This is a genomic window from Enterobacter sp. 01-M-02-SI-ECC, assembly GCF_047530595.1.
GTDB lineage: Bacteria > Pseudomonadota > Gammaproteobacteria > Enterobacterales > Enterobacteriaceae > Enterobacter > Enterobacter cloacae_M.
In genome coordinates this window covers 229212-269624 of the sequence record NZ_JBLKCZ010000005.1, presented here as the reverse complement: position 1 = coordinate 269624, position 40413 = coordinate 229212, and the positions used below count along the sequence as shown (strand labels likewise).

Genomic DNA, 40413 nt, shown 5'->3' with positions numbered 1-40413 from the left:
ATCTGAGCCATGATCAAACTCTTCAATTTAAGTTTGATGCTCGTGAATTAAACTTCGTAATGAATTACGTATGTTCACTCAGAGACTTGGTATTCATTTATTGTCCGAAGACATTAAGAATCCATGTCACTTTGAGTGCCCACACAGATTGTCTGATAAATTGTTAAAGAGCAGTGCAACGCGGCTTTCGCTCACCGTTGCGAGGTGGCGTATATTACGCTTTCCTCTTTCAGAGTCAACCCGTTATTTCAGGATTTTTTCTCTTCAACCGAACCGCTTGTTGTGTGAAGTGATTCACATCCGCCGTGTCGATGGAGGCGCATTATAGGGGGCCGCCGAGGAATGACAAGCGGAAAAATGCATTTTTATTTCAACCGCTCACCTTTTCACCAAAAAGGCTATTTTTGGTGCTTTTTAATCTCTTTTGGCAGGTCGGCCAGGCTATTAATTACCCAATCCGCTGCATTTTCTGCTTCTGGCGTCACTGGCTTGCCGGTGCGTACTAATATTTTGGTTCCTACACCCGCTGCCGCTGCTGCCTGCATATCTTCCAGTTTATCGCCCACCATATAAGAAGCAGACATATCAATGTGCAGGAACTCCTGTGCAGAGATGAACATCCCCGGATGCGGCTTACGGCAGTCACAGGTCTGGCGATACGCTTCTACCGTTCCCTGCGGGTGGTGCGGACAATAGTAGATGCCGTCGAGATCCACGCCTCGGTCGGCCAGCGACCAGTCCATCCATTCCGTCAGCGTTTCGAACTGCGCTTCGGTGAATTTACCGCGTGCAATACCGGACTGGTTCGTCACCACCACCAGCGCATAGCCCATCTCTTTCAGCTGGCGCATGGCATCTATTACGCCCTCGATAAACTCGAACTCATCAATCTCATGGACATAACCGTGATCCACATTAATAGTGCCGTCACGATCGAGAAAAATTGCGGGTACTGATTTTGCCACCGGTTTGCTCCTGAAAAAGGCATGTTCGACTAGTATCTCATGAATCGCAGCGCAATAAAGTGCTCATCGTACAGAGTTGGATTGATTTAGACGTCTGGATGCCTTAACATCCGTTTTGTTTACGGTCATCACCCGTATCTGGCAGAAGAAAATGCCACGGCTAACTTACATACGATAAAAATAATCTAATGATTAAACTTTCCAATATCACCAAAGTGTTCCAGCAGGGGAACCGAACCATTCAGGCACTGAACAACGTCAGCCTGCATGTTCCTGCTGGTCAAATTTATGGCGTCATTGGCGCATCGGGTGCAGGTAAAAGCACGCTGATTCGTTGTGTTAACCTGCTTGAGCGCCCAACCCAGGGCAGCGTAGAAGTTGGCGGCCAGGAACTTACCGCCCTCTCAGAGAAAGAACTCACCAAAGCGCGTCGTCAGATTGGCATGATCTTCCAGCACTTTAACCTGCTGGCTTCCCGCACCGTGTTCGGCAACGTTGCCCTGCCGCTTGAGCTGGATAACACGCCGAAAGAAGAAGTGAAGCGTCGCGTTACCGAGCTGCTAGACCTCGTGGGTCTGGGCGACAAACATGATAGCTACCCGGCAAATCTGTCCGGTGGGCAGAAACAGCGTGTGGCCATTGCCCGCGCGCTGGCAAGCAACCCTAAGGTACTTCTGTGTGATGAAGCCACCAGCGCACTGGATCCGGCAACCACGCGTTCTATTCTGGAACTGCTGAAAGACATTAACCGTCGCCTGGGCCTGACGATCCTCCTTATTACGCATGAGATGGACGTGGTGAAACGCATCTGCGACTGCGTGGCGGTCATCAGCAACGGTGAACTGATCGAGCAGGACACGGTAAGTGAAGTGTTTTCGCATCCGAAGACGCCTCTGGCACAGCAGTTCATCCAGTCCACGCTACATCTGGATATTCCGGAAGATTATCTGGGGCGTTTGAAAACCGAACCCGCAGCAGACAGCGTCCCGATGCTGCGCATGGAGTTCACCGGTCAGTCCGTTGACGCTCCCCTGCTTTCCGAAACCGCGCGTCGCTTTAACGTGAACAACAACATCATCAGCGCGCAGATGGATTACGCCGGTGGCGTGAAGTTCGGCATCATGCTGACAGAAATGCACGGCACACAAGAAGAAACCCAGGCCGCGATTGCCTGGCTGCAAGAACACCATGTAAAAGTAGAGGTACTGGGTTATGTCTGAGCCGATGATGTGGCTGCTGGTTCGCGGCGTTTGGGAAACGCTGGCAATGACCTTTGTCTCTGGCTTCTTTGGTTTTGTGATTGGCCTGCCGGTCGGCGTATTGCTGTACGTGACGCGCCCGGGGCAAATCATTGAGAACGCGAAACTGTACCGTACGCTCTCAGCGCTGGTAAACATCTTCCGTTCTATCCCGTTCATTATTCTGCTGGTGTGGATGATTCCATTTACCCGCGTGATCGTCGGAACGTCTATCGGCCTGCAGGCAGCTATAGTTCCGCTGACCGTTGGCGCTGCGCCGTTTATTGCCCGTATGGTGGAAAACGCCCTGCTGGAGATCCCAACCGGTTTGATCGAAGCATCACGCGCGATGGGTGCCACGCCGATGCAGATCGTCCGCAAGGTTCTGCTGCCTGAGGCGCTGCCTGGGCTGGTGAATGCGGCAACTATTACGCTTATCACCCTGGTCGGTTATTCCGCGATGGGCGGTGCCGTTGGTGCCGGCGGTTTAGGTCAGATTGGTTACCAGTACGGCTATATTGGATATAACGCTACCGTGATGAATACCGTTCTGGTATTGCTGGTTGTTCTGGTTTACTTAATCCAGTTCTCTGGCGATCGCATCGTCCGGGCTGTTACGCACAAATAACGTTACACACAACACAAACTCTACGAGTTAAGGATAAAACATGGCGTTTAAATTAAAGACCTTCGCAGCAGTAGGCGCACTGATCGGCTCTCTGGCACTGGTGGGTTGCGGTCAGGACGAAAAGGATCCAAACCACATTAAAGTGGGCGTTATCGTAGGTGCAGAACAGCAGGTTGCGGAAGTTGCTCAGAAAGTGGCAAAAGAGAAGTATGGCCTGGACGTGGAGCTGGTGACCTTCAACGATTACGTTCTGCCGAACGAAGCGCTGAGCAAAGGCGATATCGACGCGAATGCCTTCCAGCATAAGCCATACCTGGATCAGCAGATTAAAGATCGCGGTTATAAACTGGTGGGTGTCGGTAACACCTTCGTTTATCCGATTGCCGGTTACTCTAAGAAAATTAAATCACTGGACGAACTGCAGCCGGGCTCTCAGGTTGCCGTGCCTAACGACCCAACTAACCTTGGTCGTTCCCTGCTGCTGCTGCAGAAAGTGGGCCTGATCAAACTGAAAGACGGTGTTGGCCTGCTGCCAACCGTTCTGGACGTCACCGAGAACCCGAAAAATCTGAAAATCGTTGAACTGGAAGCACCGCAACTGCCACGTTCTCTGGACGATGCGCAGATTGCTCTGGCCGTTATCAACACCACGTACGCCAGCCAGATTGGCCTGACGCCAGCCAAAGACGGTATCTTCGTTGAAGATAAAGACTCCCCGTACGTTAACCTGATCGTGACTCGCGAAGACAACAAGGACGCGGAAAACGTGAAGAAATTCGTTCAGGCCTATCAGTCAGACGAAGTTTACCAGGAAGCCAACAAAGTGTTTAACGGCGGCGCTGTTAAAGGCTGGTAATCTCACCTCAGTGTAATATCATCAGGACGGGCTTATGCCCGTCTTGTCATTTGTGCAGTCAACTGATTCAATATCTGACGTTTTGATTATCCATTGAGGAAATATTATGCGTGCTTTACCGATCTGTCTTTTAGCACTCATGCTGAGCGGCTGTTCTATGCTAAGCAGATCTCCCGTTGAACCTGTTCAAAGCACGGCAACCCCGCCAAAGACCGAGCCTGCGAAACCGAAAGTGGTTCGCCCTGCGCCGGTTCGTATTATCACGAAAGCGGACGAACTCGTCGGTAAACCGTTCCGTGAACTGGGCGAAGTGAGCGGCGAATCCTGTCAGGCGACCAATCAGGACTCACCACCGAATATTCCGACAGCGCGTAAACGTATGCAGATTAATGCCGCAAAAATGAAAGCCAACGCGGTTCTGCTGCACAGCTGTGAAGTCACCAGCGGCACGCCGGGCTGCTATCGTCAGGCGGTTTGCATCGGTTCTGCGCTGAACATCACGGCGAAATGAGTGCATTTCAGTTCGAGCAGATAGGCGTTATCCACTCTCCTTATAAAGAGAAGTTCGCCGTCCCCCGCCAGCCCGGTCTGGTCACCAGCGGAAGCGGTGAGTTACACCTGATTGCGCCTTACAATCAGGCCGATGCAGTACGCGGGCTCGAGGCTTTCAGCCATTTATGGGTGGTGTTCGTGTTTCACCAGACGATGGAAGGCGGCTGGCGTCCTACCGTGCGTCCTCCTCGTCTTGGCGGAAATGCGAGAATGGGCGTGTTTGCGACTCGCTCGACCTTTCGCCCAAACCCGGTTGGCATGTCGCTGGTTGAACTGAAAGGCATACGTTGCCAGAAAGATCGGGTGATACTGGAGTTAGGTAGTCTGGACCTGGTAGACGGCACGCCGGTAATCGACATCAAACCCTATTTGCCCTTCGCCGAAGCGCTCCCGGACGCGCGTGCAAGCTATGCTCAGGACGCGCCGCAGGCGGACATGCCTGTTTATTTTACGTCAGAGATAACCGCGCAGCTCGGTCAGCTGGAGAAACGCTATCCTCGCGTACGGGATTTCATCACTGAAGTTCTGGCACAGGACCCGCGTCCGGCCTACCGTAAAGAAGAGGAAGAAGGAAAAACGTACGCCGTCTGGCTGCTTGATTTCAACGTTCGCTGGCGCGTCACCGGGGCAGGTTTTGAAGTGTTTGCCCTTGAACCCAGGTAATTTTGTTCTCCTCTCTTTTGGCATCTTTACCACACTGGTAAACTAAACCACTTTTTTTGTGTCAGGCTGGTGTTTCAGCCTGTTCCAATCGTCGAAATGGAACCGTAACAACATGCGTACTAGCCAATATCTGCTCTCCACTCTGAAGGAGACGCCTGCCGACGCCGAAGTGATCAGCCATCAGCTGATGCTGCGCGCCGGGATGATCCGCAAGCTGGCCTCCGGGTTATACACCTGGCTGCCGACCGGCGTGCGCGTCCTGAAAAAAGTCGAAAACATCGTGCGTGAAGAGATGAACAACGCCGGTGCTATCGAGGTGTCCATGCCTGTGGTTCAGCCCGCTGACCTGTGGCAGGAGAGCGGCCGTTGGGAGCAATATGGTCCTGAACTACTGCGCTTTGTCGATCGCGGCGAGCGTCCTTTCGTTCTCGGCCCAACGCATGAAGAAGTCATTACCGACCTGATTCGTAACGAGCTGAGCTCTTACAAACAGCTGCCGCTGAACTTCTTCCAGATCCAGACCAAGTTCCGTGACGAAGTTCGCCCACGTTTCGGCGTCATGCGCTCTCGCGAATTCCTGATGAAAGATGCTTACTCTTTCCATACCTCTCAGGAATCACTGCAAGAGACTTACGACGCAATGTACGCGGCATACAGCAAGATCTTCTCCCGCATGGGTCTGGATTTCCGCGCTGTGCAGGCTGATACCGGCTCCATCGGCGGTAGCGCATCCCATGAGTTCCAGGTACTGGCGCAGAGCGGTGAAGACGATGTGATCTTCTCTGACTCTTCAGACTACGCGGCGAACATCGAATTTGCAGAAGCGTTGGCGCCAAAAGAACCACGCGGCGCGGCAACGCAAGAGATGACGCTGGTTGATACGCCAAACGCGAAAACCATTGCCGAGCTGGTTGAGCAGTTCAATCTGCCAGTCGAAAAAACCGTGAAAACCCTGCTGGTGAAATCCACCGAAGGTAGCGCTTATCCGCTGGTTGCCCTGCTGGTGCGTGGCGATCATGAGCTGAACGAAGTGAAAGCCGAGAAGCTGCCGCAGGTAGCCAGCCCGCTGACCTTCGCAACGGAAGCGGAAATCCGCGCCGTGGTGAATGCGGGTCCAGGTTCACTGGGTCCAGTCAATCTGCCGGTGCCGGTTGTTATTGACCGCACGGTAGCCGCGATGAGCGACTTCTCCGCCGGTGCGAACATCGACGGTAAACACTACTTCGGCATCAACTGGGATCGCGACGTGGCGACGCCGGAAGTGGCTGACATCCGTAACGTGGTTGCAGGCGATCCAAGCCCGGACGGTCAGGGTACCCTGATGATTAAGCGCGGCATCGAAGTCGGTCACATCTTCCAGCTGGGCGATAAATACTCTCGGGCGCTGAACGCCGCTGTTCAGGGTGAAGATGGCCGTAACCAGATCCTGACCATGGGTTGCTACGGTATCGGGGTGACGCGCGTGGTGGCTGCGGCGATTGAGCAGAACTACGACGAACGCGGCATCGTCTGGCCGGACAATATCGCGCCGTTCCAGGTGGCCATTCTGCCAATGAACATGCACAAGTCTTACCGCGTGCAGGAGCTGGCCGAGAAGCTGTATGCCGAGCTGCGCGCTCAGGGTATCGAAGTGCTGATGGATGACCGTAAAGAGCGTCCAGGCGTGATGTTTGCCGATATGGAACTGATCGGTATCCCGCACACCGTCGTCATCGGCGACCGTAACCTCGACAGCGATGAGATTGAATACAAATACCGTCGCAGCGGCGAAAAACAGATGATCAAGACCGGCGACATTCTTGATTACCTGGTGAAAGCCATCAAAGGCTAAACAAAAAACCCCGCTCAGGCGGGGTTTTTTAATGACTCAGCGTCAGCTTATTTACTGTTACAGTCTTTACCCGCAACAAACTTCGCGTCTTTATCTGCCACCAGCGTTTTCACCATCTCCCCGCTATCCGGGTTTGGCTCCAGCGTAAAGTGACCGTCAACCGTCAGCAATACCGGCTTGCTGTCATTGCCGCGTGCCACAGCGTAATCACGTTCAAGCTGCGCATTGTTTGCCACGCTGACCTTCCTGCCGGTTGCGCAGTCGGTAAAGATCGCCGCATCCGCCATATAGAAGTACATTCCCCGCATTGCCATCGGCGTGGCAGGCAGAGCCGCTTTTACCGGCGCAAGCGTGTAGTTGAACTGGGATTCAATCGGGTTGCCTTCGCGGTCAAGCATCTCCATCCCCTCACCTTTGGCGCGGAAAAAGGTTTTCTCACCGGTGGTGTCCGTCAGGACCAGCTTCTCGGCCGTACGCGCCCATGTTCCATAAGTTGCAAAAGAAGAAGGCTCTTTTGCGCCCTGATAGCGCTGGTTCATCACCCAGGTGCCGTCTTTTTGCAGGAACAGAGACGTTTCAATGCCTTCGCAGTCCGCGCAAGGCAATACGCCGCGCCAGCTCTGCTGCATTGGTTTTAATTCTTCCGTTTGCGTGGGTTGTAAAACCTGCGTTTCGGAGCGGTTGTTACACCCAAAAAGCGCAAAAAGCGTACTCGCTGCCAGCGCTGACCATAATACTTTTTTCACAATGAATTCCTTATGAAAAGTGTGTTCCCTTTCGTCACTCTGTCGGGCGACGAACTTTACCGCGTAGTGCTTTCACTGTGGATTTTTGGGCCTTCGAGGACAACCGACGCTCTTTCGATGCGCGGGTTGGCCGCGTTGCCCGGCGGCTTTTTTGTACCGTCGTTAACTCTTTGATGACCGCCACCAGCCTGGCTATCGCCGCTTCCCGGTTGAGCTCCTGGCTGCGGTACTCCTGGGCTTTGATCACCATCACGCCGTCGCTGGTGATCAGGTGATGGCTGGCGGCAAGCAGGCTTTCTTTATAATACTCTGGCAGGCTTGAGGCCCGAATGTCAAAACGCAAATGGATAGCCGTCGACGCCTTGTTGACGTGCTGCCCGCCAGCCCCCTGCGCACGGATGGCGGTGATTTCCAGCTCGTTGTCAGGGATGCTGACGTTTAGGGACAAGACGATCATGACGCGGGTTGCCACGCCGTTAAATGAATTTCCAGATTATTCTGAGAATCAGAGAGCCAGATGGCGCCATCCTGAATCGTCGCCTGCAAAACCATGGTCCGGCTGGCAAATTCGCTCAACTGCGCCAGCTGCTCATCGTCCAGATACCAGACCGTGAGATTTTTAAACTGTCCGCACTTGCTCTTGTTTTGCTGCCACCAGATCTCCGCAGCGCGCTGATTATACGCGAATAAGGCCACTTCAGCGGACTGGGTGCAGGCCTTCTTAATTCTGCGCTCGTCAGGCAGGCCGAGTTCGATCCACAAATCGATACCCAGATGATCGTTGCGCAGCCAGGCTTCAGGCTCGTCTTCTGCGCTTAATCCACGGGTAAACTGCAGACGCTCGTCGGCATACTTAATCCACGCCAACAGGCGCAGCATCATGCGCTCCTGGGTTTCGGAGGGGTGGCGTGCCAGCGTAAGCGACGCGTCGAGGAACTGGTTGCGATCCAGATCGGCCACATTGACCACTGCTTTATAAATTGTCGCTTTCAGCGCCATGAGAGAACTCCATTCGAATCAGGCGCACATTGTAGCGAAAACCGCGGCAAAAGGCTGTTACAGGGTGTTAAATACACCGCTATCAAGGCTCTGATATTGCTTAAATGAGTATGGTATAGTCACCTTGCTAAACCGAGTTTATCTTCGTAGGCTTAATGATATCTCACAGTAAGTCAGTGCGCTGGCGGGAGGGGATGTGAATAATTATTGTGAGTTAATTCGCAAACGGTATGCGGAAATCGCCAGCGGAGATCTGGGGTATGTCCCGGACGCGTTGGGCTGTGTATTGAAGGTGCTTAATGAAGTGGCCTCTGATGAGAGCCTTTCAGAGTCGGTCAGGGAAAAAGCAGCGTATGCTGCGGCGAATTTACTGGTGAGCGATTATGTCGATGAATGATACTTATCAACCCATCAATTGTGATGACTATGACAACCTCGAACTCGCCTGCCAGCATCATTTATTACTGACGCTGGAGCTAAAAGATGGCGAAGTGTTGAAGGCGAAAGCCAGCGATCTGGTTTCACGAAAGAATGTGGAATACCTGATAGTGGAAGACGCCGGTGCGACGCGTGAGCTGCGTCTGGACAAAATAGCCAGCTTCAGCCACCCGCAAATCGGCACCGTCGTGGTGAGCGAATCCTGATGACACTAACGGGCAGCCTGGCTGCCCGTTACGCTTTTTGCCACTCAAAACGGACACCCTCTTCTGACCACCCCTCTTCCGTGATGAAAACCCCTGCCGCAGCGATAAGCGTTTCACCGTAGAACAGCAGCGGCGTGGTGTCGCGTAGCCACGGCGGCACGTTACACTCCTGCCATATTTTCTTCAGCTTCCGTCCCCCGTTGCGCCCGACGATATGCAGCATGCCGCCAGCCTTAAAGCGCACGGTGACAGGTTCTCCGGGCTTCGGCAGCCGCACATGACCAGACGACAGAAGAGAAACGCGTCCTGCCTCACAGGGCAATATCAGGGGCGCGTCAGGAGAAAGCCAGTCGAGCACCACATCGGTCAGCGAGGGCATGGATTTTATCCACCAGAGCTCCCCCTTATAGCGTCTAACCTCAAAACCGTTCAGGTGGACGCACGGGGAAGCATCATCCCGCGCCAGAGCGACTTCTTCCCAGATACGGCTCAGCATTGTCCTTGACGGCATCGCGGCGCGATGAAAGGCCAGCCAGCGTCGTAGCAGCGCGGCGCGACGTACCGGACTCATCGCTTTCATCGGTGCGATCGCCAGCGCCCCGTCGGCAGAAATCAGCCCAGCCAGCTCGTCGCTCAACAGCTCATCCAGCAACAACTCCTGTTCGGCGCACAGCATGGCGCTTCTTGCCGTCGCGTCGGCGAAATGCGGCCAGCGCTCGCCCAAAAGCGGGAGGACGCGCAGGCGCAGGAAGTTACGGTCATAGCCGTCATCCTGGTTACTCTCATCTTCGATCCAGTTCAGCTGATGTTCTCGCGCCCAGGCTTCCAGTGAGGCACGCGTCTCGCCAAGCAGCGGACGCAGTAACGTTGTGCCGGCAAATTCAGAACGCGCCGGCATGGCAGAAAGTCCCGCCGGCCCGCTGCCCCGCTTAAGCGCCAGTAGAAAAGTTTCACACTGATCGTCCAGATGCTGAGCCGTGACCAGCGCTTCTCCAGCACGTAATGCCCCGGCAAACGCGGCATAGCGGGCTTTACGCGCCTGCGCCTCGATGCCCAGCCCTTCCTCCGCAAGCGTCACTCGCTCAACGATGAGCGGGATCGCCCAGGCCGCACATAAGGCTTCGCAGTGCGCCACCCACGCCTCTGCGTGAGGACTTAATCCGTGGTGAATATGCATCGCCCGAAGCTGGACGTCAGGTTCCCGAGCGCGCCAAAGCTTAAGGCGATGCAGCAACACGGTAGAATCCAGGCCACCGCTAAACCCCACCAGCAGCTGGCGGTACGGTGAAACGGCTTGTGCGATAGCGGGTAAGGTCATAGGAGATTACACATAAAAAATGCCCGAACTGAGCGGGCATTATCACACAGGACAACCATTACTGCTGATAAAGCTCCAGGGGCAGGCCGTCCGGGTCGTTGAAAAAGGTAAAACGCTTGTCGGTGAACGGATCGACGCGTATCGCTTCGCACGTCACGCCGTGTGCCTCCAGATGTTTTACCGCGCTATCCAGGTCATCGACGCTGAAGGCAAGATGACGCAGGCCACAGGCTTCCGGGCGGGACGGACGCGCAGGCGGAAAAGGAAAAGAGAACAGCTCAATCACATACTGCCCGTTTAACGCCAGGTCGCCCTTCCAGGAGTCACGCTCCTCGCGGTAGGCCTCGCTCATGAGCGTAAAGCCGAGGATGTCGCAGTAGAAGGCCTTACTTTTCGCGTAGTCGGTCGCAATGATCGCAATATGATGAACCTGTTTTAAACCCAGCATAGCTTCTCCTTTTTATGATGCCTGAACGTTACAACCGAAAACCCGCACCTGGCAAGCGGTCACCCTTATTTTAGGACTCGCACCCAGTAAACGCCGTTCTCATCGCGCTTCGCACCGTGGATATCCGTCTCAAAACCGGGATAGTGCCGCCCAACCGAACAGAGCATCAGCAGGAAATCGAGCACGGCCCGACTCTCTTCGGTAATCATCTCTCCCGGCATCAGGAGCGGAACGCCCGGCGGGTATGGCAGGATCATGTTAGCCGATACGCGCCCGACCAGGTTTTCCAGCTCAACGGTTTCGACCTCCCCTTTCACCTGGCGCTGCCATGCTTTGTGCGGGGTAAACTTCATCTCCGGTAAGACATCGAACGCCTGAAGCATCAGACGCGGCAGATCGTGCTGACGGATCAGCCTGTGGATCCCCTGGGCCAGATCCTGAATGCGCATATTTCGATAGAAGTCAGGATCCTCCGCGTAGAGATCCGGCAGCATGTTTTTCACCCGCAGGTTGAGATCGTAGGCGCGCTTAAACTCCATCAGGCCGCGCAGCAACCCCATCGCCCGGGTTTTATCGATACCAATACTGAACAGGAACAGCAGGTTATAGGGGCCGGTTTTCTCCACCACTACGCCACGTTCATCAAGGAATTTCGCGACCAGCGCGGCCGGAATACCTTCATCGCTCATCTTGCCCTGCTCATCCATACCCGGCGTCAGGATCGTCACTTTTACCGGGTCGAGGAACATATGGTCGCTATCGGCATCCCGGAAGCCATGCCAGTCTTCTCCGGGCGAGACGGGCCAGCATTCTGCTTCATCAATCTCTTCCGGCTGCCAGATATCAAAGAACCAGCCGTCGGCTTCATCTTTCAGTCGCTGAACCTCTTTGCGGAAATGCAGCGCGCGTTCTACCGAACGGTTGATGAGTCGTTTGCCCGGATTGCCGCGCAGCATCGCCGCGGCCGTTTCTATGGAGGCTACCAGCGGATAGCTCGGTGAGGTGGTGGTATGCATCATAAAGGCTTCGTTGAACGTGTCTTCGTCGTACTCGCCTTTGATGTGAATAAGCGAAGCCTGGGAAAACGCCGCGAGCATTTTATGGGTCGACTGCGTTTCGAAGAACACTTTACCCGGCACGCGTTCACCGCTCATGCCGCTTTTGCCGGCGTAAATAGGATGGAAATTAGTGTATGGCACCCATGCGGAATCGAAGTGGATCGACGGCACGTCCAGCGTCTGTTTGATCCAGTTCGTGTTGTACAGCAGACCGTCGTAGGTGGAGTTGGTGATCACCGCATGGACAGGCCAGCTTGCGCCAGGAATTGCCGCAACCTTACGTTCAATGGCGTCATGGGTGAACTCCCGGCGCGGAATACCGCCAAGAATACCGAGCGCGTTACGCGTGGGCGACAGCCAGAGCGGTACGACGTCGCTCATCATCAGCAGGTGTGCCAGCGATTTATGGCAGTTACGGTCAATCAGCAAGGTGCTGCCAGCAGGCGCAGCGTACATCCCGACGATTTTGTTCGAGGTCGAAGTGCCGTTGGTCACCATATAGCTCTGTTCGGCGCCAAAGGTGCGGGCGATATACTCTTCGGCTTCCAGATGCGGGCCGGTGTGATCCAGCAGAGAGCCTAGTTCGGTGACTGAAATCGACACGTCCGCTTTCAGGGTGTTGCCACCGAAGAAATCATAGAACAGGCAGCCCACCGGGCTTTTTTGATAGGCCGTCCCTGCCATATGCCCTGGCGTACAGAAGGTATATTTGCCCTCCTTCACGTAGGTGAAGAGCGCGCGAGTAAACGGCGGAGTGATGTTATCGAGATATTCATTCGTGTATTGCTGAATTCGGGTCGCAATGTCTTCCGCCACGCCGAGTGAATATTCAAAGAACCACAGCGCCATACGCATATCATTGGCGCTGACGTCCATGGTTGAGTGGGTATTAATAAAGGCGTACAGCGGGAGATATTCGTTCAGCCTGTTGATATCGCTGCACAGTTCAAGATCATATTCGTCCCAGTCGAAGATCACGCCGCAGATACGCGGGTTATGCTCGATGAACTTCAGCAGATCGGCGCTGTTGTGCGGCCAGATTAGCTGATACCCGCGCGACTGCAGGGCTTGCTCCAGCTCCTTAATCGGCTCATCTTTATAAAAGACGCCGTGTGGCCCCATAACGGCAATGATATTCATGGGCTTCCTCCTTAAAAAACATTAGCTAAGCATAGTCCGGCTAAACCGCAGGTATAAAAAAAGCCGCAACAGTGTGCGGCTTTTCAGATAATTGTGAAGCTTACGCGTAACCGTAGGTCATCAGACGCTGGTAACGACGGTTGAGCAGATCGTCTTTGCTCAGCACGTCCAGGTCTGCCAGGTCAGCCAGCAGCTGCGCTTTCAGGGACGCTGCCATCACTTCCGGCTTACGATGTGCACCACCCAGTGGTTCCGGGATGATGGAGTCGATCAGCTTAAGCTCTTTCAGGCGTGGCGCAATGATGCCCATTGCTTCCGCGGCCAGCGGCGCTTTGTCGGCGCTTTTCCACAGAATGGACGCGCAGCCTTCCGGAGAGATAACGGAATAGGTGCTGTACTGCAGCATATTCACTTTATCGCCCACGCCAATCGCAAGCGCACCGCCGGAACCACCCTCACCGATAACGGTACAGATGACCGGCACCTTCAGACGAGACATCTCGCGCAGGTTGCGCGCGATAGCTTCAGACTGACCGCGCTCTTCCGCGCCCACGCCAGGGTATGCACCCGGGGTGTCGATGAAGGTGATGATTGGCATGTTGAAACGCTCAGCCATCTCCATCAGACGCAGGGCTTTACGGTAGCCTTCTGGTGCTGGCATACCGAAGTTACGACGGATTTTCTCTTTGGTTTCACGACCTTTCTGATGACCAATGATCATCACCGGGCGTCCGTCCAGACGCGCGATACCGCCAACGATAGCTTTATCGTCAGCGTATGCGCGATCGCCTGCCAGTTCGTCAAATTCGTCAAACGCCAGGCGGACATAATCCAGGGTGTACGGACGCTGTGGATGGCGGGCCAGCTGGGCCACCTGCCATGCGCCGAGATCGGCAAAGATTTTGCGCGTCAGCTCTACGCTTTTCTCGCGCAGACGATGCACTTCTTCGTCGATGTTAATATCCAGTTTTTCATCCTGACGGCTTACCGCTGTCAGAGAATCGATTTTCGCTTCCAGCTCAGCAATCGGCTGTTCGAAATCAAGGAAATTCAGACTCATAGTATTCCTGTATTAGTCAAACTCCAGTTCCACCTGCTCCGAACCAATGAGGCCACGGAGATCGTTCAGTAAACGATCGCTCGGAGAGACACGCCACGTTGCACCAAAGCGCAACCGCGCGCGTGCATCCGCCCTCTGATAGTAGAGATGTACTGGAATTGTCCCCGAGCGGTGGGGTTCCAGAGACTGACGGAGTCGGTTTAAAAGCTGGTCATCAATTTGCCTGTCCGTCAGCGAGATAGCAAGCCCGCGAGCATATTTTTCCCGGGCTTCGTCAATGTCCATCACTTCGCGGGCGGTCATTTTAAGCCCCCCACTGAAGTCATCAAAGCTGACCTGTCCGCTGACGATAAGTATGCGGTCTTTTTCCAGCAATTGCTGGTATTTATCCAGCGCGTCGGTGAACAACATCACCTCCAGACGCCCGGAACGGTCATCCAGCGTACAGATGCCGATACGATTGCCGCGCTTGGTGACCATAACCCTTGCGGCAATCACGAGCCCCGCAGCCGTGGTGATTTTACCACGTTCTGTCGGATGCATGTCTTTAAGCCTGTGGCCGCCGACATAGCGCTCAATTTCTTTGATGTACTGGTTGATCGGGTGCCCCGTCAGGTACAAGCCTAACGTCTCACGCTCCCCATCCAGTACGACCTGTTCTGGCCACGGCTGGCAGTTGGAATAAGATTGTTCGATCTGCTCTGGCTCTTCCGCCAGCACCCCGAACATATCCGCCTGACCAATGGCTTCCGCTTTTGCATGCTGATCCGCCGCTTTCAGCGCGTCGCCGAGGGAATTCATCAGCGCGGCGCGATGCGGCCCGAGTCTGTCAAACGCGCCGGACATGATCAGTTTTTCCAGCACGCGACGGTTCAGTTTTTTGGTGTCGGTACGAGCGCAAAGATCGAACAGCTCGCGGAAATACCCGCCGTTGTTACGCGCTTCGATGATCGCCTCGATCGGACCTTCGCCCACGCCTTTGATCGCGCCGATCCCGTAAACGATCTCTCCGTCGTCGTTGACGTGGAAGTGGTAGAGCCCTGAGTTAATATCCGGCGGCAGGATCTTCAGCCCCATACGCCAGCACTCGTCCACCAGGCCAACCACCTTCTCGGTGTTGTCCATATCGGCCGTCATTACCGCCGCCATAAATTCAGCAGGATAGTGCGCTTTCAGCCACAGCGTTTGATACGACACCAAAGCATAGGCGGCGGAGTGGGATTTGTTAAACCCGTACCCGGCGAATTTCTCCACCAGGTCGAAGATTTTCATCGCCAGCTCGCCGTCAACGCCGTTTTTCTTCGCCCCGTCTTCAAAGATGGAACGCTGCTTGGCCATCTCTTCCGGCTTTTTCTTACCCATCGCACGACGCAGCATGTCCGCGCCGCCGAGCGTATAGCCGGAAAGCACCTGAGCAATCTGCATGACCTGTTCCTGATACAGGATGATGCCGTAGGTGGGCTCCAGTACCGGCTTCAGGCTTTCATGCTGCCACTGAACGTCCGGGTAAGAAATCTCTTCGCGACCGTGCTTACGGTCGATAAAGTTATCTACCATCCCTGACTGCAGCGGGCCCGGACGGAACAGGGCAACCAGTGCGATCATATCTTCGAAGCAGTCGGGCTGCAGGCGCTTAATCAGATCTTTCATGCCGCGGGATTCAAGCTGGAAGACGGCGGTGGTCTCCGAGCGCTGCAGCATATCGAAACTTTTCTTGTCATCCAGCGGGATGGCCGCGATATCCAGCGGCGGTTCGCCGTTCTTCTCGCGGCGGGCGTTAATCATCTCCAGCGCCCAGTTGATGATGGTCAACGTACGCAGGCCCAGGAAGTCGAACTTTACCAGCCCGGCGTATTCCACGTCGTTCTTGTCAAACTGGGTTACCGGGTGTTGGCCCGCTTCGTCACAGTAAAGCGGTGCAAAATCCGTAATTTTAGTTGGGGCGATAACCACGCCCCCCGCATGCTTACCGGCGTTACGCGTGACGCCTTCCAGCTTGCGCGCCATGTCGATCAGCGCTTTGACCTCTTCGTCAGCTTCGTAGATTTCCGGCAGCTGAGGTTCGGCTTCAAACGCTTTTGCCAGCGTCATGCCCGGATCGGGCGGCACCAGCTTAGAAATACGATCGACAAACCCGTACGGGTGGCCCAGCACGCGTCCCACGTCGCGGATAACCGCTTTCGCCGCCATCGTACCGAAGGTAATAATCTGCGATACCGCATCACGGCCGTACATATCGGCCACGTGCTCAATGACCTGATCGCGTTTCTCCATGCAGAAGTCGACGTCGAAGTCGGGCATAGAGACACGTTCCGGGTTAAGGAAACGTTCGAACAGCAGGTCGAATTCCAGCGGATCGAGGTCGGTAATTTTCAGCGCGTACGCCACCAGCGAGCCCGCACCGGAGCCACGGCCCGGTCCAACCGGCACGCCGTTATCCTTCGACCACTGGATGAACTCCATAACGATCAGGAAGTAGCCCGGGAAGCCCATCTGGTTGATTACCTGGAGTTCAATGTCCAGGCGTTCGTCATACTCAGGGCGACGCTTTTTACGCTCTTCTTCATCCGGGAACAGGAATTCCAGACGCTCTTCCAGGCCTTCTTTTGATTTCGCGACCAGGAAATCTTCCGTGGTCATGTCACCCGTCGGGAACTGCGGCAGGAAGTATTCGCCGAGGCGAACGGTGACGTTGCAGCGCTTGGCAATCTCTACGCTGTTTTCCAGCGCTTCGGGGATATCGGAGAAGAGCTCACACATCTCCTCCTCGCTGCGCATGTACTGTTGCGCGGAGTAATTACGCGGCCGCTTCGGATCGTCGAGCGTGAAGCCATCGTGGATCGCCACGCGAATCTCATGCGCGTCGAAATCACCCGCCTCAAGGAACCGCACGTCGTTGGTGGCCACCACGGGCAAACCGCGCTCCTCTGCGAGCGCCACCGCGGCATGAAGATAGCTCTCTTCATCCTGACGGCCGGTACGGATCAACTCCAGGTAATAACGATTCGGGAAATATTCTTCATAGAACGAGACGCATTGATCCACTAGCGCGCTATTGCCGCGCAGCAGACATTTGCCGACGTCACCCATACGGCCACCCGAGATCAGCAGCAGCCCTTCGTTCAGTTCAGCCAGCCAGTCACGGTCGATCCACGGCCCCAGCGCGCCATAACCGCGCTGATAGGCTTTTGAGATCAGCAGCGTAAGGTTTTGATAGCCCGTGTTGTTCATCGCCAGCACGGAGATTTGCGTCATTTCATCGCCGATGAGATCGCTTTGCACGTGAAAATCTGCGCCGACGATGGGCTTCATCCCCGCGCCGTGCGCCGTTCCGTAGAACTTCACCAGGCCACACAGGTTGGTAAAATCGGTGATCGCCAGCGCGGGCATACCAAGGGAGGCCGCCTTTTTTACCAGCGGCCCGGTCTTCGCCAGCCCATCGATCATGGAGTAGTCGCTATGCACCCGCAGGTGTACGAAACGTGGTTCAGCCATCTTCAGATTCCGCGTTACTTAATTGCTTGCGTATTGATTCAGGACACCCGTCCCAGCGCGCGCTTCACCGGGCCAAAACTGCGCCGGTGATGTTCGGTTGCGCCATGTTCAGCCAGCCTTTCCAGGTGGAAAGGTGTGGGATACCCCTTATGCTGGGCGAAACCATACTGAGGATAAGTGAGGTCCAGCGCGGCCATTTCGGCGTCGCGCGTCACTTTGGCAATGATAGAAGCTGCGCTAATTTCTGCGACCCGGCTATCGCCTTTAACGACCGCCATTGATGGCATGGGCAATGCCGGACAGCGGTTGCCGTCAATCAGAACATATTCCGGGGAAATTTTCAGACCTGCAACCGCACGCTGCATCGCCAGCATCGTGGCATGCAAAATATTCAGCTCGTCTATTTCATGCGGTTCAGCGCGCCCCAGGCTCCAGGCCAGCGCCTTCTCCTGGATCTCACTAAACAGCGCCAGACGGCGCTTTTCTGACAATTTTTTAGAGTCGTTCAGCCCGATAATCGGGCGATCCGGATCGAGGATCACCGCGGCGGTCACCACTGCCCCGACCAACGGGCCGCGACCCACTTCGTCCACGCCCGCCACAAGGCGAGTGTGAGGATAAACAAATTCCATCATTTTGCTAGCTCCAGCACCGCATCAGCCGCTTGCTCATCAGCATTACAGCGGATCAGTTGATGAAGTTCGCGGAAGGTATCGTGCATCTGGTGGCTGGTCTTGCCGTTGGCGAGCAGCGGCAGCAGCGCATCGGCAAGCGCCTGCGGCTGGCACTCATCCTGCAGCAGCTCTTTCACCAGCTCGCGCCCGGCAAGCAGGTTTGGCAGGGAGACATAATCCGTTTTCACCAGACGTTTTGCCAGCCAGAAGGTGAACGGCTTCATGCGATAGCCGACCACCATAGGGCATTTCGCCAGCATACATTCCAGCGCCGCCGTACCGGAGGCCAGCAGCGCGGCATCGCTCGCATACATCGCTTCCCGCCCTTTCCCGTCCAGAAGACGGACGTGAAGATCCGGGGCGACTTCCGCTTTGATGCGCTCAAACTGCTCGCGGCGCTTGGCATTTACCAGCGGAACAACCACTTCAAGATCCGGATAGGTCTGGCGAATAATTTGCGCTGTTTTGAGGAAATCGGCGCTCAGCATCTCAACTTCTGCACCACGGCTGCCTGGCAGCAGTGCCAGACAGTGCACATCATGCGGGATGCCCAGCGCGTCGCGCGCCGCGTTTTTATCCGGATCCAATGGCATCGCATCCGCCATGGTATGACCGATAAAACGGCACGGAACATTAAATCTGTCGTAAAACGCTTTTTCGAAAGGCAGGAAAGCCAGCACCAGGTTGGTGGACCGTCCGATTTTGAAAACGCGTTTCTGTCGCCACGCCCAGACGGACGGACTGACGTAGTGAATCGTTTTGATACCCTGCTTTTTCAGATTCCCTTCGAGGGTAATGTTGAAATCAGGCGCATCGATACCGACAAACACATCGGGTTTGAGTTCGGTAAAACGACGGGTGAGATCGGCGCGGATGTGCAGCAAACGGCGTAGCCGTCCCAGCACCTCAACGATGCCCATCACGGCGAGCTCTTCCATTTCATACCAGGCTTCACAGCCTTCGGCCTGCATCAGCGGGCCAGCAACGCCGACAAAGCGAGCATTGGGTACACGCGCCTTAAGCGCGCGGATGAGACCGGCACCAAGAATATCGCCGGAGGTTTCTCCGGCGACCAGGGCTATCGTAAGCGGACGACTGTCGACCATTAACGAATCAGACCCCTTGTTGAACGGTCAAAGAATTCCATGAACGCGTTCACTTCCGGGTGCTTATTCGCCAGCTCGGCAATTTCCGGCTTCGCCTCTTCCAGCGTTTTACCGCTACGGTACAGCAGTTTGTACGCGTTGCGGATGGCAGTAATCGCTTCGCGACTAAAACCACGACGCTTGAGGCCTTCGATGTTCACGCCAAACGGCGTGGCATGGTTGCCCTGCGCAATCACATACGGTGGAACGTCCTGCGCCACACCGGAGCATCCGCCTACCATCACGTGCGCACCAATGATGCAGAACTGATGGACTGCGGTCATGCCGCCAATAATTGCGAAGTCATCAACCGATACGTGTCCTGCCAGCGTTGCGTTGTTGGCAAGAATACAGCGGTCACCCACGGTACAGTCGTGCGCGATATGCGCATTAACCATAAACAGGTTATCGCTGCCCACCTTCGTCAACCCACCACCCTGTACTGTTCCACGATGAATAGTGACGCTTTCGCGAATACGGTTACGATCGCCAATTTCCAGACGGGTCGACTCACCAGCATATTTCAGATCCTGGTTAACTTCGCCGATGGAAGCGAACTGATAGATCTCGTTATTGCAGCCAATGGTCGCCTGACCATTCACGACAACGTGAGATTTCAGTACTGTACCCTCACCAATTTCGACATGGGGTCCAACAATACAAAACGGGCCAATGTGGACGTTAGCGCCAATGATGGCACCGGTTTCCACAATAGCGGTAGGATGAATAAAGGCGGATTTATCAATCACGTATCAGGACTCCCGGCTACGAGCACACATCATCGTCGCTTCGCAAACAACTTTGCCGTCAACCAGCGCTACGCCTTTGAAGCGAGTCAGGCCACGACGCGTTTTTTCAAAAGTGACTTCCATGATCATCTGATCACCAGGCACGACAGGGCGCTTAAAGCGCGCTTCATCAATACCCGCGAAGTAATACAGCTCACCTGGCTCCAGTTTGCCGACGCTTTTAAACGCCAGAATACCGGTAGCCTGAGCCATCGCTTCCAGAATCAACACACCCGGGAAGATAGGCTTACCAGGGAAGTGCCCCTGGAAGAACGGCTCGTTCACGGAAACATTTTTCACTGCGCGCAGAAAACGACCTTCTTCAAAATCCAGCACACGGTCTACCAGCAGAAACGGGTAGCGGTGCGGCAGAAGTTCTAAAATCTCTTCAATATGCAGAGTATGAGTGTCAGTAGTCAAAATACTCTTCCTGTCAAAATGTACTGATAACAATAATAACACGGCCTGCCGGTTTATTAGAAAGCCGACAGGCCGGGAAAAATAGCGTTCAACGGATGACGCTTAATCTTGTTGATCGATCTTACGCTCAAGAGACTTGAGGCGCTTGCTCATATCATCAATGTTCATCACCAGAGCTGCTGTTTTACGCCATACCTTGTTGGGTTGTAGCGGAATACCTGAGGAATACACGCCAGGTTCAGTGATAGGACGCATTACCATGCCCATTCCCGTCACAGTCACCTTGTCGCATATTTCCATATGGCCATTAATCACGCTCGCGCCGCCAATCATGCAATAACGGCCAATTTTCAGGCTGCCTGCCATGATGACGCCACCCGCAACCGCGGTATTGTCGCCAATCACAACGTTATGCGCAATCTGGCACTGGTTATCGATGATAACACCATTGCCAATGATCGTGTCGTCAAGCGCGCCACGGTCAATGGTGGTACAGGCGCCGATCTCCACGCGATCGCCAATAATAACGCGACCAAGCTGCGGGATCTTAACCCAGTTACCGCGATCGTTAGCGTAACCAAAGCCATCAGAACCAATGACGGTGCTGGACTGGACAAGGCAATTTTCGCCAATTTCAACATCATGATAAACGGACACATTGGCCCATAAACGGGTCCCGGCGCCGATTTTCGTATTTTTCCCAACGAAGCAGCCCGGGCCAATGACGGCGTTATCGCCCAGCACAACGCCGGATTCGATAACCGCATTTGCGCCAACGGCGACGTTGTTACCCAGCTTAGCCGTCGGATCAATCGCTGCGCTGGCAGCAATGTTCTGGGCCGGCTGCGGCGTGGTATCAAGAATTTGAGCCATGCGTGCATACGTCAGGTAGGGGTTTTTCACTACCAGCGCGCTTACAGTGGCAAATGGAAGATCGTCCTGCGTCAGAACAACAGCTGACGCCTGGCATTGAGCCAGTTGCTCACGGTACTTAGGGCTTACCATGAAGGTAATCGTGCCAGCTTTAGCAGATTGCATGGACGCAACAGCGGTGATGACGAGATCGCCATCACCGTGTAATTCTGCATCCAACTGCTGAGCTAAATCAGCCAGTCGAATTGAAGGCATTACTTATTTAACCTGTTTCAGAACATCAGCGGTGATGTCTTTAACATCTTTGCTGTTGAAAGCGACGGCGTTCGCATCAACAACCAGATCGATGCTCTGATCGGCAGCTACTGCTTTAACAGCAGTCTGAATGCGAGTCACCAGCTTGCCACGTTCTTCGTTAGAACGACGCTGACGATCCTGCTCGAAAGCCTGAGCTTTCTGGGAGAACGTCTGACGCTGAGCCATTACGTCTTTTTCCAGTTTGCTGCGCTCGCTTGCTTTCATGGTAGAACCATCACGCTGCAGACGCTGCATTTTGGACTGAAGATCGTTTTCCATACCCTGCAGTTCGCTTGCACGGCCTTTGAATTCGTTTTCCAGAGTCGCAGAAACACCCGTTTTCTGTGCAACCTGCTGGAACAAATTACCCATGTTGACGATTGCAATTTTGTCTGCTGCCTGAGCAGAAGTTGCCATCGCTAAACCGAGACCTGCAGCTAATAACCACTTTTTCACAATTAACTCCTTACCATCCCATTGGCACCAGAAGGTACCGTTCTTTGCGTGGCAAGGCGACCGTTTTCCGATCGCCAGTTGTCAGCGCTACACTGCCAACGCATTCCTTTGCAGCGGATTATTACCAGGTTTTACCAATGTTAAACTGGAATTGCTCCGACTTATCTCCATCATATTTCTTAAACGGCTGGGCGTAAGAGAAGACCAACGGCCCCAGCGGTGACATCCATTGTAATGCGATACCGGCAGACATGCGAATATTGCTCGGATCGCTATAATCTGGAACGCCTGCCGCACGCATCTGGGCTGTATTCTGCCAGTTGGTATCCCATACTGTACCGGCATCCCAGAAGAAGGACGTACGGACAGAGTTCGCGTATTTATCACTGATAAACGGCGTTGGTGTGATGAACTCCAGGCTGGCCACCGCCATTGCGTTACCGCCCACCGCATCATCAGAGCTACAGACTTCGGAGGAGGAAGACTTATAACAGTTGTCTTTGTCGTTCCCGCCGTAGTAGACCGCTTTCGGACCAATGTTATTGGACTGGAAGCCACGAACGGTGCTGGAACCACCCGCATAGAAGTTTTCGTAGAATGGCATTTCTTTGCCACCCAGACCATCTCCATAGCCCCAACGGGTACGACCCAGGACTACCCACTTATGATCGTCATCAATCGGGAAGTAGGATGCGGTATCCAGCGTGACCTTGTAGAACTCGTTATCGGAACCCGGCACGGTAACTTTACCGTTCAGGTTGACGCGAGAACCTTCCGTTGGGAAGTAACCACGGTCAAGGCGGTTATAGGTCCAGCCGTAGTTAAAGGTGAAGTCATCCGCAGCGAAACCGTTATTATCACTGGACTTACTTGCCGACTGACCAATAGAGTCCAGGTAACGCCACATTGCCACCTGCGGTTGCATGTTGGACAGGTCGTTATGCACGTAGCCCAAGCCTGCACGCAGGGTGTTGTATTCGTTAACCGGGAAGCCAAGCGTACCGTCTACACCGTAACTCTTGTTGGTGTATGAAGACAGGTCCGCGTCATCTGCTTTAAAGTCGTTATAGAAGATACGACCGCCCAGGCTCACACCGTCTACGGTGAAGTATGGGTTCGTCACAGAGAACTCAGAGTAGGTCTGGTAGTCGTTTTTGGTGCCGTTAATACCGACAGAGTAACCCGTACCCAGCCAGTTATCCTGCTGCACGCCGACCTGGAAGCTGACGCCGCTTTCAGTACCGTAGCCCACACCGAAGTTAAAGCTACCGGTGTTGCGCTCTTTCACTTTATATACGACATCAACCTGATCCGGGCTGCCCGGTACGCGCTGGGTATCGGTATCCACCGTTTCAAAATAGCCCAGACGGTTCAGACGCTCTTTACCCTGATCAACGAGGTCGCTTCCCAACCATGCGCCTTCCATCTGACGCATTTCGCGACGCAGAACGGAATCTTTGGAGGTGTCGTTACCGACGAAGCGGATCTTACGCACGTAGAAACGGTTGCCCGCATCCACATTCACGTGCAGCTTAACGGTTTTATCCGCGTCATTGATTTCCGGCTGAGTCTGTACGCGCGGATAGGCATAACCATAGCGGCCGAGCAGCTTCTTAATGCTGTCTTCCATTTTGGTTACTTTGGAACCGCTGTACAGATCGCCCGGCTGAATTTTGGTCAGCGATTCGATTTCAGCAGAATGCCCCGCAAGGTTACCACTCACTTCAACACCAGAAAGCTTGTACTGCTCGCCTTCGGTGATGTTAACCGTAATGTAGATGCCTTTCTTGTCCGGAGTCAGACTGACCTGAGTCGAGTCGATGTTGAAACGCGCATAGCCACGATCGAGATAGTAGCTGCGCAGAGTTTCAAGGTCGCCTGCCAGTTTTTGTTTCTGGTATTTGCGATCGCCTACCACGTTCCACCATGGCACTTCATCGCGCAGCTGGAAGGTGGAGATCAGTTCGTCGGTGCTGAACGCGTGGTTGCCGACAATGTTGATCTGCTGGATCTTCGCAGAAACACCTTCCTGGAAGACCAGCTTCAGGTCAACACGGTTACGCGGCAGCGGAGTGACAACCGCTTTCACGCTGGCACTGTATTTACCGACGCTGTAGTAGAAGTCTTCCAGACCTTTTTCAATGTCTGAAAGGGTTGTGCGGTCCAGGGACTCACCCACACGAACACCGGATGCTTCAAGGTTCTGCTTGAGCATGTCATCTTTCACCGACTTGTTACCGGAGAAAGTGATACTGGCGATCGTCGGACGTTCTTTTACCTGTACCAGCAGCGTATCACCATCGCGCAGGACGCGGACGTCCTCAAAGTTGCCGGTGGCAAACAGAGCACGGATGGTGTTACTGATATCATCATCATTAACCGTATCGCCGGGGCGTACAGGCATACTGAGGAGGGCCGCACCAACGGCGACACGCTGGAGGCCTTCGAAATGAATGTCTTTCACTACGAACCCGTCAGCACCGTATACGGTGGCGCTGCTAAACAGCAGCGACGCTATGAGCAACTTTTTCATCGCCATCGTTATTATGCGTTCTTCCTAACACTCTCTTACAACCGAGAGAAATCATTGAAAAGTGCAAGCCCCATTAACAGCACCAGCAAAATCGAGCCAATGCGATAACTAAAGTCTTGAACTCGCTCGGATACCGGTCCGCCTTTTAGCTTTTCAATCGCCAAAAACAGCAGATGACCCCCGTCTAAAACGGGAAGCGGGAACAGGTTGATTATCCCAAGGTTCACGCTAATGAGCGCGAGGAACATGAGATAGTAAATCACCCCGAATTCCGCTGACATCCCAGCCCCCTGAGCAATCGAAATTGGCCCACTGAGGTTGTTCAGTTTCACATCACCGGTTATCAATTTCCCCAACATGTTGACCGTCAGCTTCATCAGTTGCCATGTTTTATCCGTGGCTTCAAGGATGGCGCTGAACGGCCCATACTGGCGTATTGTCTTGTACTCATCTGGCAGCGGGATCACTTTCGGCACAACGCCTGCGAACCCTTCTGCCTTTTTGCCGACCGACTTCGTATCCGGGATCAGCGTCAGCGAAAGCGGACTGCCCTGCCTTTCAACTTCCAGCGCGAGAGACGTTCCCGGATTATCGCGCACCAGAGTAACAAAGGTCATCCACTCTGTTAATGGTTGACCATCGACTTTAACGATCCTGTCGCCCGCTTGCAAACCCGCTTTGCTCGCCGCCGAATTTGCCTGTACTTCGGCTAATACCGGCTCGATCTGCGCGCCGCGTGGACGAATGCCCAGCGCAGCGACGGGATCTTCTTTGTCTGGCTCGAAACGCCAGTGACGTAAATCGAGTACTTTGTCCTGACGCGTATCTGAACCAAACGGCGATACGCTGATGGTGGTCTGCGGATCGCCAATTTTAGCTACCAGCTGCAGTCGCACGGCATCCCAATCAGGGGTTTCGATGCCATCAATCGCTTTAAGTTCCATCCCGGATGTAATTTGCGCACTCGCCGCGATGGAATTGGGGGCAATTTCACCCACCACCGGACGTACGCCAGGGACGCCGATGATAAACACCAGCCAGTAAGCGACAATCGCAAAGATGAAGTTGGCTACCGGTCCGGCAGCAATGATGGCGGCGCGTTGTCCAACGGTTTTATTGTTGAATGCGCTGTGTCGCAGCTCAGGAGCGACAGGCTCGACGCGTTCGTCGAGCATTTTGACGTAGCCGCCCAGCGGGATAAGGGCGATGACAAATTCCGTGCCGTGGCGGTCGGTGCGCGTCCAGAGTGATTTCCCAAAGCCGATGGAAAACCGCTCTACGCGCACGCCACAGCGGCGAGCAACCCAGAAATGGCCAAATTCATGCACGGTAATCAGTACACCCAGTGCAACTATGAACGCCGCCAGATTCCAGAGAATGCTCAGCATAAAACCTTCCGTTAAATCGTCCCGAATACCAGTAAAAGCAAACACGCAAACACTGGAACAGCCGCTGTCAGGCTATCAATGCGATCCAGTATACCGCCATGCCCTGGAATCAGGTGTCCGCTGTCCTTAATCCCTGCTTCACGCTTAAACATACTTTCGGTTAAATCACCGAGCACGGAGGCAAGCGCAGCAAAAATCGAGCACACCAGCAGTATTGACGGTGCCACTTCAAGATTCGCCCAGACGCCGTAGCCCCAGGAGATGATCGCTGCCGTAAACAGGCCGCCGATGAATCCTTGCCAGGTTTTGCCCGGAGAAACCTTCGGTGCCAGCTTATGTTTGCCAAACAGTTTACCAAACATATAGGCCCCGGAGTCAGCCCCCCAGACCAGAATCATCACATAAAGCAGCCAGATCGCACCGCTGTAGTGGTTTTCGTCGTAGTGCCAGGCTCGCAGCGCAACCATACCCCAGAAAAAAGGAATAATTGTGAGCAAGCCAAAAATCAGTCGCAGCACTTTTGAATTACGCCATAATGCCGCTGAACCCGGATAAAAAAGAACCAGCAACAGCGCGGCAACCCACCAGGCCAGCGATATCCACAAGGAACCGGCAACCAGGGGCTGATGAATATCATGGTGATATTCAGGCAACGTAAACAGCATTATGGCCAGGATAAAGCCACAAAGTACCGCAAGCCATACTCGCTGAGTGCGCGAGGTAAAGCCGCTAAACTGTCCCCATTCCCACGCGGCGAGCATGCACACCACCAGCGTGACAATAGCGAATCCCACCGGGGGCAGTAAAAACAGCGCCGCTATGACAATGGGTATTAATACAAAAGCGGAAATCAGGCGATACTTCAGCAAAAGCTACCCCCATCAGGCTTTGTCGCCACCAGGCTCGGTGCCGCCGAAACGACGCTCTCGATTGGCAAAGGCATGCAGCGCACCTTCAAAGTCTTGTTCATCAAAATCGGGCCAAAGAACATCCGTAAAGTAAAGTTCGGCATAGGCAATTTGCCATATCAAAAAGTTACTTATGCGATGTTCCCCCCCTGTCCTAATTACCAAATCCACAGGTGCCTGTTCATTCATGCAGATTTGCTTGCTCAGCGCCTCTTCATCAATTTGGTCGGGTCTCAACAGCCCTTCCTGAACCTGTTCGGCCAGATGCCGAACGCCCTGGATAATATCCCAGCGTCCACCGTAATTCGCCGCAATATTCAGCGTAAGACCGGTATTATTTTCCGTCAGCGCTTCAGCTTTACGAATCCGTTCCTGCAAACGTGAGTTAAAACGACTGGTATCGCCAATGATGCGCAGGCGAACGTTGTGGCGGTGCAGGCTTTTTACTTCGCTGTCTAGCGCCCACACAAACAATTCCATCAACGCAGTCACTTCCTGCAGAGGTCGATTCCAGTTTTCACTGCTAAAAGCATAGAGCGTTAACGCATCAATGCCGTTGTTAGCGGCAAAAGAAACGGCGCGGCGAACGGATTTCGCCCCCGCTTTATGCCCAAAGGCTCGTATCTTCCCTTGTCTTTTCGCCCAGCGGCCATTGCCATCCATAATGATTGCTACATGACGGCAGCCATGAGCTGGCAAATTTTCGCTTATTGGTTGATTCGCAGACAACATAACGCGTTTTTTGTCCCTGAAAAGGATTTAACGGTACTCAGGAATACTGAAGCCTATACATAAAAAAGCCGTGTCAAACCACGGCTCACCTGACCACATTAAGTCAAATACCTGCGATCAGGTGGCGCAGACTATATCACTGAAGCCCAACGCTAACAAATAGCACGACGACTAGTGCTTGCTTTATCACCAGCTTGCGAGACGTGTCACCTGTTGGCGCGCAATATTACGCGCAGCTGCATCCACCGCCAGCACCTCTTCCACGCTTTGTGGTTCGCGCAAATCCATCATCTCCAGCACCGATAAATTTAACGACGCGATATCGGTAAAACGAATTTGCTGATTCAGAAATGCCTCAACGGTAATTTCATTGGCTGCATTAAGTGCCGTCGTCGCCGCCTGCCCCTGGTCAAAGGCATTCATCGCAAGCTTCAGACAAGGATAGCGGTCGTAGTCTGGTTCACTGAACGTCAGGGAACTTAGCTTGCAGAAATCAAGCGGCTTCACGCCGGATTTCACTCGATTTGGCCACGCCATTGAATGGGCAATCGGCGTACGCATATCCGGCTCGCCCAACTGTGCCAGCACGCTGCCATCCTGATAACGCACCATCGAGTGAATCACCGATTGCGGGTGAATCAGTACTTCCATCTGTTTCGCTGACGCATTAAACAGCCAGCGTGCTTCAATGTATTCCAGACCTTTGTTCATCATGGTGGCAGAATCAACGGAGATTTTACGCCCCATCGACCAGTTCGGATGACGGCACGCCTGATCGGGTGTCATTGCACGCAGTTCAGACAGTGGCGTTTCACGGAACGGGCCACCAGACCCGGTAAGCAGAATAGACACCACGCCATTCTGCTCCAGGTCAGCGTACCCCAGGTTCTGTTGAAAAGGTTGCGGTAAACTCTGAAAAATCGCGTTGTGTTCGCTGTCGACCGGCAAAAGACGCGCGCCGCGCTGCTTCACCGCATCCATAAACAGGCGTCCGCAGGTGACCAGCGACTCTTTATTGGCCAGCAAAACATCTTTACCGGCATCAATCGCGGCAAGAGTGGGCAATAATCCTGCCGCGCCGACAATGGCCGCCATGACCTGATCCACCTCATCCAGCGCCGCCATCTCGCAGGCCGCCTGCTGGCCACTCAGCACTTCGGTTCGGCTGCCCTTTTCACGCAGCTTTGCTTTCAGCAGACGCGCGCTCTCTTCGTCATCCATCACCGCATAGCGGGGCGCAAACTCCAGGCACTGTTCGACCATTCGCTGCACATTCTTACCGGCCACCAGCGCTGTCACGGTGTAAAGCTCAGGATTATGGCGAACGACGTCGAGAGTGCTGCAACCGATAGAGCCGGTTGAGCCGAGGAGTGTTAAATGCTTCATGGGATGCCCGAAAAAAGTTAGACCAGATAAAAGCAAAACGCCGCCAGCAAGACCTGAGGTCCCTCTGAACGGCGTTTATCAGTGTACGACAGAAATCAGAACTGCATCAGTTCCGCTTCTTTTTCTGCCAGCGCCGCATCAATTTTCTTGATGGCCGCGTCGGTCATTTTCTGAATGTCGTCCTGAGAACGACGATCGTCATCTTCGCTGATCTCTTTTTCTTTCAGCAGTGCTTTCACTTTATCGTTCGCGTCGCGACGTACGTTACGCACGGATACACGACCCTGCTCAGCTTCGCCACGAACCACTTTGATCAGATCTTTACGACGCTCTTCCGTCAGCGGAGGCAGTGGAACACGGATGTCTGCGCCCGCAGAGCTTGGGTTCAGTCCGAGGTCAGAGGCCATAATCGCTTTCTCAACGGCCGGGCTCATAGAGCGGTCGAAGACGTTAATTTTCAGCGTACGGGTATCTTCTACCGTCACGCTCGCCAGCTGGCGCAGAGGGGTTGGCGTACCGTAATATTCTACGATGATGCCATCCAGCAGGCTTGGGGAAGCACGGCCAGTACGGATTTTGCTGATTTGGTTTTTGAACGCTTCTACGCATTTGTCCATGCGTACTTCAGCATCTTTTCTGATGTCGTTAATCACGTTACGAATCCTTGAAAACTTGTCTCAGGCAGACTATCCGCCAGCACAGCGCTACAGGTGTGCTAAGTATAGTCGCATTTAATTCATGACAACGCCAAAGGCGCGCCCGGGTAAGATACCACTACAAAATAAAGCGGAATCTTACCTGTATTTATCGTCAACGGAAATTATTCCGTGATCAAAGTGCCTTCTTTTTCGCCCATGACCACGCGACGCAGTGCGCCAGGCTTGTTCATGTTGAAGACACGGATCGGCAGTTTGTGGTCGCGAGCCAGCGTGAAGGCGGCAAGATCCATCACTTTCAGCTCTTTATCCAGCACTTCGCTGTAGCTCAGCTGATCGTACATGGTGGCAGAAGGATCTTTTGCCGGGTCGGCAGTAAACACGCCGTCTACTTTGGTCGCTTTCAGTACCACATCGGCTTCGATCTCGATACCGCGCAGGCAGGCGGCGGAATCGGTTGTAAAGAACGGGTTACCCGTACCGGCGGAGAGGATCACCACGCGGTTGTTGCGCAGCAGGCTGATGGCTTCTGCCCAGCTGTAATTATCGCATACGCCATTCAGCGGAATCGCGGACATCAGGCGGGCGTTCACATAGGCGCGATGCAGTGCATCACGCATCGCCAGGCCATTCATCACGGTTGCCAGCATACCCATGTGGTCGCCCACAACGCGGTTCATCCCCGCTTTCGCCAGACCAGCACCACGGAAAAGGTTGCCACCGCCAATGACCACGCCAACCTGGATACCCAGTTCGACCAGTTCTTTGATTTCCTGTGCCATGCGATCAAGGATGCTTGCGTCAATACCGAATCCTTCCGATCCCTGCAGCGCTTCGCCACTCAGCTTAAGCAGAATGCGTTTGTACACGGGTTTTGCATTGGTAGCCATGTTTCTTTCCTGAGACTGTCAACGATTAAGATGGGGGTTAATTCTGGCGACATGATATGCCGCAAATCAGCACAGCGATACTGGAGCCTGTCTGATTTCCTGTGACGGGTGACAAAAAGAAGCCGCCCTCAGGCGGCTCCTTTTCAATCATTAAGACTGCTTGGACATTGCAGCAACTTCTGCTGCGAAGTCAGTCTCAACTTTCTCGATGCCTTCGCCCACTTCGAAGCGGATGAAGCCAGTTACGTCAGCGTTGTGCTCTTTCAGCAGCTGAGCAACAGACTTGCTTGGGTCCATTACGAATGGCTGGCCAGTCAGAGAAACTTCGCCGGTGAATTTCTTCATGCGGCCTTCAACCATTTTCTCTGCGATTTCTTTTGGCTTACCAGACTGCATCGCGATGTCCAGCTGAACCTGGTACTCTTTCTCTACCACTTCAGCAGACACATCTTCTGGCTTAACGAATTCTGGTTTGCTTGCAGCGATGTGCATTGCCAGCTGTTTAACCAGCTCTTCGTCAGCGCCTTTAGCCGCAACCAGAACACCGATACGTGCACCGTGCTGGTAAGAGCCCAGAACGTCGCCTTCCAGAGAAGATACGCGACGGATGTTGATGTTCTCACCGATTTTAGCAACCAGCGCAACACGTTCTTCTTCGAACTGTGCTTTCAGAACTTCAACGTCAGTGATTTTACCCGCAACAGCTGCGTCCAGAACTTTGTTAGCAAATGCCTGGAAACCGCCATCTTTAGCAACGAAGTCAGTCTGGCAGTTAACTTCCAGAATGATGCCGTAGTTGCCGTCGATCTTAGTGATGATCACGCCGTCAGCAGCAACGTTGCCTGCTTTTTTAGCTGCTTTGATCGCACCGGATTTACGCATGTTTTCGATTGCCAGCTCGATGTCGCCGTTCGCTTCAGTCAGCGCTTTTTTGCAATCCATCATGCCTGCGCCAGTACGCTCGCGCAGCTCTTTTACCAGGGATGCGGTAATTTCAGCCATTCTTAAATCCTCGGGAGATGTGAACTGCCCGGCCGGGGGCCAAACAGTGTAAATTGAAAAAAGGGGCCGGTAATGGGCCCCTATTCATACACGGTACTAATAAGGGGTAAAACCTTATTATTCAGCTTCTACGAAGCTTTCTTCCGCCTGAGAAGCCAGATCCTGGGAACGGCCTTCACGAACGGTAGCAGCTACAGCGCTCAGGTACAGGCTAACAGCACGGATTGCGTCGTCGTTACCCGGGATAACGAAGTCAACACCGTCCGGATCGGAGTTGGTATCAACGATAGCGAATACCGGGATACCCAGGTTGTTAGCTTCTTTGATTGCGATGTGCTCGTGGTCTGCATCGATTACGAACAGCGCGTCTGGCAGGCCGCCCATATCTTTGATACCGCCCAGGCTGTTTTCCAGCTTGTCCAGCTCACGAGTGCGCATCAGCGCTTCTTTCTTAGTCAGCTTGTCGAAAGTACCGTCCTGAGACTGGGTTTCCAGATCTTTCAGGCGTTTGATGGACTGACGAACAGTTTTCCAGTTGGTCAGCATGCCGCCCAACCAGCGATGGTTCACGAAGAACTGGTCGCAGCTGTTAGCAGCATCTTTCACAGCTTCGCTTGCAGCGCGCTTAGTACCAACGAACAGAATCTTACCTTTACGGGAAGAGATCTTGTTCAGCTCAGCCAGGGCTTCGTTGAACATTGGTACAGTTTTCTCAAGGTTGATGATGTGAACTTTGTTACGTGCGCCGAAGATGAAAGGCTTCATTTTCGGGTTCCAGTAACGGGTCTGGTGACCAAAGTGAACACCAGCCTTGAGCATGTCGCGCATGGAAACAGTTGCCATGTTTAAAACCTCTATATTGAAAGTTGGGGTTATGCCTCCACGTATCCCATATTACCGACCCCGAAGGGCACCCCGGAATATGTGCCGATACGTGTGTGTTGTTACACAAAGTGAGATTTGTCGCTTCCGTCCAGCCTGTGTATCTGAGATGGATCGGAAGTCCGGCGCGCTTTATACCACAAAACACGACCAGAAACCAACAGTTGTTGGCGGAGTGTGCTGTTAATGATTCTCAATTTGGCACGGAGCGTGCCTGACTGATACCATTGACGACACTTAGACTAGTATTGTCGAAAAAATCGACACCGATGGACAGATTACATGGCTATCTCTATTAAGACACCTGAAGAAATTGAAAAGATGCGCGTCGCCGGTCGTCTGGCCGCGGAAGTGCTGGAAATGATCGAGCCGTTCGTGAAGCCGGGCGTCAGCACCGGTGAACTGGACCGTATCTGTAACGACTATATCGTGAACGAGCAGCACGCGGTTTCCGCCTGCCTCGGCTACCACGGTTTCCCGAAATCCGTCTGCATCTCTATTAATGAAGTGGTGTGTCACGGTATTCCGGACGATGAAAAACTGCTGAAAGATGGCGACATCGTCAACATCGACGTAACCGTCATTAAAGACGAATACCACGGTGACACCTCAAAAATGTTCATCGTTGGCAAGCCGACTATTCTTGGCGAGCGTCTGTGTAAAGTGACGCAAGAGAGCCTCTATCTGGCGCTGAAAATGGTTAAACCGGGTATTCGCCTGCGTACCATAGGTGCGGCAATCCAGAAGTTTGTGGAAGCGGAAGGTTTCTCCGTGGTGCGCGAGTACTGCGGTCACGGCATTGGTCGCGTCTTCCATGAAGAACCGCAGGTCCTGCACTATGATGCAGATGACGGCGGCGTGGTGCTGCAAAAAGGCATGACCTTTACCATTGAGCCGATGGTCAACGCGGGTGACTATCGCATCCGTACTATGAAAGACGGCTGGACGGTGAAAACCAAAGACAGAAGCTTGTCTGCGCAGTACGAGCATACTATTGTGGTAACTGACAACGGCTGCGAAATTATGACGTTGCGCAAGGATGACACCATCCCGGCGATACTGACGCACGATGAATGATAAAAAAGCCGGCAAATGCCGGCTTTTTAATGGCTATAGCTTTTTCTTATGGGTGGCGCACGATGAGTAATCTTTTACCCGAACAGTATGCTAACACAGCACTTCCCACCCTCCCCGACCAGCCCGATAACCCGGGCGTCTGGCCGTCGCACGAGCTGACCTGCGCGCATATTAAAGCCCATATGGATGTTTTCCATCGCTGGCTGGGCAGCGCGTTCGACGCAGGCGTGTCGGCCGAGCAGCTCATTGAAGCGCGCACCGAATTTATCGACCAGCTGCTGCAGCGCCTGTGGATCGATTACGGGTTTGGGCAAATCAGTGATGTTGCTCTGGTTGCCGTCGGGGGCTATGGCCGCGGTGAGCTGCATCCGCTTTCCGATATTGATCTGCTGATCTTAAGCCGCAAAAAGCTGCCGGACGAACAGGCGCAAAAAATTGGCGAACTGCTGACGCTGCTCTGGGACGTAAAGCTGGAAGTCGGCCACAGCGTGCGCACCCTGGAAGAGTGTCTGCTGGAAGGGTTATCGGACCTGACCGTCGCCACCAACCTGATTGAAACCCGCCTGCTGATTGGTGACGTCGCTCTGTTCCTGGAGCTGCAAAAACACATCTTCAGCGACGGCTTCTGGCCGTCAGAAAAGTTCTTCGCCGCGAAGGTCGAGGAGCAAAATCAGCGCCACCAGCGCTACCACGGCACCAGCTATAATCTTGAACCCGATATTAAAAGCAGCCCAGGCGGCCTGCGCGACATCCACACCCTGCAGTGGGTCGCCCGCCGCCATTTTGGCGCCACCTCGATGGACGAGATGGTCGGCTTCGGCTTTTTAACCGAGGCCGAGCGTAACGAGCTGAACGAGTGCCTGCACCTGCTGTGGCGCATCCGGTTTGCCCTGCATCTGGAAGTCACCCGCTACGATAACCGCCTGCTGTTCGACCGCCAGCTCAGCGTGGCGCAGCGCCTGAATTATCAGGGCGAAGGCAACGAGCCGGTTGAGCACATGATGAAGGATTTCTTCCGCGTCACACGCCGGGTGACCGAGCTGAACCAGATGCTGTTGCAGCTGTTCGACGAGGCCATTCTGGCCCTGACGGCGGACGAAAAACCGCGCCCGATTGATGACGAATTCCAGCTGCGCGGCACGCTTATCGACCTGCGCGACGAAACGCTGTTTATCCGTGAGCCGGAAGCGATTCTGCGGATGTTCTACACCATGGTGCGCAACAGCACCATCACAGGCATCTACTCCACCACCCTGCGCCATCTGCGCCATGCGCGCCGTCATTTGACGCAGCCGCTGTGCTATATCCCGGAAGCGCGTTCGCTGTTCCTGAGCATGCTCCGCCACCCGGGCGCCGTCAGCCGCGGCCTGCTGCCAATGCACCGCCACAGCGTGCTGTGGGCCTATATGCCGCAGTGGTCGCACATTGTCGGGCAAATGCAGTTCGATCTGTTCCACGCCTACACGGTGGATGAACACACGATCCGCGTGATGCTCAAGCTGGAAAGCTTTGCGAAAGAAGAGACGCGCTCCCGCCACCCGCTCTGCGTGGAGCTGTGGCCGCGCCTGACCCATCCGGAACTGATCCTGATTGCCGCCCTGTTCCACGATATCGCCAAAGGTCGCGGCGGTGACCACTCGGTGCTGGGCGCGCAGGACGTGCTGAAATTTGCCGAACTGCACGGCCTGAACTCGCGTGAAACGCAGCTGGTGGCCTGGCTGGTGCGCCATCACCTGCTGATGTCAGTCACCGCGCAGCGTCGTGACATTCAGGATCCGGAAGTGATCAAGCAGTTCGCTGAAGAGGTTCAGACGGAAAACCGTCTGCGCTATCTGGTCTGCCTGACGGTGGCCGATATCTGCGCCACCAACGAGACCCTGTGGAACAGCTGGAAGCAGAGCCTGCTGCGCGAGCTGTACTTCGCCACCGAAAAACAGCTGCGTCGCGGGATGCAAAACACCCCGGACATGCGCGAACGCGTGCGTCATCACCAGCTGCAGGCGCTGGCGCTGCTGCGGATGGATAATATTGATGAAGAGGCGCTGCATCAGATTTGGGCCCGCTGCCGCGCCAACTATTTTGTCCGCCATAGTCCAAACCAGCTTGCGTGGCACGCGCGGCATCTGCTCAAGCACGATCTGTCCCAGCCGATGATCCTGCTGAGCCCGCAGGCCACCCGCGGCGGGACGGAGATTTTCATCTGGAGCCCGGACCGACCTTACCTGTTTGCTGCGGTCTGCGCCGAGCTGGACAGGCGTAACCTGAGCGTTCACGACGCGCAGATTTTCACCACCCGCGACGGCATGGCGATGGACACCTTTATCGTGCTTGAGCCGGACGGCAGCCCGCTCTCGTCGGACAGGCATGAAGGGATACGTTTTGGTCTGGAACAGGCAATTACCCAGCGCAGCTGGCAGCCCCCGCAGCCGCGTCGCCAGCCGGCGAAATTGCGCCACTTTACCGTCGATACCGAGGTCAATTTCCTGCCGACCCACACCGACCGTAAATCGTTCCTGGAGCTGATCGCGCTCGACCAGCCGGGGCTGCTTGCTCGCGTCGGCCAGGTTTTTGCCGATCTGGGAATTTCGCTCCATGGGGCCCGAATTACAACGATTGGCGAGCGAGTAGAAGATTTATTTATAATCGCGACAGCGGACCGGCGTGCCCTTAATAATGACCTGCAGCTTGAAGTGCAACAACGGTTGACAGCAGCCCTCAATCCAAACGATAAAGGGTGATATGTTTTTTAGTGAAATGGAAAGAGTAAACAATGCAGCAGTTACAGAACGTTATTGAGTCCGCTTTTGAGCGTCGCGCCGAGATTACCCCGGCAAATGTGGATACCGTGACCCGTGAAGCGGTAAACCAGGTGATTTCCCTTCTGGATTCCGGCGCGCTGCGCGTGGCAGAAAAAATCGACGGTCAGTGGGTCACTCATCAATGGCTGAAGAAAGCCGTGCTGCTCTCTTTCCGCATCAACGATAACCAGGTTATCGACGGAGCAGAAAGCCGCTACTTCGATAAAGTGCCAATGAAATTCGCTGACTACGACGAAGCGCGTTTCCAGAAAGAAGGCTTCCGCGTGGTACCGCCTGCGGCGGTTCGCCAGGGTGCGTTCATCGCACGTAACACCGTGCTGATGCCATCCTACGTGAATATCGGTGCCTACGTTGACGAAGGCACCATGGTCGACACCTGGGCGACCGTCGGTTCCTGCGCGCAGATCGGTAAAAATGTTCACCTGTCCGGCGGCGTGGGCATCGGTGGTGTTCTGGAGCCACTGCAGGCTAACCCGACCATTATCGAAGACAACTGCTTCATCGGCGCGCGCTCTGAAGTGGTTGAAGGCGTGATCGTTGAAGAAGGTTCCGTGATCTCCATGGGCGTTTACATCGGTCAGAGCACCCGTATTTACGACCGTGAAACCGGTGAAGTTCACTACGGTCGCGTTCCGGCGGGCTCCGTGGTGGTTTCCGGCAACCTGCCGTCAAAAGATGGCAAATACAGCCTATACTGTGCGGTTATCGTGAAGAAAGTGGATGCGAAAACGCGCGGTAAAGTGGGCATCAACGAATTGCTGCGCACCATCGATTAATCGGGTATAACAAAAAGCGGGGGCAACCCCGCTTTTTTTATATCTGAGGGTGGCGAAAATAGATTTTTTCGTTAATTATTCAAAGGTTATGTTGAGATCAAGGGTACCGCTATGTACGATAATCTGAAAAGTCTGGGCATTACCAATCCTGATGAAATTGATCGTTACAGCCTCCGTCAGGAAGCCAATAACGATATTCTGAAAATCTATTTTCACAAGGACAAAGGAGAGTTTTTCGCCAAAAGCGTGAAGTTTAAATATCCACGCCAGCGTAAGACCGTTGTGGCTGACGGTGTAGGACAGGGCTACAAAGAAGTACAGGAAATCAGCCCTAACCTGCGCTATGTGATCGATGAACTCGATCAGATCTGCCAGCGCGACCGCACCGAAGTCGATCTCAAGCGTAAGATCCTTGACGATCTGCGTCACCTTGAAAGCGTTGTAACAAATAAGATCAGCGAGATTGAAGCGGATCTTGAGAAATTAACGCGGAAATAAAAGCAAAACGGCAATCCTTGATTGCCGTTTTTAGTGTTTGCGCCCTCTCCCCGTCGGAGAGGGATGGGGTAAGTGCACCAGACCGCACTCAGTCATCTCTGTTCGTCCAGCTGAAGCGCCACATACAGCAGCAGCCTGTCGTCAAAGTTTCCCAGATCCAGCCCCGTCAGCTCTGAAATCCGGTTTAACCGATACTCAAGCGTATTGCGGTGAATAAACAGCGCCTTCGAGGTCGCCAGCGGCTGCACGTTATGGCGGAACCACGCCTGCAGCGTCCGGCGCAGCAGGCCGTTGTTGTCCATGGCTTTCAGACGCGCCAATGGCCGCGCCAGCTCATTGGCCTGCCAGCCCCCGCGCAGGCTGTCGAGCAGCACCGGCAGCATCAGATCCTGATAAAAATAGCTGCGGCTCTCCGGCATCCGCTGCTTGCCCACCATCATGGTGGTGCGCGCGGTACGCCAGGAGCGGGCGATACTGCCCGGCCCGGTAAAGTAGTTGCCCAGCGCAACGCGAAAACGCAGCTGGCCGTTCTCCTCCATCCGGGAGATCAGCTGCTCCACGCGACGGCGATGATCGTCTGCATCCCAGCGTCCAAACTGATTGAGCGCGGGCTTGAGCACCACCATTTCCGTCAGTGAGACTATCGCTACAAGGTTGTCGCGCTCCGGCGTCGCCAGCGCATTTTGCAGCTGCTGCAGCTCGGCCATCGCGCTGTCCACGCCAACCTGGCCGCTATCGACCTCAATGACCGCCACCACGCGCGGCTGGTTGAGATCGATCCCCAGACGCTGCGCCCATTCGCTGAGCGCAGGCGTATGCTCTTCCGCCTGAATAAGGTTCATCACCAGCTCTTCACGCAGGCGGCTGTCCTGGGCAAGCAGGTGCATCAGGCGCGACTGCTCCAGCATCATCTCTGCCGTCATACAGACCAGCTCACCGTATTTTCGCAGTGACTCGGGCTCGCCGGTGAGGCCGATTACCCCCACAATTTCGCCTTCAAGACGCAGCGGTAAATTGATGCCCTGACGTACGCCGTGCAGGTGTTTCGCTACCGCATCGTCGATATCCACGACCCGCCCCTGAGAAAGCACCAGCAGCGCGCCTTCGTGCAATTCCCCAATACGCTCGCGATCGCCGCTGCCAATAATGCGCCCGCGGGCATCCATTACGTTGATATTGGTATCAATGATGCGCATGGTGCGCGCCACGATATCCTGCGCCATTTTTGTATCAAGATGCCAGCCAGCCATGTAACCCTCCCGTGAGCAGAGCTCAAGCATAGGGAAGTTCAGCGACGGCTGCATTGTGCGAATGCACAAAGAGAGAGGGAGAAGTATGGAGTTGTGGCAAGAATCACAGAAACGAGAAAGCCCCTGCGAACAGGGGCTTAAAAGAATTACTGCATCAGCAGATAAAGAGAGGTATCACCACGCTGAATATTCAGCGCCAGTACGGAAGGCTTGCTCTCAAGAATTTTGCGCAGTTCAGCGATGTTTTTCACCGGCTGCTGGTTAGCGCCCATGATCACATCGCCTTTTTTCAGGCCGATACGGGCTGCCGGTGAATTCGCTTTCACGTTGTTCACCACCACGCCTTTGTCTGCGCCTTTGTTGCTCATCTCGGCACCTTCAATCCCGCTGAAGATGGTGCTGGAATCCACCTGATTCTGGCTGCTCTGCTGCAGCTCCAGGCTCACGTTAACCGGCTTACCGTCGCGCAGCAGGCCGAGGGTCACTTTACTGCCAATCGGCATCGAGCCCACTTCGGCACGCAGGGCAGCAAAGCTGCTGATCGGTTTACCGTTCAGGGAGGTGATCACATCCCCCGCTTTAATGCCCGCTTTCGCCGCGGAGGAATTCGGCATCACCTGGCTGACGAATGCCCCGCGCTGAGCGTCAACTTTCATCGCCTTAGCCAGTTCGGAGTTCAGCTCCGTACCGAGGATACCCAGCTCACCGCGTTTCACCTGACCATACTGCACCATCTGCGAGGTCAGGTTTTTCACCATGTTACTAGGGATAGCAAAACCGATACCGATGTTGCCACCGTCCGGAGCCAGGATAGCGGTGTTGATACCGATCAGCTCACCGTTCAGGTTCACCAGCGCACCGCCGGAGTTACCGCGGTTGATCGCCGCATCCGTCTGGATGAAGTTTTCGTAGTTTTCCGCGTTGAGGCCGCTACGACCCAGCGCAGAGACGATACCGGATGTCACGGTTTCACCCAGGCCGAACGGGTTACCGATCGCCACGGTATAGTCGCCCACGCGCAGCGCGTCAGAGTCGGCGATTTTAATCGCCGTCAGGTTTTTCGGATCCTGAATCTGGATCAGCGCAATGTCGGAGCGCGGGTCTTTACCCACCACTTTGGCGTCAAACTTGCGGCCATCGCTCAGCTGAACCTTAATGCTGTTCGCGTTATCGACAACGTGGTTGTTAGTGACGACGTAGCCTTTCGCCGCATCAATAATTACCCCCGAGCCAAGCGCCATGAATTTCTGCTGCTGGCCGCCGCCCTGGCTGTCATCCCCGGCACCGCCGCCCTGACAGAACGGAGAGCTCTGGAATGGCGA

At 54.4% G+C, this 40413-nt stretch carries 38 protein-coding genes (1 of these 38 cut by a window edge); 12 read left to right on the top strand and 26 right to left on the bottom strand.

Translation table 11 applies throughout. From position 1 onward, the window contains the following. Nucleotides 1–398: 398 nt before the first annotated feature. Nucleotides 399–965: a D-glycero-beta-D-manno-heptose 1,7-bisphosphate 7-phosphatase gene (gmhB, locus tag ACMWLG_RS10175; RefSeq protein ID WP_029741186.1), complete on the bottom strand. Its 567-nt coding sequence runs from the start codon at nucleotides 963–965 to the stop codon at nucleotides 399–401. Between the two features lie 188 nt (nucleotides 966–1153). Between gmhB and metN the strand changes: the two genes are divergently transcribed. From metN to proS, 6 genes are all read left to right on the top strand, one after another. Beyond that, a complete protein-coding gene (metN, locus tag ACMWLG_RS10170; protein WP_045401127.1) occupies nucleotides 1154–2185 on the top strand; it encodes a methionine ABC transporter ATP-binding protein MetN in 1032 nt (343 codons plus the stop codon). Next, the gene (locus ACMWLG_RS10165) at nucleotides 2178–2831 is read left to right on the top strand and encodes a methionine ABC transporter permease MetI (RefSeq protein WP_003856130.1); all 654 of its coding nucleotides are present in this window, start codon (nucleotides 2178–2180) and stop codon (nucleotides 2829–2831) included. The genes metN and ACMWLG_RS10165 overlap by 8 nt, the downstream gene beginning before the upstream one ends. Before the next feature lie 40 nt (nucleotides 2832–2871). Next, nucleotides 2872–3687 carry a methionine ABC transporter substrate-binding lipoprotein MetQ gene (metQ, locus tag ACMWLG_RS10160; RefSeq protein WP_014168729.1) on the top strand — a complete coding sequence of 272 codons (816 nt, stop codon included), beginning with the start codon at nucleotides 2872–2874 and terminating at the stop codon, nucleotides 3685–3687. Between the two features lie 106 nt (nucleotides 3688–3793). Further along, on the top strand, nucleotides 3794–4198 hold the full coding sequence (gene rcsF, locus ACMWLG_RS10155) for an Rcs stress response system protein RcsF (protein ID WP_008501883.1): 405 nt from the start codon (nucleotides 3794–3796) through the stop codon (nucleotides 4196–4198). Further along, on the top strand, nucleotides 4195–4902 hold the full coding sequence (tsaA, locus tag ACMWLG_RS10150) for a tRNA (N6-threonylcarbamoyladenosine(37)-N6)-methyltransferase TrmO (protein WP_045401123.1): 708 nt from the start codon (nucleotides 4195–4197) through the stop codon (nucleotides 4900–4902). Before rcsF ends, tsaA begins: the two co-directional genes overlap by 4 nt. A 112-nt stretch (nucleotides 4903–5014) precedes the next feature. Further along, the gene (gene proS / locus ACMWLG_RS10145) at nucleotides 5015–6733 is read left to right on the top strand and encodes a proline--tRNA ligase (RefSeq protein WP_033144681.1); all 1719 of its coding nucleotides are present in this window, start codon (nucleotides 5015–5017) and stop codon (nucleotides 6731–6733) included. Nucleotides 6734–6780: 47 nt separating this feature from the next. Here the strand turns inward: proS and nlpE are convergent, their stop codons facing one another. From nlpE to ACMWLG_RS10130, 3 genes are read right to left on the bottom strand one after another with little or no spacing between them, the layout of a single operon-like run. Then, nucleotides 6781–7479 carry an envelope stress response activation lipoprotein NlpE gene (gene nlpE / locus ACMWLG_RS10140; protein WP_032660574.1) on the bottom strand — a complete coding sequence of 233 codons (699 nt, stop codon included), beginning with the start codon at nucleotides 7477–7479 and terminating at the stop codon, nucleotides 6781–6783. Nucleotides 7480–7513: 34 nt separating this feature from the next. Next, nucleotides 7514–7936, bottom strand: coding sequence for an alternative ribosome rescue aminoacyl-tRNA hydrolase ArfB (gene arfB / locus ACMWLG_RS10135; RefSeq protein WP_045401120.1), 423 nt, complete (start codon nucleotides 7934–7936; stop codon nucleotides 7514–7516). Then, nucleotides 7933–8478, bottom strand: coding sequence for a YaeQ family protein (locus tag ACMWLG_RS10130; protein ID WP_023310470.1), 546 nt, complete (start codon nucleotides 8476–8478; stop codon nucleotides 7933–7935). The genes arfB and ACMWLG_RS10130 overlap by 4 nt, the downstream gene beginning before the upstream one ends. Before the next feature lie 196 nt (nucleotides 8479–8674). On the opposite strand from ACMWLG_RS10130, the gene ACMWLG_RS10125 reads away from it, so the two are divergent. After that, entirely contained in the window at nucleotides 8675–8875 is a 201-nt protein-coding gene (locus ACMWLG_RS10125; protein ID WP_008501889.1) for a YaeP family protein, read from the top strand. Beyond that, nucleotides 8862–9122: a Rho-binding antiterminator gene (rof, locus tag ACMWLG_RS10120; protein WP_008501890.1), complete on the top strand. Its 261-nt coding sequence runs from the start codon at nucleotides 8862–8864 to the stop codon at nucleotides 9120–9122. Before ACMWLG_RS10125 ends, rof begins: the two co-directional genes overlap by 14 nt. A 28-nt stretch (nucleotides 9123–9150) precedes the next feature. Here the strand turns inward: rof and tilS are convergent, their stop codons facing one another. The 20 genes from tilS to rpsB all read right to left on the bottom strand — a co-directional run bounded on the left by tilS (nucleotide 9151) and on the right by rpsB (nucleotide 32632). Beyond that, nucleotides 9151–10440, bottom strand: a complete 1290-nt coding sequence (gene tilS, locus ACMWLG_RS10115; protein WP_045401118.1) for a tRNA lysidine(34) synthetase TilS — start codon at nucleotides 10438–10440, stop codon at nucleotides 9151–9153. Nucleotides 10441–10498: 58 nt separating this feature from the next. Beyond that, nucleotides 10499–10888 carry a VOC family protein gene (locus tag ACMWLG_RS10110; protein WP_029741193.1) on the bottom strand — a complete coding sequence of 130 codons (390 nt, stop codon included), beginning with the start codon at nucleotides 10886–10888 and terminating at the stop codon, nucleotides 10499–10501. 65 nt (nucleotides 10889–10953) lie between these two features. Then, nucleotides 10954–13086: a lysine decarboxylase LdcC gene (locus tag ACMWLG_RS10105; RefSeq protein ID WP_045401114.1), complete on the bottom strand. Its 2133-nt coding sequence runs from the start codon at nucleotides 13084–13086 to the stop codon at nucleotides 10954–10956. 100 nt (nucleotides 13087–13186) lie between these two features. Continuing rightward, nucleotides 13187–14146 carry an acetyl-CoA carboxylase carboxyl transferase subunit alpha gene (gene accA / locus ACMWLG_RS10100; protein WP_023310466.1) on the bottom strand — a complete coding sequence of 320 codons (960 nt, stop codon included), beginning with the start codon at nucleotides 14144–14146 and terminating at the stop codon, nucleotides 13187–13189. Nucleotides 14147–14158: 12 nt separating this feature from the next. After that, nucleotides 14159–17641 carry a DNA polymerase III subunit alpha gene (gene dnaE / locus ACMWLG_RS10095; RefSeq protein ID WP_045355195.1) on the bottom strand — a complete coding sequence of 1161 codons (3483 nt, stop codon included), beginning with the start codon at nucleotides 17639–17641 and terminating at the stop codon, nucleotides 14159–14161. 38 nt (nucleotides 17642–17679) lie between these two features. Next, nucleotides 17680–18276 (bottom strand): ribonuclease HII, encoded by a 597-nt coding sequence (rnhB, locus tag ACMWLG_RS10090; RefSeq protein WP_023310464.1) that lies wholly within the window; start codon nucleotides 18274–18276, stop codon nucleotides 17680–17682. Further along, on the bottom strand, nucleotides 18273–19421 hold the full coding sequence (lpxB, locus tag ACMWLG_RS10085) for a lipid-A-disaccharide synthase (protein WP_045619397.1): 1149 nt from the start codon (nucleotides 19419–19421) through the stop codon (nucleotides 18273–18275). Before lpxB ends, rnhB begins: the two co-directional genes overlap by 4 nt. Next, nucleotides 19421–20209, bottom strand: a complete 789-nt coding sequence (lpxA, locus tag ACMWLG_RS10080; RefSeq protein ID WP_414762981.1) for an acyl-ACP--UDP-N-acetylglucosamine O-acyltransferase — start codon at nucleotides 20207–20209, stop codon at nucleotides 19421–19423. The genes lpxB and lpxA overlap by 1 nt, the downstream gene beginning before the upstream one ends. 3 nt (nucleotides 20210–20212) lie before the next feature. Then, nucleotides 20213–20668 carry a 3-hydroxyacyl-ACP dehydratase FabZ gene (fabZ, locus tag ACMWLG_RS10075; protein WP_010426706.1) on the bottom strand — a complete coding sequence of 152 codons (456 nt, stop codon included), beginning with the start codon at nucleotides 20666–20668 and terminating at the stop codon, nucleotides 20213–20215. 102 nt (nucleotides 20669–20770) lie between these two features. Further along, entirely contained in the window at nucleotides 20771–21796 is a 1026-nt protein-coding gene (gene lpxD / locus ACMWLG_RS10070) for a UDP-3-O-(3-hydroxymyristoyl)glucosamine N-acyltransferase (RefSeq protein ID WP_045355193.1), read from the bottom strand. 3 nt (nucleotides 21797–21799) lie between these two features. Then, complete coding sequence (gene skp, locus ACMWLG_RS10065; protein ID WP_023310460.1) at nucleotides 21800–22294, bottom strand: molecular chaperone Skp; 495 nt, start codon at nucleotides 22292–22294, stop codon at nucleotides 21800–21802. A 121-nt stretch (nucleotides 22295–22415) separates the two neighbouring features. Continuing rightward, the gene (gene bamA / locus ACMWLG_RS10060; RefSeq protein ID WP_023310459.1) at nucleotides 22416–24833 is read right to left on the bottom strand and encodes an outer membrane protein assembly factor BamA; all 2418 of its coding nucleotides are present in this window, start codon (nucleotides 24831–24833) and stop codon (nucleotides 22416–22418) included. Nucleotides 24834–24862: 29 nt separating this feature from the next. After that, nucleotides 24863–26215, bottom strand: coding sequence for a sigma E protease regulator RseP (rseP, locus tag ACMWLG_RS10055; protein ID WP_045401105.1), 1353 nt, complete (start codon nucleotides 26213–26215; stop codon nucleotides 24863–24865). An 11-nt stretch (nucleotides 26216–26226) separates the two neighbouring features. Then, the gene (gene cdsA, locus ACMWLG_RS10050; protein ID WP_023310457.1) at nucleotides 26227–27084 is read right to left on the bottom strand and encodes a phosphatidate cytidylyltransferase; all 858 of its coding nucleotides are present in this window, start codon (nucleotides 27082–27084) and stop codon (nucleotides 26227–26229) included. A 12-nt stretch (nucleotides 27085–27096) separates the two neighbouring features. After that, on the bottom strand, nucleotides 27097–27855 hold the full coding sequence (gene ispU / locus ACMWLG_RS10045; RefSeq protein ID WP_024907522.1) for a (2E,6E)-farnesyl-diphosphate-specific ditrans,polycis-undecaprenyl-diphosphate synthase: 759 nt from the start codon (nucleotides 27853–27855) through the stop codon (nucleotides 27097–27099). A gap of 186 nt (nucleotides 27856–28041) precedes the next feature. Further along, the gene (ispC, locus tag ACMWLG_RS10040; RefSeq protein ID WP_045401103.1) at nucleotides 28042–29241 is read right to left on the bottom strand and encodes a 1-deoxy-D-xylulose-5-phosphate reductoisomerase; all 1200 of its coding nucleotides are present in this window, start codon (nucleotides 29239–29241) and stop codon (nucleotides 28042–28044) included. A gap of 95 nt (nucleotides 29242–29336) precedes the next feature. Further along, on the bottom strand, nucleotides 29337–29894 hold the full coding sequence (frr, locus tag ACMWLG_RS10035; protein ID WP_003856180.1) for a ribosome recycling factor: 558 nt from the start codon (nucleotides 29892–29894) through the stop codon (nucleotides 29337–29339). Nucleotides 29895–30061: 167 nt separating this feature from the next. Continuing rightward, on the bottom strand, nucleotides 30062–30787 hold the full coding sequence (pyrH, locus tag ACMWLG_RS10030) for a UMP kinase (RefSeq protein WP_008501910.1): 726 nt from the start codon (nucleotides 30785–30787) through the stop codon (nucleotides 30062–30064). 150 nt (nucleotides 30788–30937) lie between these two features. Further along, entirely contained in the window at nucleotides 30938–31789 is an 852-nt protein-coding gene (gene tsf / locus ACMWLG_RS10025) for a translation elongation factor Ts (protein WP_014882627.1), read from the bottom strand. 117 nt (nucleotides 31790–31906) lie between these two features. Continuing rightward, entirely contained in the window at nucleotides 31907–32632 is a 726-nt protein-coding gene (rpsB, locus tag ACMWLG_RS10020; protein ID WP_003856207.1) for a 30S ribosomal protein S2, read from the bottom strand. Between the two features lie 321 nt (nucleotides 32633–32953). Here rpsB and map point away from each other — a divergent pair, with 321 nt between their 5' ends. The 4 genes from map to ACMWLG_RS10000 all read left to right on the top strand — a co-directional run bounded on the left by map (nucleotide 32954) and on the right by ACMWLG_RS10000 (nucleotide 37841). Next, nucleotides 32954–33748, top strand: coding sequence for a type I methionyl aminopeptidase (gene map / locus ACMWLG_RS10015; protein ID WP_023310454.1), 795 nt, complete (start codon nucleotides 32954–32956; stop codon nucleotides 33746–33748). Nucleotides 33749–33810: 62 nt separating this feature from the next. Further along, nucleotides 33811–36486 carry a bifunctional uridylyltransferase/uridylyl-removing protein GlnD gene (gene glnD / locus ACMWLG_RS10010; protein ID WP_029741204.1) on the top strand — a complete coding sequence of 892 codons (2676 nt, stop codon included), beginning with the start codon at nucleotides 33811–33813 and terminating at the stop codon, nucleotides 36484–36486. 32 nt (nucleotides 36487–36518) lie between these two features. Then, nucleotides 36519–37343: a 2,3,4,5-tetrahydropyridine-2,6-dicarboxylate N-succinyltransferase gene (gene dapD, locus ACMWLG_RS10005; protein ID WP_008501915.1), complete on the top strand. Its 825-nt coding sequence runs from the start codon at nucleotides 36519–36521 to the stop codon at nucleotides 37341–37343. Nucleotides 37344–37454: 111 nt separating this feature from the next. Then, the gene (locus tag ACMWLG_RS10000; protein ID WP_014168696.1) at nucleotides 37455–37841 is read left to right on the top strand and encodes a DUF3461 family protein; all 387 of its coding nucleotides are present in this window, start codon (nucleotides 37455–37457) and stop codon (nucleotides 37839–37841) included. A gap of 92 nt (nucleotides 37842–37933) precedes the next feature. Here ACMWLG_RS10000 and ACMWLG_RS09995 read toward each other — a convergent pair whose 3' ends face one another. After that, nucleotides 37934–39091: a CdaR family transcriptional regulator gene (locus ACMWLG_RS09995; RefSeq protein ID WP_045401101.1), complete on the bottom strand. Its 1158-nt coding sequence runs from the start codon at nucleotides 39089–39091 to the stop codon at nucleotides 37934–37936. Nucleotides 39092–39237: 146 nt separating this feature from the next. After that, on the bottom strand, nucleotides 39238–40413 hold the 3' portion of the coding sequence (gene degP / locus ACMWLG_RS09990; protein ID WP_023310451.1) for a serine endoprotease DegP. It continues 261 nt past the right edge of the window; only the last 1176 of its 1437 coding nucleotides appear in the window; its start codon lies off the right edge, out of view; the stop codon is at nucleotides 39238–39240.

Excerpts from the sequence above, each read along its gene's own strand:
- ACMWLG_RS10105 (WP_045401114.1), bottom strand. The coding sequence starts at position 13,086 with ATGAATATCATTGCCGTTATGGGGCCACACGGCGTCTTTTATAAAGAT.
- arfB (WP_045401120.1), bottom strand. The coding sequence starts at position 7,936 with ATGATCGTCTTGTCCCTAAACGTCAGCATCCCTGACAACGAGCTGGAA.
- map (WP_023310454.1), top strand. The coding sequence starts at position 32,954 with ATGGCTATCTCTATTAAGACACCTGAAGAAATTGAAAAGATGCGCGTC.
- ACMWLG_RS10130 (WP_023310470.1), bottom strand. The coding sequence starts at position 8,478 with ATGGCGCTGAAAGCGACAATTTATAAAGCAGTGGTCAATGTGGCCGAT.
- ACMWLG_RS10165 (WP_003856130.1), top strand. The coding sequence starts at position 2,178 with ATGTCTGAGCCGATGATGTGGCTGCTGGTTCGCGGCGTTTGGGAAACG.
- proS (WP_033144681.1), top strand. The coding sequence starts at position 5,015 with ATGCGTACTAGCCAATATCTGCTCTCCACTCTGAAGGAGACGCCTGCC.
- ispC (WP_045401103.1), bottom strand. The coding sequence starts at position 29,241 with ATGAAGCATTTAACACTCCTCGGCTCAACCGGCTCTATCGGTTGCAGC.
- rpsB (WP_003856207.1), bottom strand. The coding sequence starts at position 32,632 with ATGGCAACTGTTTCCATGCGCGACATGCTCAAGGCTGGTGTTCACTTT.
- tsf (WP_014882627.1), bottom strand. The coding sequence starts at position 31,789 with ATGGCTGAAATTACCGCATCCCTGGTAAAAGAGCTGCGCGAGCGTACT.
- rof (WP_008501890.1), top strand. The coding sequence starts at position 8,862 with ATGTCGATGAATGATACTTATCAACCCATCAATTGTGATGACTATGAC.
- accA (WP_023310466.1), bottom strand. The coding sequence starts at position 14,146 with ATGAGTCTGAATTTCCTTGATTTCGAACAGCCGATTGCTGAGCTGGAA.
- lpxB (WP_045619397.1), bottom strand. The coding sequence starts at position 19,421 with ATGGTCGACAGTCGTCCGCTTACGATAGCCCTGGTCGCCGGAGAAACC.
- lpxD (WP_045355193.1), bottom strand. The coding sequence starts at position 21,796 with ATGCCTTCAATTCGACTGGCTGATTTAGCTCAGCAGTTGGATGCAGAA.
- rseP (WP_045401105.1), bottom strand. The coding sequence starts at position 26,215 with ATGCTGAGCATTCTCTGGAATCTGGCGGCGTTCATAGTTGCACTGGGT.
- glnD (WP_029741204.1), top strand. The coding sequence starts at position 33,811 with ATGAGTAATCTTTTACCCGAACAGTATGCTAACACAGCACTTCCCACC.
- dnaE (WP_045355195.1), bottom strand. The coding sequence starts at position 17,641 with ATGGCTGAACCACGTTTCGTACACCTGCGGGTGCATAGCGACTACTCC.
- bamA (WP_023310459.1), bottom strand. The coding sequence starts at position 24,833 with ATGGCGATGAAAAAGTTGCTCATAGCGTCGCTGCTGTTTAGCAGCGCC.
- tsaA (WP_045401123.1), top strand. The coding sequence starts at position 4,195 with ATGAGTGCATTTCAGTTCGAGCAGATAGGCGTTATCCACTCTCCTTAT.
- metQ (WP_014168729.1), top strand. The coding sequence starts at position 2,872 with ATGGCGTTTAAATTAAAGACCTTCGCAGCAGTAGGCGCACTGATCGGC.
- rnhB (WP_023310464.1), bottom strand. The coding sequence starts at position 18,276 with ATGATGGAATTTGTTTATCCTCACACTCGCCTTGTGGCGGGCGTGGAC.
- ACMWLG_RS10110 (WP_029741193.1), bottom strand. The coding sequence starts at position 10,888 with ATGCTGGGTTTAAAACAGGTTCATCATATTGCGATCATTGCGACCGAC.
- dapD (WP_008501915.1), top strand. The coding sequence starts at position 36,519 with ATGCAGCAGTTACAGAACGTTATTGAGTCCGCTTTTGAGCGTCGCGCC.
- ACMWLG_RS09995 (WP_045401101.1), bottom strand. The coding sequence starts at position 39,091 with ATGGCTGGCTGGCATCTTGATACAAAAATGGCGCAGGATATCGTGGCG.
- tilS (WP_045401118.1), bottom strand. The coding sequence starts at position 10,440 with ATGACCTTACCCGCTATCGCACAAGCCGTTTCACCGTACCGCCAGCTG.
- ACMWLG_RS10000 (WP_014168696.1), top strand. The coding sequence starts at position 37,455 with ATGTACGATAATCTGAAAAGTCTGGGCATTACCAATCCTGATGAAATT.
- ispU (WP_024907522.1), bottom strand. The coding sequence starts at position 27,855 with ATGTTGTCTGCGAATCAACCAATAAGCGAAAATTTGCCAGCTCATGGC.
- pyrH (WP_008501910.1), bottom strand. The coding sequence starts at position 30,787 with ATGGCTACCAATGCAAAACCCGTGTACAAACGCATTCTGCTTAAGCTG.
- rcsF (WP_008501883.1), top strand. The coding sequence starts at position 3,794 with ATGCGTGCTTTACCGATCTGTCTTTTAGCACTCATGCTGAGCGGCTGT.
- metN (WP_045401127.1), top strand. The coding sequence starts at position 1,154 with ATGATTAAACTTTCCAATATCACCAAAGTGTTCCAGCAGGGGAACCGA.